This is a genomic window from Alteromonas sp. S167 (assembly GCF_036864375.1).
GTDB lineage: Bacteria > Pseudomonadota > Gammaproteobacteria > Enterobacterales > Alteromonadaceae > Alteromonas.
Genome location: NZ_JAZETR010000012.1, coordinates 57,672 through 111,101, shown reverse-complemented (window position 1 = coordinate 111,101; position 53,430 = coordinate 57,672). Strand labels below are relative to the sequence as shown.

General features: G+C 41.9%; 57 protein-coding genes and 1 pseudogene (1 of these 58 cut by a window edge). 15 read left to right on the top strand and 43 right to left on the bottom strand.

Translation table 11 applies throughout. From position 1 onward, the window contains the following. The 4 genes from V7R35_RS16625 to V7R35_RS16610 form a co-directional block, all read left to right on the top strand. The coding region (locus V7R35_RS16625; RefSeq protein ID WP_334015981.1) for a MauE/DoxX family redox-associated membrane protein at nucleotides 1-387 on the top strand (387 nt) is incomplete at its 5' end. Nucleotides 388-1,052: 665 nt separating this feature from the next. Continuing rightward, nucleotides 1,053-2,867, top strand: a complete 1,815-nt coding sequence (locus V7R35_RS16620; RefSeq protein ID WP_196898107.1) for a copper resistance system multicopper oxidase — start codon at nucleotides 1,053-1,055, stop codon at nucleotides 2,865-2,867. Nucleotides 2,868-2,876: 9 nt separating this feature from the next. Further along, entirely contained in the window at nucleotides 2,877-3,623 is a 747-nt protein-coding gene (locus tag V7R35_RS16615; protein ID WP_012516916.1) for a copper resistance protein B, read from the top strand. Between the two features lie 157 nt (nucleotides 3,624-3,780). Further along, on the top strand, nucleotides 3,781-5,106 hold the full coding sequence (locus V7R35_RS16610; protein WP_334015979.1) for an APC family permease: 1,326 nt from the start codon (nucleotides 3,781-3,783) through the stop codon (nucleotides 5,104-5,106). Nucleotides 5,107-5,261: 155 nt separating this feature from the next. Here the strand turns inward: V7R35_RS16610 and V7R35_RS16605 are convergent, their stop codons facing one another. The 18 genes from V7R35_RS16605 to V7R35_RS16520 form a co-directional block, all read right to left on the bottom strand. Then, nucleotides 5,262-5,417: a hypothetical protein gene (locus V7R35_RS16605; protein ID WP_020745207.1), complete on the bottom strand. Its 156-nt coding sequence runs from the start codon at nucleotides 5,415-5,417 to the stop codon at nucleotides 5,262-5,264. Between the two features lie 101 nt (nucleotides 5,418-5,518). Further along, nucleotides 5,519-5,764 carry a DUF5676 family membrane protein gene (locus V7R35_RS16600; protein ID WP_012516913.1) on the bottom strand — a complete coding sequence of 82 codons (246 nt, stop codon included), beginning with the start codon at nucleotides 5,762-5,764 and terminating at the stop codon, nucleotides 5,519-5,521. Between the two features lie 99 nt (nucleotides 5,765-5,863). Next, nucleotides 5,864-6,235 carry a hypothetical protein gene (locus V7R35_RS16595; protein WP_012516912.1) on the bottom strand — a complete coding sequence of 124 codons (372 nt, stop codon included), beginning with the start codon at nucleotides 6,233-6,235 and terminating at the stop codon, nucleotides 5,864-5,866. Nucleotides 6,236-6,252: 17 nt separating this feature from the next. Further along, nucleotides 6,253-6,663, bottom strand: coding sequence for a hypothetical protein (locus tag V7R35_RS16590; protein ID WP_012516911.1), 411 nt, complete (start codon nucleotides 6,661-6,663; stop codon nucleotides 6,253-6,255). Next, on the bottom strand, nucleotides 6,647-7,312 hold the full coding sequence (locus tag V7R35_RS16585; RefSeq protein ID WP_239220317.1) for a methyltransferase family protein: 666 nt from the start codon (nucleotides 7,310-7,312) through the stop codon (nucleotides 6,647-6,649). The genes V7R35_RS16590 and V7R35_RS16585 overlap by 17 nt, the downstream gene beginning before the upstream one ends. Then, on the bottom strand, nucleotides 7,305-7,643 hold the full coding sequence (locus V7R35_RS16580; RefSeq protein WP_012516909.1) for a DUF2933 domain-containing protein: 339 nt from the start codon (nucleotides 7,641-7,643) through the stop codon (nucleotides 7,305-7,307). Before V7R35_RS16580 ends, V7R35_RS16585 begins: the two co-directional genes overlap by 8 nt. Nucleotides 7,644-7,651: 8 nt before the next feature. Then, nucleotides 7,652-8,005, bottom strand: coding sequence for a cupredoxin domain-containing protein (locus V7R35_RS16575; protein WP_012516908.1), 354 nt, complete (start codon nucleotides 8,003-8,005; stop codon nucleotides 7,652-7,654). Nucleotides 8,006-8,016: 11 nt separating this feature from the next. Further along, nucleotides 8,017-10,260: a heavy metal translocating P-type ATPase gene (locus V7R35_RS16570; protein WP_239220318.1), complete on the bottom strand. Its 2,244-nt coding sequence runs from the start codon at nucleotides 10,258-10,260 to the stop codon at nucleotides 8,017-8,019. A 75-nt stretch (nucleotides 10,261-10,335) separates the two neighbouring features. Next, complete coding sequence (locus tag V7R35_RS16565; protein WP_012516906.1) at nucleotides 10,336-10,770, bottom strand: MerR family transcriptional regulator; 435 nt, start codon at nucleotides 10,768-10,770, stop codon at nucleotides 10,336-10,338. A 794-nt stretch (nucleotides 10,771-11,564) separates the two neighbouring features. Then, nucleotides 11,565-12,401 carry a formyltransferase family protein gene (locus V7R35_RS16560; RefSeq protein WP_015066038.1) on the bottom strand — a complete coding sequence of 279 codons (837 nt, stop codon included), beginning with the start codon at nucleotides 12,399-12,401 and terminating at the stop codon, nucleotides 11,565-11,567. Between the two features lie 258 nt (nucleotides 12,402-12,659). Continuing rightward, nucleotides 12,660-13,130 carry a YybH family protein gene (locus V7R35_RS16555; protein WP_015066037.1) on the bottom strand — a complete coding sequence of 157 codons (471 nt, stop codon included), beginning with the start codon at nucleotides 13,128-13,130 and terminating at the stop codon, nucleotides 12,660-12,662. 27 nt (nucleotides 13,131-13,157) lie between these two features. After that, nucleotides 13,158-13,628 (bottom strand): YybH family protein, encoded by a 471-nt coding sequence (locus V7R35_RS16550; RefSeq protein ID WP_012516902.1) that lies wholly within the window; start codon nucleotides 13,626-13,628, stop codon nucleotides 13,158-13,160. A gap of 20 nt (nucleotides 13,629-13,648) precedes the next feature. Continuing rightward, the gene (locus V7R35_RS16545) at nucleotides 13,649-14,536 is read right to left on the bottom strand and encodes a copper resistance D family protein (RefSeq protein ID WP_203565510.1); all 888 of its coding nucleotides are present in this window, start codon (nucleotides 14,534-14,536) and stop codon (nucleotides 13,649-13,651) included. 21 nt (nucleotides 14,537-14,557) lie between these two features. Continuing rightward, nucleotides 14,558-14,911, bottom strand: coding sequence for a copper resistance CopC family protein (locus V7R35_RS16540; protein WP_012516900.1), 354 nt, complete (start codon nucleotides 14,909-14,911; stop codon nucleotides 14,558-14,560). Between the two features lie 80 nt (nucleotides 14,912-14,991). Continuing rightward, nucleotides 14,992-15,483: a DUF411 domain-containing protein gene (locus tag V7R35_RS16535; protein WP_061487085.1), complete on the bottom strand. Its 492-nt coding sequence runs from the start codon at nucleotides 15,481-15,483 to the stop codon at nucleotides 14,992-14,994. A gap of 104 nt (nucleotides 15,484-15,587) precedes the next feature. Further along, nucleotides 15,588-15,971 carry a CopL family metal-binding regulatory protein gene (locus V7R35_RS17875; RefSeq protein ID WP_139125468.1) on the bottom strand — a complete coding sequence of 128 codons (384 nt, stop codon included), beginning with the start codon at nucleotides 15,969-15,971 and terminating at the stop codon, nucleotides 15,588-15,590. Nucleotides 15,972-17,088: 1,117 nt separating this feature from the next. Next, nucleotides 17,089-18,528, bottom strand: coding sequence for a sensor histidine kinase (locus V7R35_RS16525; RefSeq protein WP_069945568.1), 1,440 nt, complete (start codon nucleotides 18,526-18,528; stop codon nucleotides 17,089-17,091). Continuing rightward, nucleotides 18,512-19,201, bottom strand: coding sequence for a response regulator transcription factor (locus tag V7R35_RS16520; protein WP_163088596.1), 690 nt, complete (start codon nucleotides 19,199-19,201; stop codon nucleotides 18,512-18,514). The genes V7R35_RS16525 and V7R35_RS16520 overlap by 17 nt, the downstream gene beginning before the upstream one ends. A gap of 258 nt (nucleotides 19,202-19,459) precedes the next feature. Between V7R35_RS16520 and V7R35_RS17870 the strand changes: the two genes are divergently transcribed. The 6 genes from V7R35_RS17870 to V7R35_RS16495 all read left to right on the top strand — a co-directional run bounded on the left by V7R35_RS17870 (nucleotide 19,460) and on the right by V7R35_RS16495 (nucleotide 25,384). Next, the gene (locus V7R35_RS17870; RefSeq protein ID WP_425292847.1) at nucleotides 19,460-19,690 is read left to right on the top strand and encodes an LNS2 domain-containing protein; all 231 of its coding nucleotides are present in this window, start codon (nucleotides 19,460-19,462) and stop codon (nucleotides 19,688-19,690) included. 402 nt (nucleotides 19,691-20,092) lie between these two features. Beyond that, a complete protein-coding gene (locus tag V7R35_RS16515; RefSeq protein ID WP_334015976.1) occupies nucleotides 20,093-20,827 on the top strand; it encodes a glycosyltransferase in 735 nt (244 codons plus the stop codon). Next, nucleotides 20,828-21,550, top strand: a complete 723-nt coding sequence (locus tag V7R35_RS16510; RefSeq protein ID WP_014978036.1) for a TVP38/TMEM64 family protein — start codon at nucleotides 20,828-20,830, stop codon at nucleotides 21,548-21,550. Beyond that, complete coding sequence (locus V7R35_RS16505) at nucleotides 21,519-23,261, top strand: ArnT family glycosyltransferase (RefSeq protein WP_014978035.1); 1,743 nt, start codon at nucleotides 21,519-21,521, stop codon at nucleotides 23,259-23,261. The genes V7R35_RS16510 and V7R35_RS16505 overlap by 32 nt, the downstream gene beginning before the upstream one ends. 120 nt (nucleotides 23,262-23,381) lie before the next feature. Next, nucleotides 23,382-24,989, top strand: a complete 1,608-nt coding sequence (locus tag V7R35_RS16500; protein WP_014978034.1) for a phosphoethanolamine transferase — start codon at nucleotides 23,382-23,384, stop codon at nucleotides 24,987-24,989. Continuing rightward, entirely contained in the window at nucleotides 24,977-25,384 is a 408-nt protein-coding gene (locus V7R35_RS16495) for a diacylglycerol kinase (RefSeq protein WP_024015552.1), read from the top strand. The genes V7R35_RS16500 and V7R35_RS16495 overlap by 13 nt, the downstream gene beginning before the upstream one ends. Nucleotides 25,385-25,628: 244 nt before the next feature. Here V7R35_RS16495 and V7R35_RS16490 read toward each other — a convergent pair whose 3' ends face one another. The 5 genes from V7R35_RS16490 to V7R35_RS16470 all read right to left on the bottom strand — a co-directional run bounded on the left by V7R35_RS16490 (nucleotide 25,629) and on the right by V7R35_RS16470 (nucleotide 32,637). After that, nucleotides 25,629-25,820 (bottom strand): DUF3955 domain-containing protein, encoded by a 192-nt coding sequence (locus tag V7R35_RS16490; RefSeq protein WP_230962262.1) that lies wholly within the window; start codon nucleotides 25,818-25,820, stop codon nucleotides 25,629-25,631. Nucleotides 25,821-26,127: 307 nt separating this feature from the next. Further along, a complete protein-coding gene (locus tag V7R35_RS16485) occupies nucleotides 26,128-27,006 on the bottom strand; it encodes a cation diffusion facilitator family transporter (protein WP_012516887.1) in 879 nt (292 codons plus the stop codon). A gap of 43 nt (nucleotides 27,007-27,049) precedes the next feature. Next, complete coding sequence (locus V7R35_RS16480) at nucleotides 27,050-30,157, bottom strand: efflux RND transporter permease subunit (protein ID WP_012516886.1); 3,108 nt, start codon at nucleotides 30,155-30,157, stop codon at nucleotides 27,050-27,052. A 15-nt stretch (nucleotides 30,158-30,172) separates the two neighbouring features. Then, entirely contained in the window at nucleotides 30,173-31,354 is a 1,182-nt protein-coding gene (locus tag V7R35_RS16475) for an efflux RND transporter periplasmic adaptor subunit (RefSeq protein WP_012516885.1), read from the bottom strand. A gap of 2 nt (nucleotides 31,355-31,356) precedes the next feature. Then, nucleotides 31,357-32,637, bottom strand: coding sequence for a TolC family protein (locus V7R35_RS16470; protein WP_012516884.1), 1,281 nt, complete (start codon nucleotides 32,635-32,637; stop codon nucleotides 31,357-31,359). Nucleotides 32,638-34,236: 1,599 nt separating this feature from the next. On the opposite strand from V7R35_RS16470, the gene V7R35_RS16465 reads away from it, so the two are divergent. The 4 genes and pseudogenes from V7R35_RS16465 (at nucleotide 34,237) to V7R35_RS16450 (ending at nucleotide 37,329) form a co-directional block, all read left to right on the top strand. After that, complete coding sequence (locus tag V7R35_RS16465) at nucleotides 34,237-34,608, top strand: hypothetical protein (RefSeq protein WP_231513153.1); 372 nt, start codon at nucleotides 34,237-34,239, stop codon at nucleotides 34,606-34,608. 61 nt (nucleotides 34,609-34,669) lie between these two features. After that, on the top strand, nucleotides 34,670-35,485 hold the full coding sequence (locus V7R35_RS16460; RefSeq protein WP_014997010.1) for a hypothetical protein: 816 nt from the start codon (nucleotides 34,670-34,672) through the stop codon (nucleotides 35,483-35,485). 84 nt (nucleotides 35,486-35,569) lie between these two features. After that, the gene (locus tag V7R35_RS16455; RefSeq protein ID WP_012516879.1) at nucleotides 35,570-36,304 is read left to right on the top strand and encodes a hypothetical protein; all 735 of its coding nucleotides are present in this window, start codon (nucleotides 35,570-35,572) and stop codon (nucleotides 36,302-36,304) included. Between the two features lie 71 nt (nucleotides 36,305-36,375). Continuing rightward, a pseudogene (locus tag V7R35_RS16450) lies at nucleotides 36,376-37,329 on the top strand (IS481 family transposase). 251 nt (nucleotides 37,330-37,580) lie between these two features. On the opposite strand, the gene V7R35_RS16445 reads toward V7R35_RS16450, so the two are convergent. The 20 genes from V7R35_RS16445 to V7R35_RS16350 all read right to left on the bottom strand — a co-directional run bounded on the left by V7R35_RS16445 (nucleotide 37,581) and on the right by V7R35_RS16350 (nucleotide 52,534). Continuing rightward, nucleotides 37,581-37,763 carry a hypothetical protein gene (locus V7R35_RS16445; protein WP_012516877.1) on the bottom strand — a complete coding sequence of 61 codons (183 nt, stop codon included), beginning with the start codon at nucleotides 37,761-37,763 and terminating at the stop codon, nucleotides 37,581-37,583. A 75-nt stretch (nucleotides 37,764-37,838) separates the two neighbouring features. After that, nucleotides 37,839-38,207: a cation transporter gene (locus V7R35_RS16440; RefSeq protein WP_334015974.1), complete on the bottom strand. Its 369-nt coding sequence runs from the start codon at nucleotides 38,205-38,207 to the stop codon at nucleotides 37,839-37,841. Between the two features lie 49 nt (nucleotides 38,208-38,256). Then, nucleotides 38,257-38,709 carry a hypothetical protein gene (locus V7R35_RS16435; RefSeq protein ID WP_015066023.1) on the bottom strand — a complete coding sequence of 151 codons (453 nt, stop codon included), beginning with the start codon at nucleotides 38,707-38,709 and terminating at the stop codon, nucleotides 38,257-38,259. Nucleotides 38,710-38,719: 10 nt separating this feature from the next. Beyond that, on the bottom strand, nucleotides 38,720-39,373 hold the full coding sequence (locus tag V7R35_RS16430) for a methyltransferase family protein (RefSeq protein WP_014997006.1): 654 nt from the start codon (nucleotides 39,371-39,373) through the stop codon (nucleotides 38,720-38,722). Next, a complete protein-coding gene (locus V7R35_RS16425) occupies nucleotides 39,363-39,686 on the bottom strand; it encodes a DUF2933 domain-containing protein (protein WP_014997005.1) in 324 nt (107 codons plus the stop codon). Before V7R35_RS16425 ends, V7R35_RS16430 begins: the two co-directional genes overlap by 11 nt. Nucleotides 39,687-39,732: 46 nt before the next feature. Beyond that, nucleotides 39,733-40,089 (bottom strand): cupredoxin domain-containing protein, encoded by a 357-nt coding sequence (locus V7R35_RS16420; RefSeq protein WP_015066022.1) that lies wholly within the window; start codon nucleotides 40,087-40,089, stop codon nucleotides 39,733-39,735. Nucleotides 40,090-40,098: 9 nt separating this feature from the next. After that, nucleotides 40,099-42,447 carry a heavy metal translocating P-type ATPase gene (locus V7R35_RS16415; RefSeq protein ID WP_170826532.1) on the bottom strand — a complete coding sequence of 783 codons (2,349 nt, stop codon included), beginning with the start codon at nucleotides 42,445-42,447 and terminating at the stop codon, nucleotides 40,099-40,101. Between the two features lie 24 nt (nucleotides 42,448-42,471). Beyond that, complete coding sequence (locus V7R35_RS16410) at nucleotides 42,472-42,882, bottom strand: MerR family transcriptional regulator (protein ID WP_012516866.1); 411 nt, start codon at nucleotides 42,880-42,882, stop codon at nucleotides 42,472-42,474. Nucleotides 42,883-43,000: 118 nt separating this feature from the next. Beyond that, nucleotides 43,001-43,450, bottom strand: coding sequence for an AIR synthase-related protein (locus V7R35_RS16405; RefSeq protein WP_014997003.1), 450 nt, complete (start codon nucleotides 43,448-43,450; stop codon nucleotides 43,001-43,003). Then, on the bottom strand, nucleotides 43,435-43,827 hold the full coding sequence (locus V7R35_RS16400; protein WP_014997002.1) for a hydrogenase maturation protease: 393 nt from the start codon (nucleotides 43,825-43,827) through the stop codon (nucleotides 43,435-43,437). The genes V7R35_RS16405 and V7R35_RS16400 overlap by 16 nt, the downstream gene beginning before the upstream one ends. Before the next feature lie 14 nt (nucleotides 43,828-43,841). Then, entirely contained in the window at nucleotides 43,842-45,065 is a 1,224-nt protein-coding gene (locus tag V7R35_RS16395; protein WP_043959777.1) for a hypothetical protein, read from the bottom strand. A 12-nt stretch (nucleotides 45,066-45,077) separates the two neighbouring features. Then, a complete protein-coding gene (locus V7R35_RS16390; protein ID WP_014997000.1) occupies nucleotides 45,078-45,872 on the bottom strand; it encodes a cytochrome c3 family protein in 795 nt (264 codons plus the stop codon). Further along, on the bottom strand, nucleotides 45,869-46,627 hold the full coding sequence (locus tag V7R35_RS16385; protein WP_014996999.1) for a hypothetical protein: 759 nt from the start codon (nucleotides 46,625-46,627) through the stop codon (nucleotides 45,869-45,871). Before V7R35_RS16385 ends, V7R35_RS16390 begins: the two co-directional genes overlap by 4 nt. Next, entirely contained in the window at nucleotides 46,627-48,561 is a 1,935-nt protein-coding gene (locus V7R35_RS16380) for a 2Fe-2S iron-sulfur cluster-binding protein (protein ID WP_281084517.1), read from the bottom strand. Before V7R35_RS16380 ends, V7R35_RS16385 begins: the two co-directional genes overlap by 1 nt. Next, on the bottom strand, nucleotides 48,558-49,403 hold the full coding sequence (locus V7R35_RS16375) for a hypothetical protein (protein WP_044556710.1): 846 nt from the start codon (nucleotides 49,401-49,403) through the stop codon (nucleotides 48,558-48,560). Before V7R35_RS16375 ends, V7R35_RS16380 begins: the two co-directional genes overlap by 4 nt. A 28-nt stretch (nucleotides 49,404-49,431) precedes the next feature. Then, a complete protein-coding gene (locus tag V7R35_RS16370; RefSeq protein ID WP_012516849.1) occupies nucleotides 49,432-49,788 on the bottom strand; it encodes a hypothetical protein in 357 nt (118 codons plus the stop codon). A 72-nt stretch (nucleotides 49,789-49,860) separates the two neighbouring features. After that, complete coding sequence (locus tag V7R35_RS16365) at nucleotides 49,861-50,292, bottom strand: hypothetical protein (protein WP_012516848.1); 432 nt, start codon at nucleotides 50,290-50,292, stop codon at nucleotides 49,861-49,863. 96 nt (nucleotides 50,293-50,388) lie between these two features. Further along, nucleotides 50,389-50,913 (bottom strand): c-type cytochrome, encoded by a 525-nt coding sequence (locus V7R35_RS16360; protein WP_334015973.1) that lies wholly within the window; start codon nucleotides 50,911-50,913, stop codon nucleotides 50,389-50,391. Nucleotides 50,914-50,921: 8 nt separating this feature from the next. Continuing rightward, on the bottom strand, nucleotides 50,922-52,097 hold the full coding sequence (locus V7R35_RS16355) for a porin (protein WP_334015970.1): 1,176 nt from the start codon (nucleotides 52,095-52,097) through the stop codon (nucleotides 50,922-50,924). A gap of 80 nt (nucleotides 52,098-52,177) precedes the next feature. Continuing rightward, the gene (locus V7R35_RS16350) at nucleotides 52,178-52,534 is read right to left on the bottom strand and encodes a hypothetical protein (protein ID WP_157187941.1); all 357 of its coding nucleotides are present in this window, start codon (nucleotides 52,532-52,534) and stop codon (nucleotides 52,178-52,180) included. Nucleotides 52,535-52,749: 215 nt separating this feature from the next. On the opposite strand from V7R35_RS16350, the gene V7R35_RS16345 reads away from it, so the two are divergent. Next, a protein-coding gene (locus V7R35_RS16345; protein ID WP_334015969.1) for an SDR family NAD(P)-dependent oxidoreductase crosses the window boundary here: on the top strand, nucleotides 52,750-53,430 show its beginning. 1,437 nt of this gene lie beyond the right edge of the window; only the first 681 of its 2,118 coding nucleotides appear in the window; it begins with the start codon at nucleotides 52,750-52,752; its stop codon lies beyond the right edge, outside the window.

Sequence of the window (53,430 nt, the reverse complement as noted above, 5' to 3'; positions counted from 1 at the left end):
TCTATAAGAACACTGGTTCTCTTTATTGCTTTCTCAATGACACTACTTGCAGTTCAAAAATTGAAGGATTTGTATAGTTTTACAAATTCGTTCATAACCTACGATTTGTTGGCAATGAGGTGGCTTCGATATGGTTACATCTACCCATTTCTTGAAGCCTACGCGGGGATAGGAATGGTAGCTCAACTGCCTGCCATAGCTGTTGCGCCATTTTCACTATTTATAGGAACCGTTGGGGCAATTTCTGTCTTTAAAGCAGTATATGTGGATAAACGGGAGCTCAAATGTGCTTGTGTCGGTGGGGACAGTAACGTGCCGTTAGGTTTTGTTTCACTATCAGAAAACATTTTTATGATAGCAGGCGCATTTCTCATGTTATCTTTTTAGTTACAAGAGTTACTTATCGACTAAACTTAATAAAAGTAACTCTATCAGCTTTTAAGATTGAAAAGACTGCTTGTTTAACTACATAGGAAGTTGTTTATCTTAGTTACAAGCAAATGTCATTGATTAAAGTGTCCTTAAGACTTATCTTGTCTAAGGGAATAACGTCGCGTAAAGGTTGAGAGCAAATACAAAGTTATGAGATCTATTATTTTCACACTATGCATTGGATATTTATTGGTACTGTTTACCGTGCCAGTTGATGCGTGTGAAATGAAAATGGATGAACATAGCTCATTAACTAAGGTTTCTCACAAATTCGCAGACGCTCATGAGGAGAAACGTAGCAGTTCACCTAGTTCTAAGCATCAAAGCGCTCACACTGATGGACACCCCTCGCATTCGGGTAAATCAGGTTGCTGCAATGATGGATGTATGTGTATAGCTACCAATTGCTACCACTTTACAAGTCTTTTTTACGTTCCCATTCGTCAATTTGAAACAACGTTTGCTGAGCAGTATGACATTATCGCTCTAGCTGTTCCCTTCAAAATTTTCACTCCACCTTTTCGTCCACCGATAGCCTAAGGCACTGACTTAGTTAGTAATACTTTTTAAATGGATGAACTTCCTTCGTCCAGTTAGTATCAATTCAAAGGCTAAAAACTATGAAAAATTCTATCGACAACGGTCGCAGAAGATTTGTGCTCGGTGCCCTAACCTCGAGCGCTGCGGCTGCGTTAACCAACGTTAGTCCTCTATGGGCAGCACCTGTTGGTCGCCATTTTAAAGATCAAGTTTTGACAGGTGATATTAAAAATCTCAATGTGTCAAAAGCGCAATTGCCAATAGGCTCAAATATGGGCTCACCTATAACGATCAACGGTCAAATGCCGGGCCCGTTGATTAGATTGAAAGAAGGACAGCGAGCGCACCTCAATGTAACTAACCACCTTAACCAAGATACTTCAATACACTGGCACGGGATTATTTTACCACCAGATATGGATGGCGTTCCGGGAGTTTCCTTTGCCGGAATAAAACCTGGCGAAACATTTAAATATGCATTCGATGTCGAGCAAAACGGCACCTACTGGTACCACAGTCATTCAGGCCTCCAAGAACAGTTGGGCCATTTAGGACCTCTTGTGATCGACCCTGCAAATGGAGACATTGGGGCTGATAGGGAACATACAATTATTTTAAGCGATTGGACGTTTTCAGACCCCCATGACGTTATGCGAAAACTGAAGGTAGCGGAAGGTTATTACAATTATCAAAAGCGAACTATTTTCGACACGTTAGAAGACGTAAAGAAAAAAGGGTTTGCCGATACATGGGAAGAGCGTGCTATGTGGGGTGCAATGCGTATGAGCCCTCGCGATATAGCTGACGTTACAGGCAGTACATATACATACTTAATGAATGGCCGGACACCACAAGATAATTGGCAAGCCCTGTTTAAAGTAGGCGAGAAAATCCGGTTGAGGATCATAAATGGTTCTGCGATGACTTATTTCGACTTTCGCATCCCAGGGCTTGAAATGACAGTTGTAGCTGCAGATGGTCAGCCTGTTAAACCAGTAAATGTGGATGAGTTTCGAATTGCAGTAGCGGAAACTTATGACGTAATCGTTCAGCCAAAAGAGCGAAAAGCTTATACCTTTTTTGCGGAAAGTTTTGATAGAAGTGGATATGCGCGTGGCACCCTAACCCCGTCAATTGGCCTTACTGCAGAGGTTCCCCCACAGCGAGTTATCACAGAGCGTGGCATGGCGGCGATGGGGATGGACATGTCTGGTATGAAAGGCATGAATATGGATAAGTCCAAGGTCGACAGCTCGGGCATGGCTGCTCCAAAAGGTGAAATGAAAGGAATGGGGCAGCATAGCGCCCATACAATGCATGGCACCCAAATGGAAGGAGAAATGACCCCCTCCAAAAAGCTCCCAGTAGAAAGCATAGACATTGTCCACAGCGAAGACGGGCACGGCGCTGGTGCAGCGATGATTGCTAAAAATCCAAGCTCTAGGTTGGATGAACCTGGGATCGGTTTGGAAGACAGCCCACATCGTGTCCTTGTTTATACAGATTTAGTCGGTGAAAGTCCTTGGCCTGACGAAAGAGAGCCGGAACGTCAAATTGAGCTTCACTTAACGGGCAATATGGAAAGGTACATGTGGTCGTTCGATGGCAAAAAGTTTAGTGAAGTAGACGGATATGTACGTTTCAATTATGGCGAGAGACTACGTCTGATCTTGGTTAATGACACTATGATGGATCACCCTATTCATTTACATGGTATGTGGATGGAACTTGAAAACGGCCAATATCCAAGACCTCGTAAACACACGATCAGCCTCAAGCCTGGAGAGAAGGTCTCGTTACAAATCAGCGCAGATGCCCCCGGTGAGTGGGCGTTTCATTGTCACCTGCTATACCACATGGAAGCAGGTATGTTTCGTGTTGTACAGGTCGCATAGGAGATTAAAATGAAACAGATATTAATAGCAGGCCTAATAACATTAACTTTGAGCGTTGACAATGCTTTGGCTCAATCAAGAGATGACTGGCCATCTCCTATTCCTAATGAATATTTTGGCCAAGTTCTATTTGACCGGCTTGAATATACTCGCACTGATGAGCAGCAAAATATAGGGGTCTGGGACATGCAAGCGTGGTATGGCGGAGATTACCATCGTCTTGTTTTTAAAAGCGAAGGCGAAAATACACAAAACGATGGAATGCCTACTGATCTGGAACGAGCAGAACTATTGTACGGTTATCTCGTTTCTTCTTTTTGGTCTATACAATTTGGTGTGGGCACAAAGGGAGAGCTGTCATCCGATGCGGATATGGAAAACTATGCGGTGGTCAGTTATCAAGGTCTAGCGCCTTACTGGTTTGAAATGGAAAATTCACTGCGTATTAACGAAGACGGTGACATGCAGTTCATCAATGAAACCGAATATGACTGGCAACTAAGTCAAGTTTCCTATCTGCAACCTCGATTGGAAGTTGTTGCCAACCTCACTGATTCTGAAAAGTATGACCGTCAAAGCGGGCTGAGTAATATTCGTATTGGTTTGCGATATCGGCATGAAATTGTGAGGGAGGTAGCACCTTATGTCGGTGTTTATTACAGCAAAGCTTTGGGAAATACAGCTGATGCATTAAAGGCTGAAGGCAAGTCAACCAGTGAGACTGGTGTAGTGTTAGGTGCAAGGATTTGGTTTTAAACGCCCTACGCTAAAAATGAAATAACTGGTATGCCATTGCCAGTTATTTCTTTCTACACGTCTTCGAATTTGTTTTGTAATGGGCCTGTGTTCTTATATTTGCTGCAGGTTGCTTTTGTTGTTACTCAGGCTCATATGACATAAAGGAGTAACCAATATGAATGATCGCGAGCATTCAGACAGGAAAGATTCGTTAAGCCTCTGGGGCGCGGTATCGATGGGAACTGGTGTAATGATAGGTGCTGGTATATTTGCTTTAACCGGGCAAATAGCGGAGCTGGCAGGCACATGGTTTCCTTTTGCGTTTTTAGTTGCAGCGATAATTGCAGGGTTTAGCTCATACAGTTACGTCAAAATGGCACAGAAATACCCCTCTGCAGGTGGTATCGCCATGTTTCTGAAAAAAGCCTATGGTAGAGGTCTGTTGACCGGTGCCTGTGCATTGCTGATGTTTTTTTCCATGGTTATCAATGAAAGTTTGGTAGCCCGCACTTTTGGCACTTATGTCCTACAATTGTTTGACTCTCAGGGCGCTGAGTGGCTTATACCAGCGCTTGGCGTGAGTCTTCTTATTGTGGCATTCATTGTTAATATTTTGAGTAATCAATTCATACAGACCCTCTCATTTATTATGGCTTTTATCAAAATAGCAGGACTTGCAGTTTTGGCAATTGGTGGGCTGTGGGCAACCGGTTTGTCGTTTGAGAGCGTTTCAGCTCAACCGCAAGATACCAGCGCAACCGGTTTTCTCGGAGCCGTGGCACTTGGTATTTTGGGATACAAAGGATTCACTACAATCACAAACAGCGGAGGCGAGCTCAAACAACCAGAAAAAAATGTAGGAAGGGCCATAGTCATTTCTATATCCATTTGTGTGGTACTTTATGTTTTTGTCGCAGTTGCAGTTGGAGCAAATTTATCAATTGGCGAAATAATACAGGCAAAAGATTATTCGCTTGCTGAAGCATCTCGACCCGCATTCGGCCAGTATGGTGCTTGGTTTACTATAGCTTTCGCGATTATTGCCACGTCTTCCGGTGTCGTTGCCAGCATCTTCGCTGTTTCAAGAATGCTATCGATGCTTACATCAATGCAACTTGTGCCTCACCGTCATTTTTCATTACCGGGAGATATAAGAAGACATTCCTTAATTTATACGTTAGTCATCGCAATATTTCTTACCATATTCTTCGATTTGAGCCGCATAGCCTCCATCGGTGTAGTTTTTTATATCGTAATGGATATCTTCATCCACTGGGGAGTGTTCAAGCATTTACGAGATGATGTGCAAGCTAAAGCTTGGGTACTAGTCAGTGCAATTATTCTCGATATCATTGTTCTTCTATCTTTTATGTGGGTGAAAGCAAAATCAGATATCTTCATTGTTGGGATTTCTGTGGCTGGACTTCTTATCGTATTCGCGGCTGAGAAATGGTTTCTAAAGCTCCATGCGTATGATGATGATGATAAAAATTATAACTGATGCAAATCATTGAAGCTGTTCATGAACTACATCGACGGAGTAAGACAATATTCAGCGTAGGCAGAGTAGCAGCCTAAAAGGTAAGCGCAGTTGTTATGAATAGGAAAGGAATTAACCGGCATTAGCGTGCCGGTTATTTTTACTCGTGGCACACTTTAACCGCTTTTTTGCTGCTTCAGTGTATCCATTATTTCAGCAAACTCCTGTCCTTTTGACTCAGGTGGCTGGCTACAACCCTGCTTCTCTGTATTGGTTTGACTGGGTAGTTGCATGGCTTGCTGTAAGGCTAATTCTGAATTATTGGTTATCATAATATCTCACCGTTAGTTTAAATTTATGTGGCAGTAGATATCAGCAAATATCGTACCTGTGCTAAAAGGACAAATACTGACTATTTATTTAGCCCTCACTACTACAGTTGCCTATTGTAAATACTGGCAATAAGCCAACCCAGTACACCTGCGAACAAAGCCCATAAAGCTCCGCCTATCACTACACCCAATAAAGGCACGTTCCATATCATCCCTTGCCAGTCTGAAAACATTATATTACCAGCCATGGGTGACATCATGTCGGGCATTGTAATAATGAACAAAGAACTAACAACTAACAACACTCTCGAAGCTGAACGATGCGGCGCACGCGAACGCAAATACATTTTCTCGAATTTTCATCTTACGCCTCCTTAAAGCCAGCATCATAATGTAACGACATCGCTCAGCATTGTTGTTGAGTGAGAACGTAGAGCACATTAAGGTTATGTACGCTTCCTGTGAGCGCCCTGCGGCAAGTGGTGGCAACTCCACGGTTTGTGCGTCGCATTGTCTTTTATATTTTGATCTACAAACTGGTAATAACCTTCTTTTGTGTGTGTCCACCAGTCATTGTGAAGATCTGCGCCGTGTTTTCGAATGATCGCTTCAATACCGTCTAAATCGATATGTGTCGCATCATATGCCAGGTGAATAGCCCCTTCTTTGATGTTGTAGCTCACCTCATCAATGCCAAAGAGCTTGTCAATCTCTTCAATTAGGGGCTCGCAATTTGCCTCATAGACATTGCTGAGCCGTAAATTCCGAACGACTAAATTTGCTTCTCTGACACCGACTCTGTGGTCTAAATCACTCATATCTTTCTCCTCGGGTGTTAATTTGAATGTTTCTGAGATTCGGGTGAATGGCTTCCATCCATTTTCGACATCATTACTTCCATCATCTTAAGATGCCTTTCTGCCATATCAACTTGGTTTTGCATGGGTTGCCCTTCCATTTTTTCGTGCATTATATGCATCATTCCCATCATGGATTGCATGTGTTTTTTCATCATTTCACGCTGCTTGCTGGGATTCTTTTCTTCTTTGATAGCGTTAACTTCTTCCTTCATCGACTTTATTTTTGCATTCATCATATGCATATCTTGGCCACGCATAGGCATTCCCGTTTGAATCTCTGGCTTGTCTGAGCCCTTATGCTCATGCTCTTCCATTTGTTGAGCTTGCGATGTTGCAGCCATTACTAATGTGGTTGAAAAAATGATTGATTTAGTGAATTTTTTCATGGTTTTCACCTTTTAATTTAAAGTTGAGGTTTGGGATCCAGCCAGGTGTCGTGTTGATATAGCTCACATACTCATCGCCAAATTCAGCAATAGCCAGAGCTTCTTCACGCTTTGCCAGTTTCACATACACAACAACTAAAACTGGAAACATGACCAGTGTGGGAATGGTCGGCCATTGCAACAAAAAACCGAACATGATCAGTATGAAGGCTAAATATTGAGGGTGGCGACACCGCGCATACCATCCAGTCTTAGCTAAGTGATGGTTCTTCTGAGCGTGGTGCAGCACATTCCATGCTGAGGACAAGATAAAGAATCCTGCAACAATAAATACCATACTGGCGATATGAAATAGGTCCCAGTGGGCGTCGCCTTTAAAACCAAAGAAAGTATGCAACAGATGTCCGTTTTCGTGCGCAAAAAAGTTTACTTCCGGATAGGTTTCAGCAAGCCATCCTGACAAGAAATAAATAGTCAGTGGGAAGCCATACATTTCGGTAAACAGGGCTACAATAAACGCAGAAAATACCCCCAAACTTCGCCAGTCGGTGGAAGATTTTGGCTTTACAAAACTGAATGCAAAAAAGATAAAAATAGCTGAGTTCAGTATCACCATTGACCATAAGCCATAATCATATGTATCATTCATCTTGGTTGTCCTTTTTAAGTGACTCCTTTCGGCCTTCCTCCAACCCCTGAATGTATCCATCACGATAAGCCGCGTTGTTATCACTCAATTCCTGAAAACTTTTCTGCTTATTGTCACTGTCGCGAGAATGTTCGTGGGCGTGTCCGTGTTTACCGTGGCTACTGTGCATGAATATATGCATGAATGGGCACAGCAATAAAATCAAATAGGGAAGAAACTGAAGGACATGATGACCATGTTCGAAAATTAAAAAATAAGTAACGGCAGCGATCATCGCTAATGCTGCCCACCCTGTAGGTGTTGACCAAAATCTGGGGTGACTGTTTTTCATGACTCCTCCTATACCACCGTAAGAACACCGCGATACATCTGCATCTGGCAGTGAAAAGTATGTTCGCCCTGTGGGACGTTTTCGAGGTGAATTGGTGTTACCTCATTAAGCGTTAGCTGCTCACTGATATCTAATGAAGGAATTAGCAGTACTTCGGAACAGGGAGACTCATCTTTGCGCAAAAACTTCAACGTAACAGATTGGTTTGCGTTTACCTGAATAGACGCTGGTGAGTACACGCCATTTTTTACTTCTATGAGTATTTCGTTACTTTCAGTAACTGTCTGATCAGGCTTGTATAACCAAAACCACCAAATAATCAGTGCAATACCCGTAAGTCCTACAATATTAATTATCATCATAAGAAAACTCCTTAGTGGTCCTTTGCCTTGAATAGGCGAAGCCGGTTCGCATTTGATACCACTGTTAACGAAGAAAATGCCATGGCGGCTCCGGCGATAACTGGGCTTAGCAATACTCCGAAAAATGGATAGAGCACGCCCGCCGCAAAAGGTATACCTGCTACGTTGTAGATAAAGGCTCCAAACAAGTTTTGCTTAATGTTGCGCAAGGTGGCTTTACTAACCGCTATAGCATCGGCCAGACCATGCAACGAGCCGCGCATCAGGGTGATATCGGCGCTTTCAATGGCAACGTCCGTTCCTGTACCAATGGCAAAGCCAACATCAGCCAAGGCAAGAGCCGGAGCATCGTTAATTCCATCACCAGTCATACCCACTACTTCTCTCTGCTGCTGTAATTCATGTACTTTGTTGGCCTTATCTTCGGGCAATACTTCAGCAAAAAACTCGCTTATTGCCGCTTTCTTTGCCACTGCAGCAGCAGTTTCTTTGTTGTCCCCCGTTAACATGATGACCCGGATATCATTAGCCTGAAGACGCTTGATGGCAGAAACAGAGTCAGGTTTTATCGGGTCGGCAACCGCTATGATGGCAGCAAGTTGTCCATCTACAGCGAAATACATGGGAGTTTTGGCGTCTTTGGCCAGTGTTTGTGCTTTCTCTGAATAATTACCTATGCCCACCCCTTTTGAAGCCATAAGCTTGCTGTTACCAAACAATAAGGCCTTTCCTTCACAACGGCCTTCAACCCCCATACCGGTAATCGCATTAAACTCTTCGGTTTTCAGCAGCTCAATGCCCTGGTCGTGGGCACTTTCTACTATCGCCATTGCTAATGGGTGCTCTGAACCATTTTCCAGACTAGCTGCCAATTGCAGCACTGTCTTTTCATCACTGAAATTGGCTAAAATTATGTCAGTGACCTTGGGTGTACCTTCCGTAATCGTTCCGGTTTTATCCAGTATCATCACACTGATTTTTGATGCCGTTTGTAGCGCTTCGCCGTTGCGAATTAGCACGCCGGCTTCAGCAGCCTTTCCAACCCCCACCATAACTGACATCGGCGTGGCTAGGCCCAATGCACATGGACAAGCAATGATCAATACAGTGGTGGCCGAAACTATGGCAAATGCCAGTGCGGGCTCAGGCCCAAAGTTCAGCCATGCTAGCGCACTGAGCACAGATATAATCATGACCACAGGAACAAAGTAAGCGGATATCACGTCGGCCAAGCGCCCAATAGGCGGCTTTGAATTTTGTGCGCGTTTAACCATTGCAATGATTTGCGCCAGTGCCGTGTCTTTACCTACTCGAGTTGCTTTAAATAGAAACATTCCTGACTTGTTGAGAGTTCCAGCAACGACTTCATCGTCATGTGATTTTTCAACTGGCATCGGTTCCCCGGTTAGCATGGACTCGTCGATTGACGTATGGCCTTCAACAACCACACCATCAACAGGCACTTTTTCTCCAGGCCTGACTTTGATGACATCGTTAAAAAGCACTTGCTCGATAGCGACCTGGACCTCTTTATTGTCGCGAATAACCGTGGCTGTTTTCGCTTGTAATCCAATTAAACGTTTGATTGCTTCTGAGGTTTTTCCGCGGGCTTTTAGTTCTAAGGCAAGCCCCAGATCAATTAGACCAATGATCATAGCTGTAGCTTCAAAATAAACGTGCCTTGCCATTAACGGCACTGCTTCAGGTACCAACACTACCAACATCGAATAGAACCATGCTGTGCCTGTACCAAGTGCAATGAGTGTATCCATATTGGCAGAATGATTTTTAAAGCTCTTCCACGCACCGATGTAAAAATGCCGGCCGGAAAAGAACATTACACCCAGCGTCAGTAGGCCAACTGCTAGCCACAACAACCTTTCGACATTAGTCTCGACCGTCATTTCGTCGACAACAATGCTATAAGTCATTAGAGGGATACCTAGCGAAAGCGCAATGAAAGTATCTCGCATCAGCTTTTTGTAATAGGTCCTATCCGCTGCTTCTTTTTCATCGACTACATCAGTGTCAGGCTTATCTTCGAAAGGCTTTGCGTTGTAACCAACGGACTCTACTGCTTGAACCAATAATTGAGAATCCGCTGTACCCGTTACAAGTACTGTTCTGTCTGCAAAGTTCATTTCGGCATTCTGCACTCCCGGCGTCTGCTTCAAGGCAGCTTCTATTTTTCCAACGCAACTGGCACATCCGGCGCCTTCTATCACTAATTGTCGCTGTGTTACTTCTGCACTCATAGTGCTCTCCTTTTTTCCTATTTTTAGAAGACTTGTTTTTTGACGGACAACGATTTTTCTGAAGAAACACCTGCATTAAGTTCTGTCATTTATGTTTTCCTCCAGGACGGTGTGTTCAAACTCTTCTATTAAATGACAGACCACGTGTGAGGATGGGGCTTTGTCACCCATTGCTCCCCATTTCCTTACTGCCAGCATCATATTTTGCCTGAGTAACAACATTGCCTTAAATTGTCTTTCTGTTTCTGCTAGCCTTCTTGCAATTAAGGTTCTAACTAGGGGACAAGCGGTCTTTCCATTATCTGCTTCTCTGAGAATTTGCTTGATATCTTCAACTGAAAAACCTAAATGCCTTGCACTTAATATAAACCGCAACCTGGAAGCATCTTTCGTTGAATAGAATTTATAACCATTGTCAGATTTTGCCGGCGTTATTAACTGCAAGCGCGTGTAATAGCGAACAGTATCTGGCGTTGTAGCCAAGGCGCTTGCGATCTCTCTTACTTTCATAGTTGTTCCGATGTCTTTAACCTAAAATTTTACTTATACCTAAAGGCTAAACCTGTGTGTGGGACGCGAGTCAATAGGCATGTAACTCGTGAAACTTTCGGTTCTAAGATGTAATGCGTTTGTAAGTGAGGCGGATAATACTTGCTGTTCGTTTACTGATAGCAAACAGTGTCTTAATGTATATTAATTAAGCAGTTGATCGTCTAAGACATTCTTTGATTGCAATTGATTAGTAAAGAAAACTTAGAGAAAAGCCTCACTGAGTTTATGTGTAGCTCTTAATCGGAGGGTGGAAGGGAGGAGAGTGTATACCAATTAAAGGGGTAATATTTATATCTGAAAATGAGCTTTGCTTAATGTTTTCACTTATCAGAATTTCAATATTTGAAAGTATACAAAATTGGGTTAAAGAAGTTGCACAGTAAGCACCTATACAGCACGCGCATATCGATTGATCATTTCCTTCGCAGTGCTGTACATCCTGGTTCTTTTCTGAATGAAGTGTGTGATTATTTAAAGTAGTATGTTCTACGCTTGATAAGGAATCATTTGAGGACATATGAGATTCTGATGTGTCGTGACCATCACATTTAATTGGGTTCGTCATAGCAAAGCCGTGCTGTGAAAGCAGCGCAGCTATTAGTACTAATTTAAACCACTTATAAATGCCTGACACAATAAACTCCATCAGTGAGTAAGGGAATAGTAGCGGTATTCCGTTATTCTTACTTTGACGTAGATCAACACAACACAAAAAAGTGCTTAGGACCTTTAAACATTAAAGCCGTAATCAACTAGTTTAGTACTCTTGATTCATATAGCCTTAAACTACGCTTAGAAAGTACAACATAGCCATCATTTATAGCAATGCTTTTAATCAGTGCATCCTCAAAGATTATGCTACCGCACGTGAAATCGTGACTGAAAGTTGTGACTTCGACATCATTTGCGATATATAACGCGTTATCTAACGAAATAAGAATCCCAAAGTGCCCATACTGTCGAAGGGCATGACTAAATTGAGCGGTGTTTTGATCCCAATTTACAAACCTTCTTTTTACTGGAGGTAGACTTTGGAATGACGCTAGCTTTTCCAATTGAGGTGTGGCGTTATTATAAAGCTCATTAAAGTTATTAAGTAATTCTTCTAACAGAGTTTCTGCGAGTAACTGAGACTTGACCATCAATGATGAAATCGTTTCATTGTTTTCGACCTCAAATTTCTCTTGGATTAGGATGCTACCTGCATCAAGTTTCTCAGTGAGTTTATGAATGCTAACACCCGCGTTCTCAGGGTTGTCGATAATGTAGGTGAGTGGGGTTGGGCCTCTACTTTTGGGTAGTAAAGATGGGTGGATATTAATCGCATATTTTATTTCGTTTGTGGGTACTTTGTATCCGTAATCGGCTACAACAAAGACTGTCTGTTCGTCATTTAAATATCCTTTAAGAGTCACGATACTTGGTTTTTCAGTGGAATAAACAATATTGTATTTACGACAAATTCGTTTGATGAAGCTCGCATTTTCCTGAACATCGTTTATAAAAACGCGTTCAATGTTCAATCTATTTTTAATTAGAAGTAACAAACAATTCGAGAATAAGTCGTTTCCAAAATAAACGATTTTCATATTTCTCTGCACCTTTTGAGAATAGCGTATGTGGAACAAAATGTAGGTTGGGAGGACAAGTGTTTAAGGATTCGATGTTGATTAAAAATCTGTGCAAAAACGAATAATAAGGGTTCATTGGCTGGCGGGAAGCTTAGTTCGTGCCAATATGAAGTGTAAGGCATTTTGGCAATAGGATAGCCGAGATGGTTCTGATATTGAGCAAACTGGAAAGCTACCGTTGATATTACCAAAGTAGCTTTCAATACATTTATTTCGCTAGTCTTTTGCACGATTTCTACTAGAGGAATGCGTGTGAACTATCAGCCACTCACCGTTAACTTTTTTAAAAAGAAAGGTTTGAAACCCCGTTTTGTTGAAAGTTTCTCCAGACTTCCTAACCTTTCCTTGAACGGTTGTATCAACGAGTGTCCAAGCAAAATCATCTTCTACATGAGTTTGAATGTTAGAAAAATCTAAACTTAAGAAAACTAAGGCATCCTTTTCTGGTTCAACATGATGCTCTATCAAGTCACTTAACCCTACATTCTGTCCGCCAGATTCAAAGTATCTTGCGCCTTTAAAGTCGAAAAAGTGCTTTTTAAAGGGGGCACCGTCTCCATTCTCCCAGCCATATTCAATTTGCTTTATAATGTCTTTTATCTGATCTTTATCAGTTGCATTGTTATCATGAGCGAAAGTGAAAAAAGATAACAAAGACGAAATGATTATGATTAAAAATTTTTTCATACGAGCTCTCTCGGGTAGTTAATCGAATCAATTAGACCAATGAATATGTTTGATTTTCCACTCTCCTTCGGTGTTGATTAAGACAATTGTTTCCATACTTTGGTAGTCTCTCTCTTCCCCCTTAAACATCCCATTGACCAGAAACCGCGATGCGGAGATTGCTGTGTTGCCCAGAACTTTGACTTGATGCTCCAACGCTTTATTTGTCACTGACGATAGATATTCCATATCTGAATTCATATGATGTTGAGCATATTCATCTGCGCTCCTCTCAACTCCGCCTCCTTCATAAATAGTCACATCATCCGCCAGTAGGCTCTTCGCAGTGATTTTGTCTCCCGTATTAAGCGCGTGATGGAATGCAATAACTATTTTAGCTGCAGGCGTATCTAACCCACTAAACATACCTTTCTCATGATGTTCTTTTTCATGGGCACTAGCAGCAAAACTCATGATTACGGGCATGATAAATAGTAAGACTAATAATTTAATTTTCATTTGAATTTCTCTTCTAAGTTTTATCTTTCGGGACCTACAATACTCGTAAGCCCAGAAGTAATGATTAAAATAGCAACTGCTATTGTTAACTCTAATGAAATGGATTTTGAGAGTGCTTCGCTTCCCGAGCCACTTTTAAGTTTTGGGACTAATTTCAGTTTGTGCCGTATAGCAATAGCTAGAATGCTAGTTACAAGGAACATTTTAACAAGAAGAGTTTGCCCATATATGGAGCTAAATAACCCTTCAAAACTACCTACCAATTGAATAGCTAGCCAAATGCCTGCAGATAATAATAAGGTAACCAATACGGCCGCCTGCGTACCAAACCTATCCATTAATTTATAAAGCTTTTCGTAGCTCTGGTAATGGCAGGAGAGCTTTAACGGAATCAATGCACCAAACCACCAAGCCATAACAAATACGTGAACCATAAGTAGTATTCGAGCAATACTTCCTAATTCAGAAACGTGGCCGGTTAAAGTAAATGTGTACGAGAGAGTGAATAGACACAGCACAAGTAAGCAAGACTTTAACCTTAGGAAAGGTTTAAGAGGTTTAAATTTCAATAAGTAGATAGTTATTAAAGCTACGGCTAACCCCCCCGCACGATACAAGGTGACTTCACCGATAGGAGAACTCAACATTATCTTAAGCATAAAGGGGTCAAGTGCGCCTTGAATTCCCTCTTCTACCATCGCTCCAGTGTTCGCGATAAACCACACTGCATTAGAAATAAACGCAACAAAGACACAAACCTTTACCCATACAGCGCTATAAGATGGCGTTGTATAACTTGTCCTACTGTCGTTAATATCTCGCCAGAAAAATGTATATCCAGCTGTGGCCGCGAAACCTAAATAAAACATTAGCTTTGTCACTACAATTACAGTGTTCCAGATATACATTTCCACAGCTGAATCCCCTTTTTAGTGCACCATAAATCCAAAACTATCTTTCATCTTGTGCCCATCGGAGCCAAGCATGATGAACTCAACATTGTATGAACCTGGACGTAATTTAGGTAAGGTCCAAGAATAATCCGTTGCAACCTCTTTCGGAGGTTCAAAGCCAAAATCAACTTTTGCACCTTCACTATCTTTTAAAACTACTTTTATTAATCTAACTCCCTTGGTAAAGCTGACTGATAGTTCCATTGGGGCCTCCATCAGCATTGCATTTTTGCTTGGTGTGCTAGATTTAATTTCTATAGCCTCATGTGCTAATGCCACGCTGCTTAGCAGTACACTAAATATTGCAAATGATTTAACAAGTGCTTTCATGATTACCTCTATCTTTGGTTTTTAAAAATTAAAATTGCTTTGATTGTCAAAAGTGCGCATTTATTTGTTTAACTTTGACTTCAATCGAATTGACTTTCGTAGCTTTCTACTTTCGCGTAAGGTTCGTAGCTCCCATCTTGATATATAATGAAAACGGTATAAGGCATAAACTGCTCTGCTACTTCCATTCCGGGTGAACCTACTGGCATAGCTGGAACAGATAACCCGATAGCCTTTGGATGTTCTTCTAACAAGAATCGTTTTATAAACTTAGAAGGGACATGGCCTTCAAATACAAAGCCACTTTCTGTAACAGCGGTATGGCAAGAGCGAAGATTTGGCGAAATTCCGTATTCGTTCTTGATGTCGCTCAAGTTATGAAAGTCCTTTGTACGTAGTTGAAACCCTTGGCTTTCTAGATGAGTTATCCACTTTTTACAGCATCCACACGATGGTGATTTATAGACCAATAATTCAAAGGCGTCGTTTGCGCCATGGTGGATATTTGCCATGGCAACGCTAGGTAGAATTAGCAGTAATACCGCAGCTTGATAGGTGATTTTTTTTAACATTTTTGCCTCCAGACAAAGCTGGCACATATAGGTACGCTAGCACCTAGATAATAAACAGGAACTAAAACAAATTGTGCGTGAAATTTGGACGCACTGACCCTGTGTTAGGCAAATATCGGTGGGCGAAAAAGTGAGGAAGTTACTGAAACTGGCTGTTGGAAGAACAAGCCAAATGAAGCGTCCGGCACCACTGGGTGTTGAACAATCATCATGGAAGCTATAAGGACGGGAGCATGAGTACAACCACCTGGTGGGCATGTGCATTCCGAAGTGTTGCAACAATCTTTAATACTAGCGTTTTCGGAACTTATAGAATCTACTCTCATACCATGGCTCATGTTCGTAGAGCAATTCGATTCAGAATTACTATTGTAATGTTTGTTATCAATATCCATTTCAAAACTCATAGTATCTACAGCCATCGCTTGCCCGACGAGGGCAGATAGCACTGTAAACACTAATATTAGTTTTGATATGAATTTAAACATTTCTTAAGCATTAAACATAACCAATATGGAGAATAATGGATTTTCGCGAATTGGTAAACAGTTGAGGCTGATTTGTAATTAGAATAGCCCGTTCATCGGCAGAATTTAGGAAATAGTCATGATGAGGGAGATTGCCTACAACCATGCAAATTTTTGGGCGCGTCTCTAACTCTATAATTCAGATACTGCGGTAGAACTTGAACGCTTTAAGTAGCCGCCACAATACTTTCCTTTTGTCCAGTTCCATTAACGTTATAACGGGGGCTAACCAGAAATACTAGAAAATTGAGGAGGCTTGAGGAGCTATATAAATAAACACACCCGATAAATATAAATTCACCGGTAACTTGAAAGAGAAATCAGATATTCTGTTTAAATCGTTGAGGCACAAACTCACTTCAGCGATTTCAACTTAAGCGCCACTCAAGCGCTGGTCGATAAGTGACTTTCGCCCCGCGGTTATAGATACTCTCTGTTTCACTTATTTTTCTGCATATGAATAAGGCGATTAATATCAGCTTTAGGATAAAAAAGTTCAATCACTTCTATCAATTGTGAGCACGGTAATAAGTTGTCTATCCGTGATAGGAAAACCTCTTTATAGGGCTATCAGCGCTTGCTTTAGCTGACTACTGGCAATAATTAACTGTTGGCTCACGAGCAGTAGAAAATGTAACTTAACATGCAGTCATGATCTCACGTTAGGAACTTATTCGGATCTTCCCTAGTATCAATTGAATAACATTTTTATGCTGTTTCTAATTATTTCATCGATCTCGGGACATTCATTGAGACAGGTAACGTTAATCTATATTAGGATAACCTATTGTCAGCAAGTGTTTTTCAACAGTTTCTTGGTAGAACTCTGCAAAAAAATCGTAAAGTCATTTTATCGTTGTACGCCCAATGAGTTGAATGGAAGCATTGACTTGTTCCAGCAGCAATTATCCGTGACAAGGAACAGGTGGCCGAAAACTTTTTTGATCTCTACTACATACCAAATTCGAAAGCTAGGTTACGTTTCATTACCCTATTTTTATTCTCTTGCTAAGTCGCAGTCTCTCTTTTCAGGAGTGATATTAAGGCTAAGGTTACAGTAACTTAAGCCTGCCAAAGATTACGGACCAATAGTTTCATTTTTAAAAGTCAACAAAAACGATATGTCTTCTTCGGCGGTTTTGGTTACAGAAACTTCTGCACATACAGCGTCGCACAATGCATCTACTATAGAAAGACCTAGCCCAAAGTTATCTTCAGATGTTCTAGAAGCATCTTTTTGCCAAAGCGGTTCAAACATATGCTTTAGATCATCCTCATTAACCTCTGTCCCCACCTTATTTGTCACTCTGAGGTAAACATTACTAGAACTATTTACACCTAAGTTCACAAGTATTTCTGTATCAGTTTTTCCGTGTTCTATAGCGTTATCTATCAGATTACTTATTATCGATTCTACTGCAACGCGATTGCTCTTGACGCTTAACTGAAAATTGGAGCTAATCTCTACCTTAACATTTCTTGCTTCTTTTATCTGAATAAGTTGAGTTACTAATTTGTGGATATCTATCTCATCAGTTAGCTCTAGGGTCTTAAAACTATATTTTTGGATTAACATAAGGCCAGAAATAATATTTTTCATTCTTGTGCCTATTTGCAAAACACGTGGCTTAAAATCTTTTTCTAATCTTATTTCTCCTGGAAACTTAATTGCTACTTCAGTCATATTTATTAATTCAGAGACTGGTGTTTTTAGCTCGTGTGCGATATCCGAAGTCAACCTCTTCTCACGCAGGTAAAGCGAATAATTATCTTCAATAAAGTGATTCAAACTTTGGGTAATGGGTTCCAATTCCTCGACATTATTTTGAAAAGCTTCGTGTTTTTGCCTAGTGGTAAATCGTAGTCCTTTTATCTTGGCATTTAAGGCATCCAAGGGTGCCAGAGCATAAGCCACAGTGTTACGCACTGTAAATCGAACAACTAGCGGCACGATAATTAATGCAAATAGAAAAGCACCATCGATAAACCACAACGTGAAATTTAACAATTCTGTAGATGTTGCGTACGCGATAACCATTGACGGACGAGTATCGTTACCCTTATCCATGACCCGATAAAATCCAGCTCTGTCTTCAGAATCAATCTGAGGTATATATCGAGTGTAAATTACCCGACCCGTACGGCCATCGGGCAGAGTAATATCCTGGAAAGAATATTCATCCAGGCCAATGCTGCTGTAAGGCAATTCATTGATGGTATAAAGCGCCAGAGTATCTGATTTTTCAAACGTTGAGTCTTTGTACCAAAGTTGAAAATACTCGGGGGAAGATGTCCCTTCAAACTCAGGCAAATACTCACCTGCAAATTCGAACTCCACACCCTCGACATCTTCATTTACCAAGCTCTGAAGCATACCTACTTTTGCCTTCATAGCCTGGTTGAATTCTTGTTCGATCCAGGAATCGACACCAATATCTGCTGCAAGTAAAACGGCAATGACTAACAGTGAAATAATAATAGAAAGTCTACGTGTTAATGTTTTACGTATTGATTTCATTAGCTTCTACAACTCTGTAACCAAAACCACGTTTACTTTTAATGGGTAGAGACGCGCCGCTTTCTCTTACTTTTCTCCTTGCTGAGGAAAGGTGAGCTTCAATAGCATTTTTTGAGATATGGTCATAGCTTCCAGAAATAAATTCACTCAGCATTTCTGAGGTAACTATCTTGTGTCTATTGAGGAAAATACATTCAACAATTTTGTACTCATTCGGGGTCAGGTTGATAATGCCATTATTGTATGAAAGCGTTTTAAACTGGATATTGAGTGTCAAACTGTTGATAGTAACCTGGTCATTGAGACAATTTGCCGCACCTCTCCTCATCAAGCTAAGTAGTCTAGCAGTCAATTCGTCAAACGAGAACGGCTTAGAAAGGTAGTCGTCAGCACCTGCCAATAGCCCCGCTACCTTGTCTTCAGACTCAGATCGCGCAGATAAGATGATAACCTTTGTTTCTAAATGTCTTTTTCGTAACGTTTTAAGAATAGTCATACCGTCCAACTCAGGTAGCATCATATCAAGGATGATTATTTCGTAGCTACCAAGCAACGCCATACTCAATCCCTCAGAGCCAGTGCCAGCAGTATCGACTGAGTACCCCAACTTTTCTAAGCCTAAGCTCAAACTGTTCCTTAATGATAAGGAGTCTTCTATCAGAAGTATTCTCATAATTTGAACGTCAATTTTAAAGTTATTTCAGTATACCTTCTCATCCTTAGGATTTACTGAAGAAGCTATTGAACTGGTGCTTATAGTTAACCTACACAAAAGTGGTTCTTTTAGCATAAACTGATTGATTTCCTTCAGTAGCTCTTAATTTATCTCGTTATTATGTTCATATTAATAACAGTTTTGTGACTGACGATGAAGACCGATTCTTATCAGCCCTGCTACTTAGCGAGTGCTCAATAACCTCTACAGAAATTTCTGCCCCCAAATTGTAAGAGTGACAAAGCTGTTATTTTTGACACCGATGAAACACTGATGCTCAGTAACACCTGCATTTTTTCTGAAAGAGAAAGTGCGTCTGAACTTGTTCAAGCATACACTGATAACGGCCCCAGAGTTATCTATCTGACTGCGCGAAGTATATACTTCCAGTGCAACATTTCATTTTTTTATCCCGTTACCATTTCCCAGACGGAAATATTCAGGTAGCGAATGCTACGGCTGAGCGAAAAAACTTTAAAACATTAAACTAAATATTCTAAAGCGTTACACGGAGTCTGGCTGGACACTTTTTGCTGCATTTGGCGATTCAAGCACTGACTTTGCTGCTTATTTGGCCGCAGGCGTTACTCAGGACAAAATATTTGCAATAACAAGACAAGGTGATCGTAAGTGCAAACCAGGGCCGTGGCAAAAGTGCTACGATAACTGGTCGAAACACATTCCTATAGCGTGTTTTCCTTAACCCACCTCTTTCTTCCTTCCTGAGCGATTAAAACATTATTACTTCAATTAAATGACTCTTCATAAGCGTATCTTAAGTTTTGTTTGTTAACGTTTTCCTGTCGAAAATAGAATTTGCTTGATCTTGAGGCTTTGACAGAGGGCTACGTGCGAATTTCAGTTGTAATACCAGCGAAAAACGAAGAAAAAAATTTAAAACCCTTAATTGAGGAAATTTATAGAGCGTTAACAGGTGTAGCCAACTTCGAAGTCATCTATGTTGATGATGGAAGTACGGATAATACATTTGAGAATCTGCTTTATCTGAAAGCGAGTGGCTTTGAAAGAGTTAACGTACTACGGCACAAGCACTCGGTGGGACAAAGTACAGCTATTTGGACAGGGGTGATCCATGCTGATGGAGAACTTGTAGTTACACTTGATGCGGATGGGCAGAATGATCCCTCTGATATACCAAACCTCCTGACTATGGCCTCTCAATTTCCGTTAGGGAGTCACTTTTGCATTGCTGGTCATCGTAAAGACAGAAAGGATACAGCTTGGAAAAGATTTCAGTCAAAACTAGCAAATTCTGTAAGAAGTAAATTTCTTAATGATGATACACCTGACACCGGATGTGGGTTAAAGGTCTTTCCAAAACAAACATTCCTCGATTTACCCTATTTTGATCATATGCATCGTTTTCTGCCAGCACTGATCCGACGACAAGGTGGGATCATTAAAGTTGTTGAAGTGAATCACAGAGACAGGCAATTCGGAAAATCAAAATATAATATGTTAGGGCGGCTTGGGGTTGGACTAATTGATATGGCAGGAGTTTATTGGCTTCAGAAACGTAATAAACTTAATGATGTCATCTTAGAAAATGAAGAGAGTATCTAATTGAATTCCAGTCTCCTTCGTTTCTTCATTCTGGTACTTACCATTCTGTTTTTTAGTCATTTGATTTCGCTCTCCCCCTCATTTGACGCATTTAATCAGGAGTGGATAGACAATCATACCCGTGATAATGGAGTGACAGGGATAGCCAAATTTTTAGCCGTCTCAGTATTTTTACTTACTATCGGACTTCCACGCCAGTTAGTCGCATTTATGGGGGGGTATGCCTTTGGATTTGCTGAAGGTGTCATCTATTCAACATTAGCAGCTACGCTCAGCTGTGCAACAGTTATGGCAGTGTCCCGGTATTTCGCTAGACCGATTATTATTCAACACTTTGAAATGCGAGTGCGCAAGTTAGACCACTTTCTACTTCGCTCTCCCTTTCTTAAGTCCGTTATCATTAGACTGTTGCCAGTAGGGAATAATCTACTCACAAACATTTTTGCTGGCGTTTCAAAGATTCCACGACGCTCTTTTATTTTTGGGTCTACTATTGGCTACATCCCTCAAATGGCGGTTTTTGCATTAATGGGTAAGGGTGTATTAGTCAACTCTGAACTTAAAATAATCATAAGCGCCCTATTATTTGGGATTTCCAGCTTGCTAAGCGCATATCTTTTTAAGGTTTATCATCGTCAACATAATGACGATAAAACTCTTCGTTCTCTCACAAAAAGCAGCAAATGTAGCAATGAATCAGACGAGCCTAGCCATTATACATAAGAACAAGCACCCAAATTATACTTTCTGGCTTTTTGTACTGGCTAGCGTGTTGATATTTATCGGGCTTGGGTTAAGAGATCCCTGGCCTGCTGACGAACCTCGTTTTGCACAAGTTGCAAAAGAAATGGTTGAAACAGGTCAGTGGTTCTTTCCAGCCAGAGCGGGAGAGTTTTATCCTGATAAACCACCTGTGTTTATGTGGTCTATCGCTTTTTTCTTTGCGCTATTCGGGTCAATTAAGATTGCCTTTCTGCTCCCATCTGCTTTATGCAGCCTACTCACACTTTTTTTGGTGTATGACATCTCAAAACGACTGTGGAGTACAAAAGAGGCGCTGATCGCAACGTCACTTCTTTTATTGAGTTTTCAATTTTTGCTTCAAGCCAAGTCTGCACAGATAGACGCAATGGTCTGCTGCTGGATAACAATCGGATGCTATGGTCTTTTGCGCTTTTTCTTAGTTGAAAGGCGATGGCGTTGGTATTACCTCGCCTTTTTCTTCATGGGAATTGGCGTCATCACAAAAGGGGTCGGATTTTTACCAGTCCTGATGCTGATACCATACTTGATACATCGACACTTTTGGCCTCAGCGGGACATAGCTAAGAAGCAAACTAAAAAGTCCGTATTACCGTGGATAATGGGTGCAGTGGTGATGTTACTGGCTATATCACTATGGTTTATACCTATGTTGATATTGGTCGAAAATAGCCACAACACATCACTTGCTCTATATAGAGATAATATTCTTTTCAGGCAAACGGTCACTCGATATGCTGATTCCTGGCATCACATAAAGCCGTTCTGGTATTACCTCGTAGAGGTTATTCCATTATTCTGGTTGCCAATTAGCATCGCTCTCCCATGGCTCATCCCATGTTGGTATCGCGCAATCAAAAAAGGTGATGCCCGCATATACTTACCATTGGTTTGGATTGTACTTGTTCTGCTTTTCTTCAGTGTAAGTCCTGGTAAACGGGGGGTGTACATCTTACCCGCATTGCCGATGCTGGCACTGATCTCTGCGCCTTACTTTGATTCAGTTGTTAATAAGAAAGTATTTTCCTGGCTTTTGTGGGGCGTTGTATTTTTACTATCAGTAGGCTTATTGGGGTTTGGTTTTTCCGGCATAGTAAAAGCATCATTCGCCCTAAAGTTAGAAGAAAAGTTCGGGCTTTCTCCGTGGATGTTTTTTTTAGTAACGGGGGGACTGACGTGTCTGGTTACGGTGATCACTACTAGAGGGAAGCACTGGAAAGTCTGGCCCTATTTCTTGTGCACTCTTTGGGGCATGTACGCTACTTGGGGTTACACTTTACTTGAAGATGTAAAAACCCCTAAAAGCGTATTTGCAAATATTGAAAAAGAAATTGGTAAACATGATGCAACTATTGCACTTGTTGATTTTTCTGAACAGTTCATTCTCTTCTCGCCTTATCCCATCACTCATTTTGGGTATCATACCCCTGTTGATCAGCAATTGTCTGCCGCCTACCAGTGGCTGGATAAGACTGAAAAGGGAAGATACATCCTCGTCGATGAAAAACATGTACGCAATAGTTGTTTTAAAAAAGAAATGGCAACGTCTGTAGGGTATGCACATCGCGCCCACTGGGTACTATTATCGCACGAGGCATTAACCGAAAAGTGTCCGCTTACGAAAACTGCGACTGAGATCTTTAGTTATATCCCAGATAGGCCCGTTACGTGAGGTACATGTTTTCATACAATTAAAAAATAATGCGAGAATTTTCATTCTACAGTTTTTCTTAAGCGTTATTTAAGTTTAGACAGGTAACTTATGTGCTAAGAAGTACACGAGAACCTTATTGTGAAATTTCCAAGAACACTAAATTTCAATCCTACATCAGCTCAGTTCATTTTACTTTCTTCATTGTTTATCGCAGCAATATTTAACATACCATTTTTGTCCGCTGTTTATGAAGTTGTAGCCCCTGTAACATTGAATGAGTGGGTGTTTTTTCTCTCTGTACCGCTCTTGCTAACCTTTTTTAATATTATTTTTCTAAGTCTTTTTGGTGCCCTATTTTTGCCGCGCACCACCGTTGCAATTGCTTTCGTTGTAAGTTCTATTCTACTTTACGGCACCTTGGCCTATGGTGTCATTTTCGATAAGAGCATGATACAGAATGTAATGGAAACAAATTCTGGTGAAGCCTTTTCTTATCTAAATTCAACACTTTTTTTATTCTTCTCTATACTGGGATTAATCCCTGTATTTGCGATTTTTAATCTGGAAATAAATGGAAAGCTCAAGGCTCGAATCAAGCACCTTCTAGTGCTGAACTTATTAGCTTTATTGGGTATTGCAATTATAGCCACGTTCCTTTTTAAGAGCTATGCAGCTGTCGGCAGAAATAACAAAGATCTAACGAAGTATATTATTCCCTACGCCTTTTATGATTCAGGGTACAAGTACCTTCGGGACACTTACTTCTATCCGCCTTTACCCTACAAAGTATTAGACAAGCGTCCCTACTTAAAAGGTAACGCTAATATACACCCATCTATTACAGTGTTAGTGGTTGGCGAAACAGCCAGAGCGGACAAGTTTTCAAGCAACAGCTATTCGAGGCGTACTTCGCCTAATATCCAGAACGCAGGTGCAATCAGTTTTAGCAAGGTGACATCTTGCGGTACTGCTACCGCAGTCTCCGTGCCATGTATGTTCTCAAGACTCTCTCGAGAAAATTATGATTCGCGTATTGCAGACAGTCAGGACAATGTTTTAGACATCATTCATCGTGCAGGAGTTGACGTGACTTGGATTGACAACAACAGTAGCTGTAAAGGCGTATGCAAGAGGGTAAAGACCCTAGACTTTGATCCGTCCAGAGATCCCAAGTTTTGCGATGGAGATTATTGTTATGATGAGGTACTTGTTGACCTTTTAAGAGAAACTCTTTCAAGGCCATCTAAAGAACATAGAGTGATAGTCTTACATATGATTGGCTCACACGGCCCTACTTACTACCGGAGATACCCAGAGAAATTTGCTAAGTTCGTGCCTGACTGTCCCAGAAGTGATATTCAAAATTGTGAAGAGGCAGAGCTGACAAATACGTACGATAATACTATTGCATACACAGACTACGTGCTAGGCCAGATTATTGAACAGCTTTCCACTATTCCTAATTCGTCGATGCTTTATCTATCGGATCATGGTGAGTCATTGGGAGAAAAAGGGCTTTATTTACACGGTTTCCCTTATAATTTAGCGCCTGTTGAGCAAACTCATGTACCAATGGTTTATTGGGCCTCCAAGTTTAGCCAACCTGAATACAGTGATTGCGTAAAGTCGTTATCCAGTCATCCTTATTCGCATGACAACCTTTTTGACACATTACTTGGTCTTACTAATGTGCAAAGCAGCACCTACCAACCCACTCAGGATATTTTACGAAAATGCGAGTCATAGACGAAGCCACATCAAAAATGCATTTCGACCCTAAAGCCAAACCAAAGGGCATGTTGCGTATTGTATTAGCAATGAAAAACTCAGTTCGAGCTATATCATGGCTTGTTAAAAACGAGTCAGCGTTCCGGCAAGAACTTATCTTACTTATCTTAGCGGCGGGAGTGCTTGCATTTTGGTCAATTCCTTATATGGAAAAGGCGATTTTACTTTCCTCCATACTCTTCGTTTTGTTCGCTGAAATTATAAATACTGCAATTGAAGTAACTATTGACCGTATTGGAAAAGAGATTCACCCACTGTCAGGCTTAGCGAAAGATTTAGGCTCAGCGGCTGTTTTAGTGACGATCGCAATTTCATCACTGTTGTGGTTAGCTACATTGTGTAGATATTTTTGATTTGAGACTGTTGACTCACCGATGAGGTACCGCACTGACATGGGTCCAACTGTGCAAATTCATCAATGTGTATAAAAGAATAGAAAGCCAATAATTAGCGAGCTTTAATATAAGAAGTTAAAGTCTGATATAACTAAAAGGCAATACCCAACAACCTTTGGGTTCAGTTTTCAATTACTAGCCAGGAGTTGCATAGCAAATCGCAAAGCAAAATTGTCAGTTAGAAAAAGTTCTTCGCGTGCTTTTACTTTCGCTGATTTTTTTTAAGTTTAATGAAAGTGAAAGCAAAAGTCAGCGATGCCATCAGCTCAAATAGCCAAAATATAGGAATGAAGCCAAACGATTCAACCAAAAAACCATTTTCATCTATACTCGAGCCTTTTATGTTATAAGCGATTAAACACAGAATACCACTAATAAAAAATAAGAAACTCATCTTATAGTTACTTATAAATTTCATTAATGTCTCTATATTTTATTTTCAACATCTCGTAAGAGCACGAAAGAAACGTTGATGTCGAAGGTACGTGTTCAATCTTGCCTCTTACCACTTTAGTTACGCATTATTATCTATCACACTCTCCTTACAGTTTAACAAAAAATTTAATCATGAGGGGAACAAACTAAAAAGTTCCATGAAAATCTATAGTCATGATTGTAGACAATGTGTCACAAATAAAATTTTAGCTTAGTATTAAAACTTGAATTACTGTCGACTATCATTGTTAATGAGTAATGGAATTTCATCTCACCTCCTCATTAACTGCAGAATGCTCGTCAGTAAACTCTATTTCAACTGTGCTGTAACTGAAGTCAAACATGGCCAAGCTATCATAAATATCAAGCTTCAATAACTTGTATTCTTCAACTGTCTTTAAGGCACTGCCAACGCGTATAGTAATAACATTGTGTTCTCCGTCAAGTGACCAAATTTTTAAGTCATGGATATATTCAACTCTATCAACACTCCGGAGTTCATCTAACACTTGTTTGTATAAGTTTTTCTCTGGAACACCTTGCAAAAATAATTTTAAGGTTGCTAATAAGTTTCGAATTACATTAAACAATATAAAAAGCGTAAAGCCAATCGAAAGTAGGGGGTCTAAAATTGGCCAGTCGACAAATTGCATTACTATGGCAATAATTAATACAGCAACCCAGCCTAAAACGTCCTCCAATAAATGCCAGTTCAACACTCTCTCGTTTAGGGTATTTCCTCCCTGGAGTTTATACACAGCAAAGCCGTTTACAGCGACACCTAGAATCGCAAGTAATATCATGCCTTCTGTATTTGGAACGACCGGGTCTAATACTCGAGGAATGGCTTCTGATAATACCCAGATTGAGCCAAGGATAAGTACGGCTCCGTTAATAAATGCCCCTAACAGGCTGAGTCGCTTGTACCCATATGTGAAATTTTCATCGGCCTCTCTCTCTCCTAACCTATTGAGACACCAGGCGCTTCCAATAGAAACTGAATCGCCGAGATCATGAACAGCATCTGCCATTATAGCAGTGCTGTTCGTTAGCCAGCCGCCAATAAATTCAATAATTGTGAAGCTGAAATTTAATAGAAAAGCCCACCCAATTTTGTTTGAGCTATTTGAATGATTATGAGTCATAGAGGCTCCGGTGCGCCCGGAACATACCGGGCGTAAAATTTGATTAAGAGTTGCGTTTGTTATGTGCGAGCTGATAAAGCGCAGGTAATATAAACAGTGTCAGTAAAGTTGACGATATAATTCCCCCAATGACTACAGTGGCGAGCGGTCTTTGTACTTCAGCACCTGTTCCTGTATTAAGTGCCATGGGAACAAAGCCTAAGCTGGCCACTAACGCAGTCATCAAAACAGGTCGAAGCCGGATTATGGCCCCTCGAATTACTGAAGTATAAATATCACCATTTTCCTGCCAGAGTTGTCTGATGAATGCGACCATCACTAGTCCATTCAAAACCGCGACCCCGGACAAAGCGATAAAGCCTACTCCCGCAGAAATTGAAAGAGGCATATCTCTAATCCAGAGTGCCAGTACTCCTCCAGTCAAGGCTAGTGGTACACCAGTGAAAATTATCAATGCGTCTTTAACAGACCCAAACGCCATAATGAGTATGCCAACTATCAACGCAAGCGTAACCGGAACGACTAAAGTCAGCCGTTTGCTGGCGGATTCCAGTTGTTCAAAGGTACCACCAAACTCTAACCAATATCCTTCCTTCATTTTTAAATCGGATTTAAGTCTTTTTTGTAAATCAACGACAAATCCTCCTAGGTCGGTTCCTCGTACGTTAGTCGTTACGACAACTCTGCGCTTTCCATTCTCTCGGCTGATCTGTGCAGGCGCCGGCTTTAACTCGAGAGTGGCTACCTCTTCAAGCGGTACAAAACTATTGCCGACACGAACAGGTAAGCTCTCTAATTTGTCAATATTTGTACGCAACTCTTCAGATAATCTGATTACAATTTTAAACCGACGATCGCCTTCATAGATTATGCCTGATTCCTTACCCCCTATGCTGGTTGAAACGAGTGCTTGAATGTCTGCTACGTTAAGACCGTACCTTGCGAGAGCATCTCGTTTTGGTAATATGGACAACATAGGAAGGCCGGCAACTTGCTCAACTCGGGTGTCTGAGGCACCTTGTATCGACTCAGCGATCTCAGCAACCTTATTTGCAGAATCCAACAATTGCTCTAAGTCATCACCGAAAACCTTGACTGCAACATCAGCCCTTACGCCGGAAATCAATTCATTAAATCTCATTTGAATTGGTTGGGTAAATTCATAGTTATTACCGGGAAGCTTTGAGGCGACTGATTCAATTTCAGCCACTAGATCCGATTTAGATTTAGCTGGATCAGGCCATTCTGAGCGAGGTTTAAGTATTACAAAACTATCGGCTACATTAGGAGGCATTGGGTCTGTAGCGACTTCTGGTGTACCTATTTTCGCAAAGACTACCGCTACCTCTGGAATTTCTAACAGCGCACCTTCAAGTAATTCTTGCATTTGAATTGATTGGTTTAGACCGGTACCCGTTATGCGTAAAGCCTGTAAAGCGACATCACCTTCATCCAGTTGAGGAATAAATTCAGACCCAAGTGTTGTTGCCAACCATCCGCAGAAGACAACAAACGCTAGTGCAGCCCCAAGAGCAGCAGCTTTAAATTTAAGAATAGCCCTAAGTGCTGGTTCGTAAGCCAGTTTCACCCAACGTATTAAAAAACTCTCCTTTTCACTGATTTTTCCCCCCATGAAAATTGCGATCGCTGCAGGCACTACCGTCAGTGACAAAATCATTGCCGCAATAAGAGCGATAACAACAGTTATTGCCATGGGATGAAACATCTTTCCCTCTACGCCTGTTAAAGTAAAAATAGGCAGATAAACAGCGGTTATGATCCCGACTCCAAATAAGCTGGGCCTGATTACTTCAATCGTTGCTATTTTCACTTCTTCTAGACGTTCCTTGAGTTGAAGAAGTCTGCCGTGATGCTGTTGCGCTTCAGATAAGCGCCTAATACAGTTTTCAACAATGATGACAGCGCCATCGACAATCAGACCAAAATCTAAAGCCCCCAAACTCATCAGATTTGCCGAAACACCTCTCTGGACCATTCCAGTGATTGTCATCATCATAGCAATAGGTATGATCGCAGCCGTAATAAGAGCCGCTCGAATATTGCCTAGTAGTAAAAATAATATGACAATTACGAGTAATGCTCCTTCCAGCAGGTTCTTCTGCACAGTGTTTATCGCTTTGTCGACCAGTGTAGTTCGATCATAGGCGGGTTCAGTAACTACCCAGCTTGGTAACGATCTTTGAATTTCAGTTAATTTACTGGCAGTTAAAGCTGCAACTTCCCTTGAGTTTTCTCCCAGCAACATCATGACCGTTCCCATCACTGTCTCTTTACCATTTCTTGTAGCGGCACCGGTCCTCAGCTGCTTACCCAAGCCTACAGTTCCAATATCTTTTATTAGAACAGGAACAGATCCTTTTTTTCCTACTACGACATTTTCGATATCCTTTATCCCTGTCAATTGACCTGGAGAGCGAACAAGAAGTTGCTCGCCATTTTTCTCAATATAGCCTGCTCCAGCATTATCATTGTTTAAATATAGTGCTTCAGAAATGTCTTTAAGCGAGACTCCCATCTCCAGCATTTTTACAGGGTCGGGATTGACGTGATATTGCTTGTCATAACCTCCAATAGTGTTTACTTCTACTACTCCCGGAACCTGGGCTAACTGTGGTCGAATGATCCAATCTTGTACCTCTCTTAAAGCCATAGGTGTGACCGGCGAGCCATCGGGTAACGTTGCTCCATCTTTCCCTTCCAGTGTATATACGAAAATTTCGCCAAGCCCTGTTGCGATTGGCCCCATTTCTGGCTCAAGGCCATCAGGTAAAACACTTTTAAGGTTAGCAAGTCTTTCGTCGATTAAATTTCGGGCAAAAAAGATATCCGTTCCTTCTTCGAAAATAACTGTAATCTGTGAAAGACCATACCTCGATATAGAACGTGTATAGGATAAGTTAGGCAAGCCATATAGTGCTGTTTCGACAGGAAATGTTATTCGTTGTTCAGCTTCTAATGGTGAGTACCCCGGAGCTTTGGTGTTAATCTGAACCTGTACATTTGTAATATCTGGTACAGCATCAATAGGTAATCGCTGGTAGCTCCAAACGCCGATCCCAATTAAGATTAGTGCAAGAACAAGAAACAAAAAGCGTCTTTCTACTGAAAGACGAATAATATTATCAATCATTTATCGTCTCCAGGATTAGTGAGCGTGAGAGGCACCGGATTTTTCAAGATCCGCTTTTATCAGAAAGCTATTTTTTGATACGTAAATTTGACCAGCGATTAAGCCACGCTTTACTTCAGTGAAGTTGTCATCTTTTATACCCAGCTCGACAGGGACAGCTTGAAACGTGTTACCATCGTTTAAAAATACAACTGAGTTACCATCCATTGATTGGATAGCTTCATTCTCAACGCGAAGCGAAACATCGACTTTCTGAGCATCAACTACACCTGTAACCATATCGCCGGGGGAGAATTCTCCTTCGGTATTAGTGATTTCAACAATTGCGATCTGATAAGGTTCAAGTGAACCTGACGGAATGAGAAATTTGACCTTTGCATCTTGCTGTCGGGAACCTTTTTTTATGTGGATATAAGAGCCCTGCTTTATTGTATCCCGCTTGGATGGAAATACTTTCAATTCTGCCCAAAGCGTTTCAGCGTCGACTATTTTATAAAGCGTTTCACTGGTAACCAACTGCCCAACATTAACATTTCGACTTACTACCGTACCCGAAATTGGCGCTTTCACGATGTAGGTTTGTAAGCTGTCATTTGATTGAATTTTTGCAATTACATCGCCAGCCTTCACGCTGTCACCAACATCCGAAGCGAGAGTTTCTACAACTCCCGAGAACCGCGCATTAACTTCAGCCTTGTTCTTGGGTGGAATTACAAGAGTACCCAACAATTCGATATGTCTTTCAATGGTCCCACTCTGAACTTCGGAGGTTGCTAATTGAAACTTTTCAGTTAATGCTCTTGAGATCTGTGTTCTTCCCTCGAAGTTTTCCCACTCCCAGGAATACTTTCGTCTTTTGTCAGTCAGATAAATAGTAGCCCTAAAAGAATGAGGTTCAGACAGAGCTTTTATTGACCGCAAAACCCCCTCTGAAGTTTGAAACTCAAATTTTTCTGAGCTTGAACCTAACTTCTGTAGCTCTATAGAAAAGGAATCAGGGATAAATGGCTTCCCATCTTCAAAAGTCGAGGCAATAATTACAGAGCCCTCGGGGCTTTCATCGATACTTACTTCTATTTTGATGTTACCTTTCTGGAATATATTTTGGTTGTCATTTGAATTGGTGACATCTTCACTTGCGGTCGCGATAGATGTCACAGTGCCGATAAGAAATAAAAATAAAATTTGCTTTAGCATAATTAATCCTGGAGATTGAAAGTGAATGATTTCAGAGATTGCCCTGTCCATTGTTCGATAAGTGCTTCATTGAGCAGGGTGGCTTCGCGATAGTTGATGAGACTCCGTTGAGATTGGAGAAGTGCATCACGTGAAGCAAACCATTCTTGATAAGTGTAAATTCCCTTTTGATAGCCCTCCTTGGTCAGCTCCAATGCTCTTTTCAAATCTGGCATTACTTCTTTTTCCAGGTGCAATGCTGCCTGTGAACTAAAATTTATGCTTTTCGTTGCTTTAAATAGAATCGCTTTTACATCGAGATACTTGGTGTCTCGCTCTAATAACTCCGCCTCCTTACTAGCAATTGCAGATTTGACTGCACCCGAATTCCTCTTCTCAGCAAATAGTGGAATTGAGGCACCAAAAACTAACGATGTATCTTGAGCTCCCTGATTCCTTCTAACACCAACAGACCAAGATAGGTCTGCGGTATTATCAGACTTAGCCAACTGAATTTCAGCGTCCTTCAGGTCAAGTGACTTAATTAGTAAATCCGCATTCGATGATGATAAGAATTGGTTAAAAAGTGTTTCGTAGGAATAATTTTTAGCGGGTGAATTTAAAGAACCAGTAAGCGTGATATCTTCATAATTGCCCTGCCAGAATAGTGTGAGAGATTGCAGGGCTATCTCTTTATTCACCTTTGCTGTCGCAAGTTCTAATTTCGCTTGATTTAAAGCCGATTTAGCTCTGAACAATTCAGCATCATTCGTTGCACCACTTTTTATTCTATTAGTGATCACAGTAAGAGCATCTTCAGCTAAGCTCACACTTCGCTCAGCTATTTGCAGACGCTCCTGTTGTGCCAGAACGCGAATATACTGCTGAGTGAGCCCACCAAGTAGTGAGAGAGACATTGAATACTGCTCTGAATCTAAAAGGGCAGCTCTGGCATCCACAACTAGTGTTCTTGCACTCTTCTTTCCACCAAGTTCATACACTGAAGATAGAGAGATGGTTGCTTCTGCTGCTTGAACTCCCGAAGTAGAACTTGTGCCCATCACATTTTCTAGATTAGCACCTACGGTGTAAGCTGGAGAAAGCAAAGCTTGTTGGCGATCTCCCTCAAGAGCTCTAGTAAGAGGTCTGAATTTCAACAAGCTTGGATGACGGTTGAGAGTAAGTTGAACTGCATCATCTAAAGTTACTTGTTCTGCCAATGCATTGGCTTGAGATAGCATCAATGCACTAGTCAATATTCCGGCGCGCGTAAATTTGCGCACAGGAAACTGTGAAATTTTCATGATATATAATCCTAGTCAGTTGAAAAAACGAAAAACGACAGGGATTAAATTCTTGGAGGACGCTCTATTTGGTTAATGAAACGATTAGGTGTAGCTTCACTATAAACTGAGACTAAATTGGGAGATTTTTTTAGAAACGAGCTTTCAATATCAAAGTAAAAAGCTATGTGTGTAAAATGGCCATGACAAGAACAACAATGGTCACAATCACTTCCCGTATCTAAATCGTAAGCATCGGACAGTTCGATTAATGTATTTTCAGTACATAATTCATTGCTAAACAAGTGGTCTTGTTCAATAGAAAACGCGTCAGTCACAATCAACAAAAATTGTGCGCACAACAAAAAAGCGGCTAAGACCACTTTTAGATTTTTGCTAATGCGGTAATTCGTTTTCAACACAAGATTCCTCTATTGGCAATTCATGTTCTCTTAAAATATGATTGTAGTCAATGCCTAAATGGTCAGCTTTCTGATTCACAAGAGGAACTCTGTATTAAAAAGCCATGTATTTCAATTAAGTTGCTAAATCTTGTCAGAAAAACAGAAATCTACTGCAAAGCCTGCTCATACATAATCCGGCAATGTAAAATAAGTACACCGAAGGAATAGAAGAATACAACATGCAATTTCAATAAGCCTGTCACAATTATTGCGTCTCGCTCGTACCAAAACCTGTAATACCCCCTACAACAAGTGTAAAAGCAAGTCCAATACTGAAAGATAAAATCACCGTTGACCCAAGAGGTAGCTTTTCCAATTGCTATCTGATCTCCTTACAGTGAGCGCATCAATGAACAACAAAGTAAATATTATCTGGCTCATGCCATAACCGTGATGCTATGCTTATGAGCATGAAGTTGGTTCGCATCGCTTCTTTGAGTTCACCAAATCATCTAAGGCTCCATTTTCGAATAAACGGTACAATAGACTAGTAGAAAGGCATATCGGAAACTCGATATCGCTAGATACCTTACTGTAACTTTTTGGCTAAAAACGTTGTCGCTTCGCGTAAAAATGCCGGTCATTTTTTGACCTTGGCAAGTTCATGTTTTAATCTGCTATCCCCGCGTCACAACGGGGATCACTGCTCTTATGTGTTTTATCTTTAGATTGCGCAGCATGATGTTTTCAGCAGTTAGGTAGACTAAGAAAAATACTAATATCTAAAGCAATCTGACGACCAATAATATCAGGTTTCTAGCAGAGTAATACCGCTTCGAGTATGAATTCTGAAGTATACTTTGTTTGTTAACAACCACTCATTCCTGGCATAGCAAGCTTCTTTAGGGGAGGTTTCCTAAAAATCTGAAGAGGCTCCACAGATGACTGAAATCTATGAAGGGGCACTATAATAATTGTGATAATTCTCTTTCTGATCTAGAACCGTAGCAGAGTTACTTTCATGTTAAATAGTTCATGTTAATGCACATTAACGTTACCTATTCGAGTAGAGATAAGAAGTTAGCTTTCCTCTTTTGACTACGATATATCATGCAAGCGAATAGCGCTCACTTCAGCAGCAAATTTAAAATAATTAAAGGGTTGTAAATCTCTGTCAAGACAGTTGGGTGACGTCAACATGTTGGAGATATACAAGATGAAAACTAAGCTGCCTCATATTGGTATTTTTTGGGTCTACAAGTCGACTGTACTTGCTAAAGCAATGCCTTTGAATAGTACAGAGCCTGATAGCCTTTCACTCTATGACAGTGACTTTAGCCATTTAGTAGAGTGGGAAGAGCATAGAATATACCTTCCGTGTTTTCCTGAGCTCATTGCTGTTGAATATCAAGAAGTCAGCAGGGGTAGAGTAATCTACTCTGGAAACTCAAAGTTCTTTAAAATATATGCAGACAGAAAAGTGGTACAGAGCGTTGAGCTTCAAACCTTGGTATGTGATAAATTTAATCTAATACCGAGTCAATGCACTTGGAAGCTAGACAAGCATTACCGTATCTTTAGTTCATAAAAAGCTTACGAAAAAGTTAAAAAGTCGCTTTGTAAAGAATACGCAAGCAAATCATAAGGACATGACGTTGAATATATTTGAAGTAATAAACAATAGTATTTCTGACTTTGTAGAAAATCAAGAAAATAAAGCGCTCAAGAGAGGTACAGGCTCTTATTCGATACCGTTTAGAGGCTCTATCTTCGGGGAAATCGAGACAGCAAAAGTATTAAGTAAGCTCAATGCCGAATCAGTTGATGTAATTTGGTTAGGCTCAAATCCTAATGTTCCTGAATCTCTCGACGCTATTTTGTCTCCTTCCTCCCCTTCCCACTACGAGGGTTTTGTGCAACAAGCCATGAACGACAATTTCAGCGAAGCGTACAAAAATAGCGAAGGTGCGAATGTCCCATTGTGGGATCCTATTAACAAGCCAAACAACAAGTGGCAATTCTACTCAGAGATATTCAACAAGCGGTTTGGTGAACACAAAACGCTCATGGCTAACATAGTGCTGTGGGGAAGTAAGGATTTTAAAAGCTTCACTTCTCAGTTGGCTAAATACGATAAAGCGCTTTTAGAGAGAGCTATTCAGTTTTCTTACGAGCTGAACAATCAGATAATCGAGTACTTCAAGCCAAAAGTTGTTCTTGTTCCCAAGAGCTCTAATAGCCCATCATCAAAGAATTGGCTACTACACTCTTCAAACTTAACAGACATACAGCATCACGAAGTGAGAGGTAAAGTAACGTTCAAGTTTTCAGTAGGTAGCCTGCAAAAAGGCGATTTTAAAACAACTGTAATATCAGCCCCCCACCCTTCATACACACCAAGAATTGGTCGTGAATTTAGAGAGTCTGCGCAAAACGCTATCTTCACAGTATTACAAAATTGCTGATACTTATTAATCTACTTCATAAACAAAAACTAATTTTGCATTTGTTAGCATCTTTAGTTGATGAGTTTATCGCACGAGAGTTACATGATAGAACTTAAGATTTTGGGATCCTTTATTACCGCTAGTGCAACTATTTTAGTAGCCTTAGCAACATATATATGGAAAATTCAGAGAGAAAAAAAAGAAAGTAATCGAACAATAATTTATTTACTCCTTGAGTTACGCAATGTATTTATCAATTCAGTAATTAATACAGATCGCGCGATTGACGGTTACTTGAAGCTGTATTTAGAGAAATTGAATGACCAAGCATTCTCGCCTAAAGATAAATCAGCATTCGAAGCAGAGCTACGAATTGCCCTTGAGAAAGCATTTAATTCGTTAATCATTGATATGAAGGAAGAACTGCGAGTAGATTTCTCCTCTCAGTTTGACAGCGCTATTTTAGAGCTTTCAAAACATGACCCAATACTTGCTTACCGATTGCAGAAAAACATAAAAATTGAAAAAACTTTCGAGGTAATAGAGAATCATCTAACGAGGACCAAAGATTGGGTCGATAACACTAACGAAGAAAATTTGCCTTCTTTTGAGAGTATTTCGCGAAGGTTAGAATCTAAATTGGTTGAAAAACTAGCTGGAGATCTTGAACAAGATATTCTCACCGTTGCTAGTAGTGATTCATTTTTAACTAAATTAAAATGCAAAAGGATCATTAGCAATAAGAACATAAATAGCATTTACGATTTTAGCGAGATCGGTCCCTATTTGGATGAATCTTTAATTACGGTCTTCGAAAACAGTAGTCAGAATATTTAAGACAACAAGGACGTTTATGTGTGTGATTCATAGAGATCGTTTCAACATAATACGACTCTAAGAACAAAGAAATTAGACAGCGACTCAAGTGGATTGAGCTTTACGAAGAAACTAAAAATGCAGGTCTGGTTTGCCGCAGGTGTGGTATATCCAGACCCACTCTTCGTAAATGGTTAAAACGATACAAAGAAAATGGTCTAGACGGTCTTCAGGACGTTTCTAAACGCCCTCATACCTCGCCAAATACTAAAATAAACCATCAGATAGAGGAATGGATTCTAAGCCTGAGAAAAGACAGGAAGCTTGGTGCGCGGAGAATCCAAAATGAACTTCTTCGCGAGCATAGTGTTCAATTATCGCTTGCTTCCATACATAAGGTGCTGACCAGACATGACGTTAAACCAATAGTATTTCAACGGAAGAAAAAAGACTTCATCCGTTACCAAAGACCTATTCCAGGTGATCGAGTGCAGATGGATACATGCAAAATCGCTCCTGGAATTTACCAATATACTGCTATTGATGACTGCTCTAGATATCGCGTACTGGATGTGTTTAACCGGAGGTCGGCAGCAAACACCCTTATTTTTATCGATAAGGTAATCGAGGAAATGCCATTTCCAATACAGCGAATACAAACCGACCGTGGTACAGAATTCTTCGCAGAGAAAGTTCAGCGAAAGCTGATGGATTATGGCATCAAATTTCGTCCTAACAAGCCTGGTTCTCCTCACCTGAATGGTAAGGTTGAAAGGTCGCAAAGAACCGACAAAGAAGAGTTTTATTCAACAGTAAACTTGAATCTAGACGAACTAAAAAACGAAACATTGCCCGAATGGCAGCATTACTACAACTGGCAACGGGCACATGGTTAGTTAAAGGGAAAAACGCCAATGGATATTGTCTGTGAAAGACTTGAACAAGCCCCACTTTGAGAAGAGGTTCACGAGGATTATATAACTGAGGACGAGCGCATTCAGCTATCAAATTATCAACGCGACCTGCAATTGAGAAAAGTGAAATGATGTCTATGAATCACACAACTCATGCCATATAAATCGACTTTCTAACACTCCAAACAATGGATAGTAACTCGCGATCACAACAGTGAGCGTTGGATAAAAACTTCGGTCTTTATCGAATTTATTTAACTTCGCCAATCCTATTATTAAAACAGCTACCAAAGCCCCTATTGAAGTACTCACTAACACTTTATTTACCCATGTGCCGGTAATAGAAAAATTGCCCCTTCCAGCGGCTAAAACTTGCCACGCTTCTATTCGTCTTTGCTTGAAGAAAACGCTTTTAATGCTTTTTCCAGTGAATATTTTGCGTTAGGCATAACGGAACCTGTGAATTCTTGTACCGCTTGATGGATTTCATGCTCAGCTGGGTTTCTTTCAATTATTCCCAAGTTAAGTAACTTAATTCTGTCCGCTTCGTTTTTACTATGTACCACTGTGTTGTCCTGTTTTTGTTTGTTATGGCTGTACGATCAGGCGTAACGTAAGTCTGATCGTTGCTATTGAACCAATTACTTTTTATGGGTTTGCCCAGGAGGAACACGGTGGCAACTCCAGGGTTTGTGTTTTGCATTTTCACGAATGTTTTCGTCAACGAATTGGTAATAGCCTTCTTTCATTTTTGTCCAAAAGTCGTCCGAAATGTCTGCCCCGTTGTCACGAATGATTGTCTCAATGCCATCTAAATTGCAGTGGGTTGCATCGTAGCCTATATGCAGGGTACTTTTGGCGTCCTCAAATGAAACTGCATCGATTCCAAAGGTCCCATCAATGCCAGCAATAATTGCTTCTATGTTATCTTCGGTAATACCAACCAACTTTAAATGCCGTACGACTAAATTCACCTCTGATACACCGACTCTGTGATCTAGATCGCTCATCTTTTCCTCCTATAAATCGATTGTTAACTTGTTTATGTTCGTCATTTCTTTAATTATTTAAAACACTATTGGCACCGAGCTGCTGCTTCATTAACGATTGTAAAATTGACATTCTTTGTTCAAGATAAAACAAAAGTTCGTCTACCGAATTTCCCATGACTACAAAGTCGCCCCCTGCTAAACCGCTGTCGATAAGAACGAGACTTCGTTGAAGGCCATTTGTGTACGTTTCTTCCAGATGTGCTTTGTGTTGCAGGTCTGTTTCACTTTGGAGTCTCTTCTCAATATTCGTTAAATAAATTTCCATCATTTTCATATGCTCAACGATGAGAGTTTGCCTATCAGAGACGTCGTTGATCCGTTGTATGCGTTGCATTAGTGCATCCATGACAAGCTCATTACTTCGAAGCATATCATCCGCACTCATCGACGTTTGAGCAGCAGCAAATGTCGCGGGTAACACCCCTCCAACAAACAGTAATGACAGTAGTACTTTGTTCATTTTGTAATCCTTAATTAGTGCTTGAAACGTTTGAAATACCCATACGGGGAAACCAACCTGGCGTCGTTTGTTTATAGTGTCTGTAGCTATCACCAAACTCGGATTCAGCTTGCTGCTCTTCTCGCGTGGCGAGTCGAGCATAAACGACAATAAGAATTGGAAACATAAGTAAGGTTGGCAGTGTTGGCCATTGCAACAAAAAGCCAAACATGATCAGTATAAATGCAACATATTGAGGATGCCGGCAGCGAGCGTACCATCCAGTAGTGGCTAAACTATGCGATTTTTGCGCGTGGTGTAGGACACTCCAAGAAGCGGATAGTAAAAAGAAACCTAAAATGATGATGACATTACTTAAGATGTGTAAAATATCCCAGTGAGCATCGCCGGATAGCCCTAGCAAAGTATGCCACAAGTGACCATTTTCATGCGCTAAAAAGTCTACCCCTGGATAACTTTCCGCTAACCACCCTGACAAAAAATATATTGTCAGGGGGAAACCATACATTTCGGTAAATAAGGCCACGATAAAAGCGGAAAATACACCTAGGCTTCGCCAATCTGTTTTCGACTTCGGCTTGATAAAACTAAACGCAAAAAAGATAAAAATGGCTGAGTTTATAATGACTAGTGCCCAGAGCCCATAATCAGAATCACCGTGCATTATTATTCTCCGTTTTATGTTTTCCTTTACGGGCCTGCTCTAACCCTTCGATATAGCCTTTTCGATATTGCTCATTGTCCTCGGTTTGTTCTTTAAATGTTTTTTCGGTGTGCTCATGTGTTTCATGTCCTTTGCCATGACTGCCGTGCATAAAAATGTGCATGACAAGGCACAACAACAAGATCAAGTAAGGTAAATACGGAAACACATGCTCACCATGCTCAACCAGCAAGAAGTAGCTCGCGGCGGTAATAAGGCCTATGGCAGACCAACCACTGGGGGTGCGCCAAAAGGGGACTTTTTGTTTACTCATAATACACCTCGCTTTGGTATCTTTTACGTTAATAAAAAGCGTTTAATCACTTGATCACCAACGTGCCACGATACATTTGCATCTGACAATGAAATGGGTAAACGCCGGCACTGGAAGCAGGAATAGTGACCGTCACTCGCTTGTTAAGCGCTAATGTTTCATTGATATCCAACTCCGGGATCAATAACGTTTCTGCACAGGGCGTTGCATCTTCTCTGACGAACATAAGCTTAACGGACTGATGCGCCGGCACCGTGATATTGGCAGGCTGATACACGCCGTCTTTTACAAGGACTTTGATACTGCCGTCTTTTATCTGGGTTGATTGTGCTTTGTAAAGCCAAAACCACCAAACAATAAGCCCAATCAGGATAAGCCCTGCTAAATTAATCCATATCATCATTGTGTACTCCTAGTGCTCTTTCGCTTTAAATAGACGTAATCGGTTAGCATTGGTCACCACCGTTAGTGATGAGAATGCCATCGCTGCACCAGCAATGACTGGGTTAAGCAGTATCCCTAAGAATGGATAAAAGACGCCTGCCGCAAATGGTATTCCGGCGACATTATAAATAAATGCGCCAAAGAGGTTTTGCTTGATGTTACGCAGTGTTGCTTTGCTCACGGCAATTGCATCCGCTAACCCATGTAGGGAGCCGCGCATCAACGTTATATCCGCACTTTCTATCGCTACATCAGTCCCAGTCCCAATCGCAAAGCCGACGTTGGCATGAGCAAGGGCCGGTGCGTCATTTATGCCATCACCGGTCATACCCACAATTTCGCCTTCACGTTGAAGCTCAAGTATTTTGTTTGCCTTATCTTCCGGCATCACTTCGGCAACGTAATCTGCAATCCCCGCTTTTCGGGCGACGGCTTTTGCGGTCAGTCGATTATCCCCGGTTAACATCACAACTCGTATCCCGTTATGCTGTAGCCGCTTTATCGCATCTATTGAGTCAGATTTTATTGGGTCAGCGACGGCAATTACGGCAACTAATGTAGAATCAATAGCAAAATACATAGGGGTCTTTGCATCCGCTGCTAACCTCTGCGCTTTGTCGATGTAATGATGAAGCTCGATCCCTTGGTCTATCATCAATTTTTCATTTCCAAATAGCAGGCGTTGAGAATTTAGCATGGCTTCAACCCCCTTCCCCGCAATGGACTGAAAATCAGTAACGGAATGGATCGGCACACCTTGCTCCTTTGCAGATTCAACGATCGCCATGGCAAGTGGATGCTCAGAACCAGACTCAAGGCTAGCCGCCAAAGAAAGCACATCGTTGTGACTATGATCTGAAACTATAACGACATCTGTTACTTTAGGGGCCCCCTCAGTAATAGTGCCTGTTTTATCTAGAACCATAGTGGTTATTTTTGATGCAGATTGCAGCGCTTCGCCGTTTCGGATAAGAACCCCCGCTTCAGCCGCCTTTCCCACACCGACCATCACCGACATCGGTGTGGCCAAACCCAAGGCGCAAGGGCAGGCAATAATCAGTACTGTGGTCGCAGAAACGATTGCAAAAGCTACTTCAGGAGATGGGCCATAATTCAGCCAGGCCAGCGCACTGATCACGGCAATGATCATGACGACCGGTACAAAATAGGCGGAAATCATATCAGCTAATCGACCAATAGGCGGTTTAGAATTTTGTGCGCGTTTTACCATGTTAATAATTTGAGCAAGCGCGGTATCTTTTCCCACGCGCTCTGCTCGAAAGACGATAGAGCCTGATTTGTTTATCGTGCCGGCAACGACCTCATCGTCTTTTCGTTTTTCTATGGGCATGGGTTCACCCGTTAGCATTGATTCATCAATACTTGTCTGGCCCTCGACAACTAAGCCATCAACAGAGATGCGCTCCCCAGGGCGAACCCGGATAAGATCATTTAGCAGAACATCTTCAATCGGAATATCTATATCATGCCCATCACGAATGACGCGAGCTGTTTTGGCTTGTAAACCAATCAGTCGTTTAATTGCCTCGGACGTTTTACCGCGTGCTTTTATCTCAAGCGCTAAGCCTAAATTAATGAGACCAATTATCATGGCTGTTGCTTCAAAATAGACATGCCGCGCCATTTCAGGCACATATCCGGGGAAAAACACAACGACCATAGAGTACAACCAGGCTGTTCCTGTCCCCAATGCAATCAAAGTATCCATGTTCGCGGCGTGATTTTTAAAGGAGTTCCAAGCACCTACATAAAAATGCCGACCAGAAAACACCATAACACCCAATGTCATGATCCCTACAATCAACCACACGATCCGCTCAGTGGTCGTGTTGACGCTCATTTCCCCCGTCACCAAGCCATAAAGCATCAGTGGCACACCCAGAGATAATGCAATGACCATGTCTCGCATTAGTTTTTTATAATATGCCCAGTCCGCCTGTTCCTTTTCTTCAATGGCAGCCTCATCTGAATCCGTATTCGCTAATGTTGCGTTATACCCAGCTTGCTCTACCGCCTTAATCAATGCGTGGGAGGATGAACTGCCCATCACCAACACCGAGCGTTCAGCAAAATTCATCTCAGCATTGGTGACACCCGAGACCTGTTTTAAGGCCGCTTCAATTTTAGTCACACAACTGGCGCAACTTGCACCTTGGATATTGAGTTGTAGCTCACCCGAAGACGCAGAGACTTGCTCAGTATGTGTTTCACTCTCGACCGCCTTACTAGCGGTTGATACTTTTTTGTCACCGCCACAACACGAATGAATTTTCGCATCGTCCGTTTTTGAATTCATGAGCCACTCCCTCTCTAAATAATGTTATGATTTAAGTGATGTGAAACCTTCAATCAAATGGCAAATCGTATCGGCCGTTGGATGCTGATCCGGTGTATTTTCCCATTCTGAGATTGCTTTTCGCATGCGCAGTCTTAGCTCATGCATGTCCTGATACCGCTGTTCAGTTTCTTTCAACCTTTGTTCAATAAGGCGCCGAACCGTCGGGCATGGCGCGTTGGTTTGTGATGACGTGAACAGAATTTCCTTAATATCATTGATAGAGAAACCTAATGAACGCGCGCTTAAAATAAACCGTAATCGTGTCACATCAGCGGGCCTGTAATACTTGTAACCATTGTGCGATTTACTTGGCACCAAAAAACCAATGCGCGTGTAATACCGTACGCTGTCCGCGCTAATCTCTAGTGCATCTGCAATTTGTTTAACGCGCATTTTAACGCTCCTCTTTTATCAACATAGATATGCGGTTAAGCACGCCTTTAATCCTATGTTCTACTCTCACGTTACTAGGGTAAACCTATGTGTTGCTCACAGGTCAACACCTATTCTTTCAGCAGATCCTTGGAAGCGGCTCATCTTCGAGTTCATTCATGAAACGTCTTCCTCCCATTGGCGTAACAATGGTCACGCGCCCTTTTGATTCGGTGTTTTTTACTATTACACCAATGTGTTCGGCCTGCTCCCCGTTTCGAATGCTCCGCCAGTGTTCTAGCACCTTACCGCTTATGTCAGGGGCAACAACAGCAACAATGCGTCCCTCACACGCTAAAACAAACGGATCAAAGCCTAATATTTCACACACGCTTGCCACTTCAGGTCGCACCGGAATATTATTTTCAATTAACTCGATATCGAAGCCTGTTTCATTAGCAACGTCATGGAGTAATACTGACAACCCTCCACGAGTTGGGTCACGCACAAAACGAACACCTTCCAAATGCTTGATTGGATCAATAAGAGGAACAACGCTTCCACAATCAGACTTTAGCTGACCTTGCAAACCATAGTCCTCGCGAGCAAGCAGGACACACGCACCGTGATCTGGTGAACGGAATGGGTCGTCGCTTGCTTAAACTGATCCGCAATTGCCTCGTCCTCAAACACTCTCACCGTACCAGGCGAACAGCGCATGTAGGCCGCGTCGATGACTATCGTATGATCGGAACTCGCGACCCACTCCAAAAGTTCATAGCTCAGTGTCCCAGCGTCAATGCAAGATACATTTGAATAAGACTTTAGCAGGGGTTGCAGAGCACGAACCGCGTGCACACCGACGCCATCATCTCGCTGCAGTAGATTTCCAACACCAATGATAGCGTAGCGCTTAGCCGCATTTTTAATTTGGTCAATTGTTGGTGTAGTTTCTAGTGATAGCATCGGTATTTTCCTTATTAGCTATGAGGTGCTGGAATTGACCAGCCAATCACAAAGAATAAACAGAGAACGATCACCGATAGACCAAGTAATTTTGTTGACCTAATGCGTTGACCTGTGCTTTGACGCATCACGAGTTTGATCACGATTATTGTTTGGATCAGGTAATAAAGTGCAAACCCTTTTGAAGCGAGATTAATAATTTCAAATACGTTAGATGACCAAACTAATATACCTGCGATGGCGATAACTAAAACGTAGTAAAATTGGGGGGAGATAGGTAAATGGAAAAGCTCTTTTAAGAGGCCTCCGCCACCGATAGTATCGGCTAATGCTGCACTTAACTGACTTGCCGTGGCGGCAACCAGTAATAAAATCGGCAATACCCATATTGCTTGCCCTAGGGTGTAGCTAATCGTTGTTTCGTTTAATTCCGTGATCGGAAAATTCAGGAAAATAGGACACGTTAGACCGATAAAAACAACATAGAGAAAAATAGCGATCCACTGAGCATAACGACTCGCTTTAATGCGCTGTTCTGGCGTATAGTTATTCCCCATAAAACGGGTTGTCTCGAACCCTTGCGTTACCATGAGCATCCCTGCGAGCATGCTAACAGTTTCAAAATGGCTCAATGCCTGTATCGCTTCATGTTGAAACCAAGCACTTTGTACTTGTATGTCGTAGGTTGCCAGCGCTGCGAGCACACCTACTATAATAGCCAACTTTATTGTCACGGCGAATAGCTCAATGGTCTCTAGCCCCCTAGCACCTCGAAGCCAAGCGACCACCATAATGATGACAAGCAACCCACTGGTAAACAGTTTGATGTACGTCGTATCAGAGATAGATAAACGATCAAAAACAAACGCTGCAAACAAACTAATATAAAACGCCACGGAAATGGCATATGCCGCACCAAGCGCCCATTGACTTGCTTTTTCAAGCGTCATAATACTGCTTTGTTGATTGCTAGCTAGCTCAGGTTCTGCGTGGCGTATATTGAAGCGAATAACCGACCCCAGCGCATATGCCAGAATGGACAACAACACTATTCCAAGCAGTGCCCATTTCCCCATTACCGAATGCAGCAGTGGTGCAATGATCAAAAAGCCACTACCAATAATGGAAGCCAACGGTGTGACTGTTGCTCGCCATTGGAAAGATTGTCGTAAGCGAGGCAGACACAATACTATTGCGATCAGCACCGAGGTTGCGAGCGCAATGGAATTTGTGATCACAGTTTGTACCCCTTAATGGTGTTTATACCACCCGGCACGCTTAATATCGTTCCAGGACGTAGATTGATGGCAGGCATAGCATTCCTCAACTTTAGCTTTAGGCTCGCCTGCCACTTTGGCGGAAATCATTTTAAAATGCTGCATATAGTGACTGGGCGGCGCTTCATGACATTGATTGCAATCACGTGATTGACTCGACGGGTGAATAAACTTTGGCAATGACCATTTGTCTGTGCTGTGACACTGCACGCAATCCTCTCCAAATAGACCTAAATGGCGATCATCGTTGCTGTGACATTGCGTACAATTTAATAAGGCTTCTTTATCACTGACCTCAGGGTGCACAAACAAGGGCTCAGGAGTTTGTTTATTCGCTAGTATGTTCTCCAAAAACGCCATGGTGGCAGCGCCCTCGTCAAACGGGACATTTGGGTTGGGGAGCATATTGAAACCAATGTCGACTAACGCTATATGGCTCATGAGCGAAATGTTGGCCGATTCACCTTTGTGCTCTACATGGCAACTTGCACATTCTTTGATGTCGGTATGAAATGCAGTGGGTTGACGCGCAACGATATGCGTATCATTTGCATGACACGCCACACATTTGTCACGCTCAACGCCCTTCACCGGTGTGTGACAACTCAAACAGTCATCCGCGAGAAAGGCATGTGCTTTATTGAGTGAACCGGGTTCAACCATTTTTTCCCATGGAATTTGTGCGCTATCTTCAGGCATATGAATGAAATGACTGACGCCAAAGCCAGCAGCAACTAAGCCAAGAACGATTATTATCCATTTCATCATAACCAGCGCAGTCCAAAGTAAACTTCACTGAAAATGTGAAAAAACAGGACTACATAAAGTGTCATTGAAATCACGATGTGAAATTTTAACCAACGAGCAAACCACACCTTCGCGGTGTCATGAATGAGAATGCTGTACTCAACATCGGAAATTGTATCAATGATAGAAAGAACCTGGCTTTCTTGTTTGAACAATTTACTTTGTGCTGAAGTAGGCACATTTAACGTGATGTAAGGAATATGTCGTGCGGATGTTTGGGCAAACGTCGAATATCTGTCATCACAGACTGCGTCTTTCAACGCCTGTTTTGCGTTAGAAAGCGCAACGTGGAGTTCATTTACTTGGCGCTTTTTCTCTTTCACATTCGATGAAATAAGACCGAGTACATATCGACCCACAAACCCACTGATCACAACGACCATCATAAAGATAACAAGCGAAACTCCGGTAGCACTATCAAAACGATGGGCACTATGGATCAGCGCTAGAATAGGCCCCAGCACACCAGCATAGATATGTATACGCAGGAGCGTTGGCATAGCGATGTGCTTCGTCACGACTTTCTTAAGTGATTTGTTACGCTTAATGGTCATGTATACCAATGGGATAAGCATTAATACCGAAGCGCTTAAACCCACGCCAAATCCAATAAAACTGCCTGGGAATGCTGGGTCTCTATGCCATAAAAAACCGAGCCATAGCAGGATCATTAGGACAACCAAGCTGCTTACAATTGTGCGCTCTTGAGAATTCATTAAGCCTCAACCTCCACATCAGATTTAGGGATAGCTTGGCACGCCAGAATATACCCACTGAGCTTATCTTCAGGCTCCAGCCCATCATCAACCTCCATATCGACGTCACCACGTAGCAGTTTCACCTTACAACTCCCGCACGAACCCGCTCTGCATGAATTCTCTATATCTACATCGAGTCCATCAGCGACGTCTAATACGGTCTCATCCGGACCCGCGTGGGCTTCGACGTCTGAAAGACTAAACCGTACTTGTCTGTTGTTGCCTGCGTTGGTGTTAGTGGCTAATTGAGGTTTAACGGGAGCGGGCTCTGGTTTAGCAGCCCCAAACGCTTCGGTTTTAATATGCGTGTTAGGCATACCCAATTCGGCTAGCATTTTTTTCGTAGCATCCATCATTGCAGGAGGCCCACAAATATGCGCAGTTTTTGAGGCAATATCTGGCACAAATTCGTTTATCATTGCGGATGAAAAGCGGCCTTGGGGCCCCATCCAGGATGTACCCTCTGCTTGAGTCATACTGACCAGTACTTTTAACCGAGGATGACGTGCTTGCAGATATTTTAATTCCTGTTCAAAAATAAAGTCGTTGGACGTTCGCGTACAAAACAGAAAATAAATATCACCGTCCCAGCACGTCGTCGTCAAGTAGCGGACAGCGCTCATCATCGGTGTGATCCCCACTCCCCCAGAAATCAACACCACGCTGTTTGAACCATGACCATTGAAATAAAATTTACCGCCGGGGGCTTTAATTGAAAGCGTATTTCCTACCTCAACCGCGTCATGCATATAACGAGAAACCACACCGAACTCCTCTCGCTTTATCGTAACTTCAAAGTAATACTGTTCAGTGGGCGATGATGCAATGGTGTATGAGCGCTTAACTGGCTTTTCAAAACCATCGATGTTCAGTGTGAACGTGACAAATTGACCTGGTTCGAAATCAAATGGAATGGTTTGTCCATCTGGGCTGGCTAGACGTAACGTTTTAACATCATGGGTTTCATTAAAAATCGCGGTTACTACCATACCGCCACTAAACGTGCCCTTGCGCGATGAGGCAGTGGATGACAATGCTGGCTCGCTACTTTGCGCAGGTGCCGAAGCATGCTGCTGGGCAGCCGGATTAGATTCGACAACAGAGGAAACTTTTGTCGTTGGCGCAGATGTGCTTGCGGTGTCAGTAGACTTAAGCTCTTCGAGCAGCGCGGCAGCTCTGCGCATCTTAAATCCATACACATACACCATAACAATTGTAAATATGAGTAAAACGAGCATCACTGCGCTGTGAAACGGTGTCATACCAAATAGGGTTGAAGTACCTTTTTCCGGCGCACTGGGAAGCAAATTCATTTGTGACTTGAACCAGGTTAATGCCACTCTTCGTGGTTCTTGCCCGTCTTGTATGGCACGTTTCGCAGCAAGACCACTGTCAAAATGGGCTATACCCTCTTTAACTGTTTCAACAGCCATTTGCATTTGGGAATAGTCATCAGTGGCAGCTGCGCGGGCAAGCCAATCAAAACCTGTAGCAAGTTGCTCACTTCCTTGTTGCATTCTTGCGGTTGCTTTAATCAGAACAGTCTCTCTTTGTTCGGGTGTAGCTGAATGCATGCGCATTAGCGTGGGATAGAGATCTTTAGGTTTGGGTGCACCCATTTTCTCCATCATTTTATCCATGCCTTTTGCCATACCGGGTCCCATCATGGCGTCAGCATTGCCCAGCGGCCCTTTACCTTGTGTAGCAGTCGGCAAAACATCCGTATTAGCGTTGACAGTGGGATCATTGGTAGCTTCAGGATGGTGGCTCGCATGCTCACTATCCTCTGGCTGTTGCTGTGCGTAACTGCTCGTCGTTGCGAATAACAGCATAACGTTCAAAATGACGGCGTAACGCAGAAAAAATGATGTGTGTGGCCACCACATGCTCATAACTCACCTGTTTGTTCGGCCATCCACAGGCTATTTATCTTAGCGATCTGAGAGGGCGTTAATACTGATACCGCTTTCCCTACCGATGTAATAAACTGCAACCGCAAGGCGCTGTTTGTGGCTTCTATTTCAGCAATGGTGTCTTTGATATTGTCGTATTGAGGTAGCCCCTGAGCGGTCAATTCCCACAACGATGCTTCTAACGCACTTCGCTGCAGCGTAAAGCTTTGTTGAGTAGACTCCCATTCAGTTCGGATCGTGAGAAGCGTTTGGTACTGACCATCGGTCAATTCGAGTGTCTCTTTGTGGTTTAAGAAAAAAGCTTGCTCTCCAACGTGGTATAAATGCAGCGCTCCACTGACACCGGGTAAGCTTTCATTTAATGGAGAACCAGATATCTGTGTTTTATTTTGTTCAGGTGGTGTACCCATCATTGAGCTGTTTTTCATCATCATTTTGCACATCATTCCCATGCACGATTTCCCGCGCATTGGCATCATGCCTTTATTCTTACTCTTTCCCATTTTCATTGTGTTTGTTGCTGAAAGTGGCATTGATGATGTATTGAGTGAAACACTGGTATCACTCGGATTTACACTCTCATTGCTTTTTGGCTGGGTCGCTAATGAATTGTCTAACGAGCGCAAAGCGGTTTGGATTTTAGCGAAGTCATCAACGTTTAACTCAGGCTGAGTTTCTTTAGTTTCTGATGAATTGTTTTTTTTGTCTGGCTCAGTACTTTGTGGTACTGCTGAGCACGCGGTTGTGAATAAGACACTCACTAATACCAGCGTCACAATAATCGCTATACGGTAGGGTTGGTGATAAACTCTATTATTCACAACGGCATACTCCTAATTAAAATATTAATCAAAAACCACGGTCAAACTCGACCATGTCATAACGCGTAATTTCGCCATCCAGCACAATAGCTTCCGCGAAGTGCTTATCCTTAGTTTTTCCAAGACGAATTTTCCCAACGAACTCTCGTGAATAGCTGTTTTCACCTTCTGAGATTGCTGTAGGGTCGTAGACAGTTCTATAGACATTAAAAACTTGATGTTCCTTCAAACCATCCGTATCAGATACACATACCACTGCTTGCTTATCATCGACTGTAACAACTTGCCCACTCATGATGTAGTCGTGATAAACCTGGCTTGCGCATCCTCCGAGGAGTCCAACTGACAAGACTACAATTGAAAAAAACTTAATTAATTTATTCATGTAAAATTCCTGTGATTATTGAAATAAGCGAGACAGCAGGTCACCTCCTGCCTCGTAACGTGGTGATTAGCTCTATTTGTGTTTATGTATTGGTTTAGACTTTTCAGCGGTGTGCCCCATCATTTGGCTCATCATGTCTTCCATCATCGACATACGCTGTTCCATCATTTTCATTTTGTCTTCGGTGGACATATCAGTGTGTTTGTGTTTCATTCCTTTTCCCGCTTTCATCCCCATCGAGTCGCTTCCTTCCATCATGCCCATCATGTCTTGCATCTTTTGGGCATGCTCATGCAACATGGCTTCGCGCTTCTCCGGATCCGATTCACTCTTAACGGCATCCAATACTGCGCGCATTTCTTCCATATGCGTCTGCATCTTTTGCATCATCTGACCATCCATCATCGGCATATCAGATTTGTCAGTCTGTTGATATGCAAAAGAAGTCGCTATTGGCGCAACGACTAAAGCACTGGCCAGTAATAGTGAAGTAAGCTTTTTCATAAGATTGTTTCCTTTGATTATGCTCAGTTGAGCGTTTTAGGTTTAAAGTTTACGTCTTGTCACCTTAATCTAATGTCTTAGACTCAGGTCAATAGGCTATATGGACGATAAAAACTCAGCTAAAGCTTCAAGCTCATCATCTGTAATCGGCATTTGCGGCATTGCGGACGACGAGTTATTAAATTGAGGCTCCTTAACTTTGCGCAAAAAGAATGCCCTGCCTTTTTCGCTAATAACATTATCCAGCGATGGACCGAGTGTTCCGCCTGCGCCTTGCACTTGATGACACCCCTGACAACCATATCGAGTGAGTACGTCACGTGGATTGACTGTTAATGATTTAGCCTGAGTCACCTCTACCGGTTGAGCAGGACTAGAAGCTATTTCCATGAATTCAAGAATGGCTTTTACTTCGCTGCCGGTTAAATGCGCTTTTTCGCGCATGTGTGGCATGATCACTCTCCACTCACTGATAGAAAACTCATGCACAGGCCTACTGTTATGACAACGCGCACAGTTGTTATTAATTAACTCTGCGCCAGAAAGTGTGGTTTCATCGTCTGCCAAGTTCGGTAACGAAATAAATGTGATTAGTGCACATATAATTAATTTCTTGTTCATGATATCCCCTAGAATCCATAGCTGAATTGCACAGCAAACCGTGTATCATCAGGACCTTCAACTACGTCTGTATCTTCATAGCCCACCTTAATAACTGAACGAGGGTCCAACCAATAGTTGACACCTACCATCCAGCGCTCCGCTTCTTCAATTTTATTGGTTTCAGCATATTCAAGGACCAATTCAGTACTACCTAGGGATTGAAAAGCGTGCCCAACGAAGAAAGTACCTTGTAAAAACCATCCATTGCGTGAAAATGAGTCAATAGTTTGCTCATGATCTCGCTCAACAAATGAGTCCGTTTCAGTTTTAATATACTCGCCTCTGATGATGGCGTGAGTACTAATAAAGTTGATATCAAACCCATTGGCTGTGATATCTAGTTGTCCTTGTTCGTCGTAGGCACCTTGATAATATGACGTTCCAATCTCGATTGAAGGTAGTAAGGCAATAGCCAGGCGGCCACCAAACGCTTTATTGCTATTGTTGTCAGAACTCGTCGCTTCAAATTCCACTTCCGGGAACGCCTCACCATGACCATCTTCTTCCGAATCAGGATCAGCTGCAGCAGAGGGTGCGAAAAAGCGAGCTATTAGATCATCATGATCATCCTCAATCTTTTCTTCGTCATGAGCAGCTTCAGAGCGCGGACCGTTTGTCATGAAAACATCCACAAACACCTTGGCCGAGCCGACTTGATAGACTTGCTGTGCAGCTACGCCTACGTCACTAAGAATAGGTAACAATGGATCCATTGCTTGGCTCGAGCCATGAGCGCCATAGACGCCGGGGGTCCATATACTTCTATTAATCCAACTAGGGTGCCAGTTGGCACTAAACTGCCCAAATGGTAAAAGGAATTTTCCGGCAGTTAATGTTGTGTTGTCGTTCAGGAAATAATGGATGTCAGCGTATTCGAGCTCGGTTTCGGTCTCCCCGTTTTCGCCCAATCCAAACTCGAGTTCTGCTTCGACATGCATTTTGTCATTTAAGCTGAATAAAAAAATGGGAATAAACCTGGCCGAAAAAGCATCGGTGTCGGCTACATCTGCACTTTCATATTTAACGTCACCGTATCCCACAAAGACAAACCGGTCGGTGGTCTCAGATGCAAGCAATAGTGACGATGTGATCATACCGGCCACAAAAATCATTGCATGCAACACTCCTTTACGTAATCGCATAGTATTTCTCTTTTTAAATTGTTTTTCTTACCCACTAACTGGGTTGATTTACTTATTTGGCACTGCGTTGTTAAGTGCGCTTACGAAGTAACAAAAAACTCTATGGGAGGCGGGTGATTTGGCGGAACAGGTCTTTTGAGCACCTGATAACGATCTCTGTGATTTCTATCCTCTAGCGCCTCAATTAAAAAACAGGAGTGTGCTTCAAGAATGGCAAGCGGTGCGTTGGAAGACGAATTGTCCGTATAAAAACAGTCTGGGCAATAACAAGATGTGAAAGGCTCTTTTTGCTCATCATCGTGTGCACGTTCACCATTGATAAACACCGTCGATGCATGTTCATGAAATCCGATGTCACGCGTAGCATGGACACTCACCGATAACGTGTTGACCAGCAGTAGTGCTATCCAAATGTTTACTAACGAGAACCGAGTCACTGAACCTTACCCTTAAATGTTTATGTATTTAATCGTAGTGATTTCATTTCAAATGTAGTTGATCCAGATCAAAGCTTCACAACGAATCGATTACAGCTTGATTACATTTCTGTAATCAAATCATTAACTTATTTATCCATTCAAGGACTTTACTTATGCTGAAGCTATCAAACATATTAGTGAGCTTTCACTCTTCTACGAAATAGGCTTTTAAGATGTTGTATCAACAGACAGCACTAATATCAGGCGCTAGCTCTGGTATAGGACTTGCGCTTACAAAAGAGCTTCTACTCTCCTACCCTTTTATCCAGATCGTAGCACTGTGCAGAAATCCAGACACTTTACAACAGCTTAAAAGGTCTTATGGGGATAGGATCAGAATCGAGTGTATCGATTTCACTGATAGGGATTGTATTAAAAGCCTTCAAAACGTCGTCAATCAGCATACTCACTTTAGCTACCTGATCCATTGCGCAGGTGTTGTCATGCCATTTGGAGGTATTAGCAACGTCGCCCCTGATGAGTGGGAGGCAACCCAATGGATAAATGTCGAAGTACCTCGCCTTTTAACGCAGATATGCTTAAAAAAATTTAGTCATAGCCGCGTGATGTTTTTAACCAGTGATTTGCCTGTACAACCCGTTGCTGGCGCCTCAGCTTATTGTGTGAGCAAAGCATCATTAAATATGCTGTGCCAGTGTTTTCAACGTGAAGTCGATAACGATATTGCTGTTTTTACAACTGTGGCTCCTGGAAACGTCGACACGAAGATGCAGGAAACGATAAGGCAAGCCTCAAATCGAGTTTTGCCTGCATCGGAGTTAATGCGCAGTATGTTTTCGGCAAACAAGCTTTTACCTCCCCGATTAGTTGCACAATATCTGCGACAATTGCTA

Coding starts and splice junctions, on each gene's coding strand:
- V7R35_RS16410 (WP_012516866.1), bottom strand. CDS start 42,882: ATGCGCGTTAAACAAATTGCAGATGCACTAGAGATTAGCGCGGACAGC.
- V7R35_RS16550 (WP_012516902.1), bottom strand. CDS start 13,628: ATGAAAATTAAATTATTAGTCTTACTATTTATCATGCCCGTAATCATG.
- V7R35_RS16370 (WP_012516849.1), bottom strand. CDS start 49,788: ATGAATAAATTAATTAAGTTTTTTTCAATTGTAGTCTTGTCAGTTGGA.
- V7R35_RS16535 (WP_061487085.1), bottom strand. CDS start 15,483: ATGTTAAAAAAAATCACCTATCAAGCTGCGGTATTACTGCTAATTCTA.
- V7R35_RS16355 (WP_334015970.1), bottom strand. CDS start 52,097: ATGCGATTACGTAAAGGAGTGTTGCATGCAATGATTTTTGTGGCCGGT.
- V7R35_RS16400 (WP_014997002.1), bottom strand. CDS start 43,827: ATGCTATCACTAGAAACTACACCAACAATTGACCAAATTAAAAATGCG.
- V7R35_RS16565 (WP_012516906.1), bottom strand. CDS start 10,770: ATGAAAGTAAGAGAGATCGCAAGCGCCTTGGCTACAACGCCAGATACT.
- V7R35_RS16520 (WP_163088596.1), bottom strand. CDS start 19,201: ATGAGAATACTTCTGATAGAAGACTCCTTATCATTAAGGAACAGTTTG.
- V7R35_RS16505 (WP_014978035.1), top strand. CDS start 21,519: ATGAATCAGACGAGCCTAGCCATTATACATAAGAACAAGCACCCAAAT.
- V7R35_RS16365 (WP_012516848.1), bottom strand. CDS start 50,292: ATGAAAAAGCTTACTTCACTATTACTGGCCAGTGCTTTAGTCGTTGCG.
- V7R35_RS16420 (WP_015066022.1), bottom strand. CDS start 40,089: ATGATGATATGGATTAATTTAGCAGGGCTTATCCTGATTGGGCTTATT.
- V7R35_RS16435 (WP_015066023.1), bottom strand. CDS start 38,709: ATGAACAAAGTACTACTGTCATTACTGTTTGTTGGAGGGGTGTTACCC.
- V7R35_RS16575 (WP_012516908.1), bottom strand. CDS start 8,005: ATGATGATAATTAATATTGTAGGACTTACGGGTATTGCACTGATTATT.
- V7R35_RS16525 (WP_069945568.1), bottom strand. CDS start 18,528: ATGAAATCAATACGTAAAACATTAACACGTAGACTTTCTATTATTATT.
- V7R35_RS16390 (WP_014997000.1), bottom strand. CDS start 45,872: ATGATGAAATGGATAATAATCGTTCTTGGCTTAGTTGCTGCTGGCTTT.
- V7R35_RS16605 (WP_020745207.1), bottom strand. CDS start 5,417: ATGATAACCAATAATTCAGAATTAGCCTTACAGCAAGCCATGCAACTA.
- V7R35_RS16560 (WP_015066038.1), bottom strand. CDS start 12,401: ATGAAAATCGTTTATTTTGGAAACGACTTATTCTCGAATTGTTTGTTA.
- V7R35_RS16475 (WP_012516885.1), bottom strand. CDS start 31,354: ATGCTAAAGCAAATTTTATTTTTATTTCTTATCGGCACTGTGACATCT.
- V7R35_RS16545 (WP_203565510.1), bottom strand. CDS start 14,536: ATGTATATCTGGAACACTGTAATTGTAGTGACAAAGCTAATGTTTTAT.
- V7R35_RS16600 (WP_012516913.1), bottom strand. CDS start 5,764: ATGTATTTGCGTTCGCGTGCGCCGCATCGTTCAGCTTCGAGAGTGTTG.
- V7R35_RS16385 (WP_014996999.1), bottom strand. CDS start 46,627: ATGAATTCTCAAGAGCGCACAATTGTAAGCAGCTTGGTTGTCCTAATG.
- V7R35_RS16490 (WP_230962262.1), bottom strand. CDS start 25,820: ATGAGTTTCTTATTTTTTATTAGTGGTATTCTGTGTTTAATCGCTTAT.
- V7R35_RS16485 (WP_012516887.1), bottom strand. CDS start 27,006: ATGACTCATAATCATTCAAATAGCTCAAACAAAATTGGGTGGGCTTTT.
- V7R35_RS16585 (WP_239220317.1), bottom strand. CDS start 7,312: ATGAATGATACATATGATTATGGCTTATGGTCAATGGTGATACTGAAC.
- V7R35_RS16380 (WP_281084517.1), bottom strand. CDS start 48,561: ATGAGCATGTGGTGGCCACACACATCATTTTTTCTGCGTTACGCCGTC.
- V7R35_RS16470 (WP_012516884.1), bottom strand. CDS start 32,637: ATGAAAATTTCACAGTTTCCTGTGCGCAAATTTACGCGCGCCGGAATA.
- V7R35_RS16580 (WP_012516909.1), bottom strand. CDS start 7,643: ATGAAAAACAGTCACCCCAGATTTTGGTCAACACCTACAGGGTGGGCA.
- V7R35_RS16540 (WP_012516900.1), bottom strand. CDS start 14,911: ATGAAAGCACTTGTTAAATCATTTGCAATATTTAGTGTACTGCTAAGC.
- V7R35_RS16465 (WP_231513153.1), top strand. CDS start 34,237: ATGAAAACTAAGCTGCCTCATATTGGTATTTTTTGGGTCTACAAGTCG.
- V7R35_RS16590 (WP_012516911.1), bottom strand. CDS start 6,663: ATGAAAAAATTCACTAAATCAATCATTTTTTCAACCACATTAGTAATG.
- V7R35_RS16360 (WP_334015973.1), bottom strand. CDS start 50,913: ATGAACAAGAAATTAATTATATGTGCACTAATCACATTTATTTCGTTA.
- V7R35_RS16610 (WP_334015979.1), top strand. CDS start 3,781: ATGAATGATCGCGAGCATTCAGACAGGAAAGATTCGTTAAGCCTCTGG.
- V7R35_RS16595 (WP_012516912.1), bottom strand. CDS start 6,235: ATGAGTGATTTAGACCACAGAGTCGGTGTCAGAGAAGCAAATTTAGTC.
- V7R35_RS16455 (WP_012516879.1), top strand. CDS start 35,570: ATGATAGAACTTAAGATTTTGGGATCCTTTATTACCGCTAGTGCAACT.
- V7R35_RS16495 (WP_024015552.1), top strand. CDS start 24,977: ATGCGAGTCATAGACGAAGCCACATCAAAAATGCATTTCGACCCTAAA.
- V7R35_RS16415 (WP_170826532.1), bottom strand. CDS start 42,447: ATGAATTCAAAAACGGACGATGCGAAAATTCATTCGTGTTGTGGCGGT.
- V7R35_RS17875 (WP_139125468.1), bottom strand. CDS start 15,971: ATGTTTAAATTCATATCAAAACTAATATTAGTGTTTACAGTGCTATCT.
- V7R35_RS16425 (WP_014997005.1), bottom strand. CDS start 39,686: ATGAGTAAACAAAAAGTCCCCTTTTGGCGCACCCCCAGTGGTTGGTCT.
- V7R35_RS16460 (WP_014997010.1), top strand. CDS start 34,670: ATGACGTTGAATATATTTGAAGTAATAAACAATAGTATTTCTGACTTT.
- V7R35_RS16570 (WP_239220318.1), bottom strand. CDS start 10,260: ATGAGTGCAGAAGTAACACAGCGACAATTAGTGATAGAAGGCGCCGGA.
- V7R35_RS16555 (WP_015066037.1), bottom strand. CDS start 13,130: ATGAAAAAATTTTTAATCATAATCATTTCGTCTTTGTTATCTTTTTTC.
- V7R35_RS16620 (WP_196898107.1), top strand. CDS start 1,053: ATGAAAAATTCTATCGACAACGGTCGCAGAAGATTTGTGCTCGGTGCC.
- V7R35_RS16615 (WP_012516916.1), top strand. CDS start 2,877: ATGAAACAGATATTAATAGCAGGCCTAATAACATTAACTTTGAGCGTT.
- V7R35_RS16430 (WP_014997006.1), bottom strand. CDS start 39,373: ATGCACGGTGATTCTGATTATGGGCTCTGGGCACTAGTCATTATAAAC.
- V7R35_RS16440 (WP_334015974.1), bottom strand. CDS start 38,207: ATGAGCGATCTAGATCACAGAGTCGGTGTATCAGAGGTGAATTTAGTC.
- V7R35_RS16480 (WP_012516886.1), bottom strand. CDS start 30,157: ATGATTGATAATATTATTCGTCTTTCAGTAGAAAGACGCTTTTTGTTT.